Annotated in this window: 42 protein-coding genes (1 of these 42 running past the window's edge); 18 read left to right on the forward strand and 24 right to left on the reverse strand. The window is 42.9% G+C overall.

Annotated elements, in window-relative coordinates; all coding sequences use genetic code 11:
* Positions 1–417: 417 nt before the first annotated feature.
* The gene (locus tag BN3769_RS04725) at positions 418–1,359 is read left to right on the forward strand and encodes a hypothetical protein (protein ID WP_068468095.1); all 942 of its coding nucleotides are present in this window, start codon (positions 418–420) and stop codon (positions 1,357–1,359) included.
* Positions 1,360–1,567: 208 nt separating this feature from the next.
* Here BN3769_RS04725 and BN3769_RS04730 read toward each other — a convergent pair whose 3' ends face one another.
* Positions 1,568–2,521 carry an aldo/keto reductase gene (locus BN3769_RS04730; RefSeq protein ID WP_068468097.1) on the reverse strand — a complete coding sequence of 318 codons (954 nt, stop codon included), beginning with the start codon at positions 2,519–2,521 and terminating at the stop codon, positions 1,568–1,570.
* Positions 2,522–3,023: 502 nt separating this feature from the next.
* Between BN3769_RS04730 and BN3769_RS04735 the strand changes: the two genes are divergently transcribed.
* Positions 3,024–6,764: a BTB/POZ domain-containing protein gene (locus tag BN3769_RS04735; RefSeq protein WP_068468099.1), complete on the forward strand. Its 3,741-nt coding sequence runs from the start codon at positions 3,024–3,026 to the stop codon at positions 6,762–6,764.
* Positions 6,765–6,799: 35 nt separating this feature from the next.
* Here the strand turns inward: BN3769_RS04735 and BN3769_RS04740 are convergent, their stop codons facing one another.
* Genes BN3769_RS04740 through BN3769_RS04750 form a run of 3 tightly spaced genes read right to left on the reverse strand, consistent with a single transcriptional unit; the run spans position 6,800 to position 11,121 of the window.
* The gene (locus BN3769_RS04740) at positions 6,800–8,173 is read right to left on the reverse strand and encodes a TIGR01777 family oxidoreductase (protein WP_228840616.1); all 1,374 of its coding nucleotides are present in this window, start codon (positions 8,171–8,173) and stop codon (positions 6,800–6,802) included.
* Positions 8,170–9,666 (reverse strand): SDR family oxidoreductase, encoded by a 1,497-nt coding sequence (locus BN3769_RS04745; protein WP_068468101.1) that lies wholly within the window; start codon positions 9,664–9,666, stop codon positions 8,170–8,172. The genes BN3769_RS04740 and BN3769_RS04745 overlap by 4 nt, the downstream gene beginning before the upstream one ends.
* Positions 9,667–9,696: 30 nt before the next feature.
* Entirely contained in the window at positions 9,697–11,121 is a 1,425-nt protein-coding gene (locus tag BN3769_RS04750; protein WP_068468103.1) for a cryptochrome/photolyase family protein, read from the reverse strand.
* Positions 11,122–11,443: 322 nt separating this feature from the next.
* Between BN3769_RS04750 and BN3769_RS04755 the strand changes: the two genes are divergently transcribed.
* Positions 11,444–13,213: an F-box protein gene (locus BN3769_RS04755; RefSeq protein ID WP_068468105.1), complete on the forward strand. Its 1,770-nt coding sequence runs from the start codon at positions 11,444–11,446 to the stop codon at positions 13,211–13,213.
* A gap of 98 nt (positions 13,214–13,311) precedes the next feature.
* Here the strand turns inward: BN3769_RS04755 and BN3769_RS04760 are convergent, their stop codons facing one another.
* Positions 13,312–15,333, reverse strand: coding sequence for a hypothetical protein (locus BN3769_RS04760; RefSeq protein WP_068468107.1), 2,022 nt, complete (start codon positions 15,331–15,333; stop codon positions 13,312–13,314).
* A gap of 184 nt (positions 15,334–15,517) precedes the next feature.
* On the opposite strand from BN3769_RS04760, the gene BN3769_RS04765 reads away from it, so the two are divergent.
* Positions 15,518–16,024 carry a hypothetical protein gene (locus tag BN3769_RS04765; protein ID WP_068468109.1) on the forward strand — a complete coding sequence of 169 codons (507 nt, stop codon included), beginning with the start codon at positions 15,518–15,520 and terminating at the stop codon, positions 16,022–16,024.
* Between the two features lie 128 nt (positions 16,025–16,152).
* On the opposite strand, the gene BN3769_RS14680 is transcribed toward BN3769_RS04765, so the two are convergent.
* Positions 16,153–16,293, reverse strand: a complete 141-nt coding sequence (locus BN3769_RS14680) for a hypothetical protein (protein WP_154017821.1) — start codon at positions 16,291–16,293, stop codon at positions 16,153–16,155.
* Between the two features lie 439 nt (positions 16,294–16,732).
* On the opposite strand from BN3769_RS14680, the gene gatC reads away from it, so the two are divergent.
* From gatC to gatB, 3 genes are read left to right on the forward strand one after another with little or no spacing between them, the layout of a single operon-like run.
* Positions 16,733–17,032, forward strand: a complete 300-nt coding sequence (gatC, locus tag BN3769_RS04775) for an Asp-tRNA(Asn)/Glu-tRNA(Gln) amidotransferase subunit GatC (RefSeq protein WP_068468113.1) — start codon at positions 16,733–16,735, stop codon at positions 17,030–17,032.
* A 14-nt stretch (positions 17,033–17,046) separates the two neighbouring features.
* A complete protein-coding gene (gene gatA / locus BN3769_RS04780) occupies positions 17,047–18,516 on the forward strand; it encodes an Asp-tRNA(Asn)/Glu-tRNA(Gln) amidotransferase subunit GatA (RefSeq protein WP_068468115.1) in 1,470 nt (489 codons plus the stop codon).
* Complete coding sequence (gene gatB, locus BN3769_RS04785; protein ID WP_068468117.1) at positions 18,513–19,997, forward strand: Asp-tRNA(Asn)/Glu-tRNA(Gln) amidotransferase subunit GatB; 1,485 nt, start codon at positions 18,513–18,515, stop codon at positions 19,995–19,997. Before gatA ends, gatB begins: the two co-directional genes overlap by 4 nt.
* Before the next feature lie 455 nt (positions 19,998–20,452).
* Here gatB and BN3769_RS04790 read toward each other — a convergent pair whose 3' ends face one another.
* Positions 20,453–20,974, reverse strand: a complete 522-nt coding sequence (locus BN3769_RS04790; protein ID WP_068468119.1) for a SycD/LcrH family type III secretion system chaperone — start codon at positions 20,972–20,974, stop codon at positions 20,453–20,455.
* A gap of 188 nt (positions 20,975–21,162) precedes the next feature.
* Here BN3769_RS04790 and BN3769_RS04795 point away from each other — a divergent pair, with 188 nt between their 5' ends.
* Positions 21,163–21,657 carry a hypothetical protein gene (locus BN3769_RS04795; protein ID WP_068468122.1) on the forward strand — a complete coding sequence of 165 codons (495 nt, stop codon included), beginning with the start codon at positions 21,163–21,165 and terminating at the stop codon, positions 21,655–21,657.
* 18 nt (positions 21,658–21,675) lie between these two features.
* On the opposite strand, the gene xerD is transcribed toward BN3769_RS04795, so the two are convergent.
* The 5 genes from xerD to trmB all read right to left on the reverse strand — a co-directional run bounded on the left by xerD (position 21,676) and on the right by trmB (position 26,920).
* Entirely contained in the window at positions 21,676–22,563 is an 888-nt protein-coding gene (gene xerD / locus BN3769_RS04800) for a site-specific tyrosine recombinase XerD (RefSeq protein ID WP_068468124.1), read from the reverse strand.
* Positions 22,564–22,588: 25 nt separating this feature from the next.
* On the reverse strand, positions 22,589–23,095 hold the full coding sequence (locus tag BN3769_RS04805) for a hypothetical protein (RefSeq protein WP_068468126.1): 507 nt from the start codon (positions 23,093–23,095) through the stop codon (positions 22,589–22,591).
* A 231-nt stretch (positions 23,096–23,326) separates the two neighbouring features.
* Positions 23,327–24,958, reverse strand: a complete 1,632-nt coding sequence (locus BN3769_RS04810) for a glucose-6-phosphate isomerase (protein WP_195155553.1) — start codon at positions 24,956–24,958, stop codon at positions 23,327–23,329.
* Positions 24,959–25,054: 96 nt separating this feature from the next.
* A complete protein-coding gene (locus BN3769_RS04815) occupies positions 25,055–26,218 on the reverse strand; it encodes a hypothetical protein (protein WP_068468128.1) in 1,164 nt (387 codons plus the stop codon).
* 6 nt (positions 26,219–26,224) lie between these two features.
* Positions 26,225–26,920 carry a tRNA (guanosine(46)-N7)-methyltransferase TrmB gene (gene trmB / locus BN3769_RS04820; RefSeq protein ID WP_068468130.1) on the reverse strand — a complete coding sequence of 232 codons (696 nt, stop codon included), beginning with the start codon at positions 26,918–26,920 and terminating at the stop codon, positions 26,225–26,227.
* Positions 26,921–27,314: 394 nt separating this feature from the next.
* On the opposite strand from trmB, the gene BN3769_RS04825 reads away from it, so the two are divergent.
* From BN3769_RS04825 to BN3769_RS04835, 3 genes are all read left to right on the forward strand, one after another.
* Entirely contained in the window at positions 27,315–29,015 is a 1,701-nt protein-coding gene (locus tag BN3769_RS04825; protein ID WP_068468132.1) for a hypothetical protein, read from the forward strand.
* 320 nt (positions 29,016–29,335) lie between these two features.
* Positions 29,336–29,545, forward strand: a complete 210-nt coding sequence (locus BN3769_RS04830) for a hypothetical protein (RefSeq protein ID WP_068468134.1) — start codon at positions 29,336–29,338, stop codon at positions 29,543–29,545.
* A gap of 241 nt (positions 29,546–29,786) precedes the next feature.
* Positions 29,787–30,677, forward strand: a complete 891-nt coding sequence (locus BN3769_RS04835; RefSeq protein ID WP_068468361.1) for a methionyl aminopeptidase — start codon at positions 29,787–29,789, stop codon at positions 30,675–30,677.
* Positions 30,678–30,964: 287 nt separating this feature from the next.
* Here the strand turns inward: BN3769_RS04835 and BN3769_RS04840 are convergent, their stop codons facing one another.
* The 7 genes from BN3769_RS04840 to BN3769_RS04870 all read right to left on the reverse strand — a co-directional run bounded on the left by BN3769_RS04840 (position 30,965) and on the right by BN3769_RS04870 (position 41,300).
* Entirely contained in the window at positions 30,965–33,181 is a 2,217-nt protein-coding gene (locus BN3769_RS04840) for a coiled-coil domain-containing protein (protein WP_154017822.1), read from the reverse strand.
* A 323-nt stretch (positions 33,182–33,504) separates the two neighbouring features.
* Entirely contained in the window at positions 33,505–34,122 is a 618-nt protein-coding gene (locus BN3769_RS04845; RefSeq protein WP_195155554.1) for an exopolysaccharide biosynthesis protein, read from the reverse strand.
* Between the two features lie 33 nt (positions 34,123–34,155).
* A complete protein-coding gene (locus BN3769_RS15180; RefSeq protein WP_079989410.1) occupies positions 34,156–35,382 on the reverse strand; it encodes a SpoIIE family protein phosphatase in 1,227 nt (408 codons plus the stop codon).
* Between the two features lie 132 nt (positions 35,383–35,514).
* On the reverse strand, positions 35,515–38,850 hold the full coding sequence (locus tag BN3769_RS04855; RefSeq protein WP_228840617.1) for a hybrid sensor histidine kinase/response regulator: 3,336 nt from the start codon (positions 38,848–38,850) through the stop codon (positions 35,515–35,517).
* Positions 38,850–39,461, reverse strand: a complete 612-nt coding sequence (locus BN3769_RS04860) for a chemotaxis protein CheW (RefSeq protein WP_068468140.1) — start codon at positions 39,459–39,461, stop codon at positions 38,850–38,852. The genes BN3769_RS04855 and BN3769_RS04860 overlap by 1 nt, the downstream gene beginning before the upstream one ends.
* A gap of 114 nt (positions 39,462–39,575) precedes the next feature.
* Positions 39,576–40,853, reverse strand: a complete 1,278-nt coding sequence (locus BN3769_RS04865) for a CheR family methyltransferase (protein WP_068468143.1) — start codon at positions 40,851–40,853, stop codon at positions 39,576–39,578.
* Complete coding sequence (locus BN3769_RS04870) at positions 40,854–41,300, reverse strand: chemotaxis protein CheW (RefSeq protein ID WP_068468146.1); 447 nt, start codon at positions 41,298–41,300, stop codon at positions 40,854–40,856. It abuts the gene before it with no gap.
* A gap of 429 nt (positions 41,301–41,729) precedes the next feature.
* Between BN3769_RS04870 and BN3769_RS04875 the strand changes: the two genes are divergently transcribed.
* Positions 41,730–42,857, forward strand: a complete 1,128-nt coding sequence (locus tag BN3769_RS04875; protein WP_068468148.1) for a hypothetical protein — start codon at positions 41,730–41,732, stop codon at positions 42,855–42,857.
* Between the two features lie 220 nt (positions 42,858–43,077).
* On the opposite strand, the gene BN3769_RS04880 is transcribed toward BN3769_RS04875, so the two are convergent.
* Complete coding sequence (locus tag BN3769_RS04880) at positions 43,078–43,308, reverse strand: hypothetical protein (RefSeq protein ID WP_068468150.1); 231 nt, start codon at positions 43,306–43,308, stop codon at positions 43,078–43,080.
* Positions 43,309–43,775: 467 nt separating this feature from the next.
* Between BN3769_RS04880 and BN3769_RS04885 the strand changes: the two genes are divergently transcribed.
* From BN3769_RS04885 to BN3769_RS04910, 6 genes are all read left to right on the forward strand, one after another.
* The gene (locus BN3769_RS04885) at positions 43,776–45,008 is read left to right on the forward strand and encodes a hydrolase (RefSeq protein ID WP_068468152.1); all 1,233 of its coding nucleotides are present in this window, start codon (positions 43,776–43,778) and stop codon (positions 45,006–45,008) included.
* The gene (locus tag BN3769_RS04890) at positions 45,001–46,374 is read left to right on the forward strand and encodes an aminotransferase class III-fold pyridoxal phosphate-dependent enzyme (protein ID WP_068468153.1); all 1,374 of its coding nucleotides are present in this window, start codon (positions 45,001–45,003) and stop codon (positions 46,372–46,374) included. Before BN3769_RS04885 ends, BN3769_RS04890 begins: the two co-directional genes overlap by 8 nt.
* A 217-nt stretch (positions 46,375–46,591) precedes the next feature.
* The gene (locus BN3769_RS04895) at positions 46,592–47,605 is read left to right on the forward strand and encodes an arginine N-succinyltransferase (protein ID WP_068468155.1); all 1,014 of its coding nucleotides are present in this window, start codon (positions 46,592–46,594) and stop codon (positions 47,603–47,605) included.
* Between the two features lie 25 nt (positions 47,606–47,630).
* On the forward strand, positions 47,631–49,115 hold the full coding sequence (astD, locus tag BN3769_RS04900; protein ID WP_068468157.1) for a succinylglutamate-semialdehyde dehydrogenase: 1,485 nt from the start codon (positions 47,631–47,633) through the stop codon (positions 49,113–49,115).
* Between the two features lie 15 nt (positions 49,116–49,130).
* On the forward strand, positions 49,131–50,513 hold the full coding sequence (astB, locus tag BN3769_RS04905) for an N-succinylarginine dihydrolase (protein ID WP_068468159.1): 1,383 nt from the start codon (positions 49,131–49,133) through the stop codon (positions 50,511–50,513).
* Between the two features lie 33 nt (positions 50,514–50,546).
* Positions 50,547–53,423 carry an FAD-binding and (Fe-S)-binding domain-containing protein gene (locus BN3769_RS04910; protein WP_068468161.1) on the forward strand — a complete coding sequence of 959 codons (2,877 nt, stop codon included), beginning with the start codon at positions 50,547–50,549 and terminating at the stop codon, positions 53,421–53,423.
* Between the two features lie 50 nt (positions 53,424–53,473).
* Here BN3769_RS04910 and BN3769_RS04915 read toward each other — a convergent pair whose 3' ends face one another.
* The 4 genes from BN3769_RS04915 to rfaD form a co-directional block, all read right to left on the reverse strand.
* Positions 53,474–54,217, reverse strand: coding sequence for an F-box protein (locus tag BN3769_RS04915; protein WP_068468163.1), 744 nt, complete (start codon positions 54,215–54,217; stop codon positions 53,474–53,476).
* 207 nt (positions 54,218–54,424) lie between these two features.
* Positions 54,425–55,795 carry a hypothetical protein gene (locus BN3769_RS04920; protein ID WP_228840618.1) on the reverse strand — a complete coding sequence of 457 codons (1,371 nt, stop codon included), beginning with the start codon at positions 55,793–55,795 and terminating at the stop codon, positions 54,425–54,427.
* A 31-nt stretch (positions 55,796–55,826) separates the two neighbouring features.
* Positions 55,827–57,164, reverse strand: coding sequence for a D-glycero-beta-D-manno-heptose-7-phosphate kinase (rfaE1, locus tag BN3769_RS04925; protein ID WP_068468165.1), 1,338 nt, complete (start codon positions 57,162–57,164; stop codon positions 55,827–55,829).
* Positions 57,158–57,671, reverse strand: partial view of an ADP-glyceromanno-heptose 6-epimerase gene (rfaD, locus tag BN3769_RS04930; RefSeq protein ID WP_228840619.1) — the 3' portion only. Its footprint extends 476 nt past the window's final position; 514 of the gene's 990 nt are visible here — the last part of the coding sequence; the start codon falls outside the window, past its right edge; the stop codon is at positions 57,158–57,160. The genes rfaE1 and rfaD overlap by 7 nt, the downstream gene beginning before the upstream one ends.

Here is a 57,671-nt window from a genome sequence, read left to right on the forward strand (position 1 = left end):
TTTTTTCAACTTAAAGGATCCATTTATTACGAAATCTAAAACTATTTAATTTTACTTTTAGAAGAAACATTAAAAGATAATGAAATGGCAGAAAGAGCATAGCTAAGATGCCTATTGAGTGGATAAGGGCCTCTATTCGGGATTATTTGAGGTCTTATTTATGAATCCGTTGACAATCTCTAATTTTAAATTGACGGGATTACATCTTTTCGCTAAAAGTAAACTTAAAATTTTTATTAAATCTATTTATTTTTTTGCCGGACTTTGGTAGAAACTCTTTTTTCTAAAATTTAACATTTATTTGACGATTCGAGCTACCTCATAAGAAAATGGACAAGACCTTGCCCTGAATATGATTAGAAAAAGAAGAAAACAAGCCTTGAAGTTGAAAGTTACAGTAAGGAGGAATTAACATCCGTGAAACTTCATCCTATTTTGACAGCGTTGTTTATCACCATCAATGTATTTACTCTTCCCTTATGGGCTGATGGAGACGTCACGATCAATCCTACAGATTTTAGTTCGGAAAACATCAATCAGGCAAAACCGCCGCAAAAGACTCCTTTTAGCTTGACAACCCTCGTTGATTCGATAGGCAACTCAAAAATCGAGCGCGGACATTTTAAAGGCGACAATATAAGATTTGCCGAAGCTTCGGCAGAAGTGGGAAGCGTGGTTTATTATTGTCCAGCTTACTCCGAAGGCGCCAATATTGCTCTTAGGTATACTGCAACTTATATTAAATGGTTGGAAAATCCTTGGTTTGATCAGCAGCATTTCCATACCATCACATTAAGCTTTGGAGGAGTCACCAAGCGAATTGATAAATGGTTTTGGCGCACTCAATTATCGATCAATTATGACGCGGGCAGCAAATTCGATACCGAGTACATCAATTATGATTTGATTTTGTGGGGACGATATGAATATTGCCGAGATATAGGCTTGCATGTCGGTTTTCTAGCTCAAACAGGAATGCGTTTAGACCGCGTCTATCCGATCATCGGAGCGGACTGGCAAATTTCAAGGGATTGGAAGTTAAATCTTGTCTTCCCTGTCAACGTCTCTTTAGAGTACGCCATTACTCCCCATTGGTTTTTTGTACTGGCAGGGCGCAATTTTGATTCCAGACATAGGGTCAAAGCTCATGAATCGCATCATAAAGCTCTTATCAGATACGAGAATATAGGCGCCGAAGTCGCTATTAAATATGCCGCTTTAGGCATGACTGCCAACATTCACGCAGGAACGACGCTAGGAGGATGCTACCGCTTGGCAGATCGCCATAACCATCATCCCAACCATTATTACTTACAGCCAGCCGGTTATGTAGGTGGCGAGATCGATGTTAAATTCTAAATGAATGCCTGCTTAAAAGAAAGGGGATAGCAAAATTTACTTACCTTAGAGAACATAAAAAGATAAGTGATTCCTTATGTTCTCTAGGGTGTTTGAGAGTATTTCTAACAAAATTAAACAGCAAAGCAAGCTGATTCGAAAGCGTGGACAGTCTGTTAGAGGGTGTATCAAACTCGAAGCTAGGCCATTAGCTATTTTAAGGAAAACGCTAAGAAGGAAGAGGTTCTTTTAAAATATTTTCTATCTTTTCCATAACTTCGTCAACTAAGCGATGCTTGATCGATGTTGCCTTTAAATTATCTTGAAGCTGTTGAATATTGGTCGCCCCTATAATAACGGAACCAACGTCCGGGTTCTTTAAACACCAGGCAATCGCTAATTGAGCAAGCGTACAATTTAACTCTTTACTTACCTCTTCAAGCGCTTTTACTTTTTCTATTTTTTTGAGGGTAAGTTTGTCTTGCAATTCTTTATGCCGGGCCAAACGGCTGCCCGCAGGGATTTCTTCGTTATATTTACCCGTTAATATGCCGGAATCAAGTGGACTCCACGTGGTAAGCCCTATGCCATATTGAGTATATAAAGGCTTATATTCCTGCTCCACTCTATTCCGATGAAAAAGGTTATATTCCGGCTGCTCTATTATGGGAGGAGTAGCTCCTATTTCCTTAGCTAGCTGACAGGCTTCTTCAATCTGGCTTCTTTTCCACTCAGACGTTCCCCAATAAAAGACAAGCCCCGATTTTATCAGGACGTCCATTGCTCGCACAGTCTCTTCAATGGGAGTCAACGGATCTGCCCGGTGACAGAGAAGCAAATCGACATAATCTAACTGAAGCCTACGTAAGGAATTCTTTGTTCCTTCTATCATTCTTTTCCAGGACAAGCCTGTTTGGTTTGTCCCATGGCCACCCCAATAAATTTTAGTTGAAATGACTACATCCTCGCGCACGTAATCCCTTAACACTTCCCCTAAAAGCAATTCAGCAGCTCCGCCCCCATACGCCTCCGCTGTATCAAAATAGTTTACACCTTGGTCAAAAGCAGCCCGCATACACTGGCGAATGCCATTCAAATCTAAATTAGCTCCAAAAGTGATCCAGGATCCAAATGAAATCTCACTTAGACGAATCCCTGATTTACCTAGCTGACGATAATCCATTTCAAATACTCTATAAAAAAATTTACCCTAACAAATTTTCTTCTTCTCTTCTATTCTTTTTTAACAAAATAGTGGATGCACTAGAAAGCCCCTGTCAATTTTGGGTTGCGCCATCTTCATTAAATAAACAAAGCCTGGCAGCCAGGAAGATGAAAGAGAAAAGGTTATCCTAGAAGAGAAAGAAGAAATCAGACTGCGCGTATTCCACTGAGAATGGGGAAAAACTTAATAACCTGAATTAATACGGGCTATCTTGATTTAATATTGCCCGTTCTTCCGGATTGCAATCTGACTGGAAAGAACGCGGATCTAGACCATTAGCAATTTGAAGACAAGCTCTAAACAGGATTTTACCCTATCATTTTTATATTGATTTATTATATAATTTTAATTATTCTTTATATACCCTTAACAAATTTTTGCATAATCAAATTGAAAAACATTAAAAAACTCAGCTTGTTTATTAATAAAAACGTTAAATAATTTAAATCCAGAGACCGATATGATTTCTTCTCTTCATAGTTTGCATTTACAATTTAGCCAAGCGCTACAAGAAGGGCTTTATATGGGCCCTAGTAGGACAGAACCTTCTCATTTGACCAAGATGGCTCAAAAGCAAATTCACCTGCCTGAAGTCTATGAACGTGCGCAAGAAGAAATCAGACAAGGATTAGAAAATGCCACGACATTGGAAGAACTTGAAAGCCATATTGAGCAGCTGGGTCTATTAGAAGCGGATGGGACTGTTTATTATCAACGCTACTGCGAAAAGACGAACACGTGGCTAAGGCGCTTTTTAAAAGGGCTTGCCCGCTATACGCCAACTAAGTTGAAGGCTTTTTTGCCGCATATTTTCTCTAATGGGATGGAAGAAGCTGAAAGAAGGACTAAGGCAGCTTATGACAATTATCGCTCTTATTTAAGAGGAAGAGTGCAGGATTTGACAACTGTTTTTCAGGCATTAAGGATAACTAGCGATACGCTCTTTCCTTCCATTACCCCTCTTAACCTTAGCTCTATCCCTATTTCTCATCCTAGTTCCTTTGATTCTCAACCAGATTCTTCTTCTAATCCTTCTTCAGATTCGACCACCCCTGCGCTTAATCCGGAGATCATTTCTGAGCCTTTGCCACCCCTTCCATCTGTTCAGATTTCAGCAGAATTTGTGCAGGAATGCCGTCAAAAGTTTATTACCCAGTATTTGAAGAGCTTAAAAGCTCAGGTCGCTTATCTTAACCAGGTGAATGAAAATAAAATTTCCGCTCTTCAATTTAAAAGCAACCTGATAGGATTGATTTCATCTTTTAGTAAACTTTTTAGGTTTGCTCCTGACCTCGACAAGCAAACCATATGTGAAGAAGTTGGAATCGACCCTCAGTTGAGAAAATTCTTTTCTTTGGAAGACAACGCTCTTTTACAAGCCCTTCTTACTGGGCAGGAACCGGAAAAGATTGCAGAGCTTTTAAAGCCTTCGGCCTGGAGCGAGACACTGGAAAAGCTAGCAGCTCCAAGCTATACTAAATTTTTAGGTATCTCTGAACGCTATGGAATTATTACTCCTCAACTTGCTGATGAGAGTAATGTACAAGCACAAGCGCGCAGCCGTACTTTCTTTAAATATAAAGGAGCGGTTCGCATTCAACCCGTCCAGTTAAAAGCATTAATGGATCTAAAAAAATACATGGAAGAGAATAAAGAATGTCTTCCAAGCTCGCTTGAGCTAATCTTTGATCAATCTGAAGATAGTGCAGCAGATTCTTTCGACCTACCGACATTGGAAATTATTCTTCAACTAAGCGATTTTATTCCCCATCTTTCCTTATCCCGTTTGACAAGCATTGATTTGAAGCAGCTTAATGCCACTCCAGAACAAGAGAAAAAATTTATTGAAATCTTTCCCCGCTTAAACTGCCCTGACCTGAAATCGTTGACAATGACGGACCATTCTAAAGAGGCGGTTTCTCCAGAGCAATTTTCAGCCCTTCTGCAGGTTGTTCCTTCCTCCGATCTTATGAAAGCTTGCTTACTCGCTTGCAACCGCCCGCAAGACATTGTTTTGCCTCTCTCTCTTTTAGAAAGACGAGAGGTGGATTTAACGGGATATCCTCTCGAATTGGCTCTTTCGCTTATTCGCACCTTTCCTTCTCTGAATTCTTTAACCCTTGATCAAGCTGCCTTAACAGACCAGCAAGTATTAGATTTATTGCAAAGCGGATGTTTTAAAGATTTAAATAAATTGAACTTGAAAGGCTGCACGGAATTAACGACAGATGTCTTATTTACCCTAACGGAGATTCCGACTTTAAATCACTTAATTTTACCTGATCTAAAGGCTGGAACATTTGCCTTGACTCGCCTGCCTAAGTTTGACAATCCTTTTAAGGTCAATCTTTTTTACACGCAAGCAGCTTTGACACGCCCCTATGCGCTCAGCCTTTATAACAGTCTTTCCAATTTTGCTGTCTTATTCCAAATTCCTCTGGCCAAGGCGGGTGAAACACAAGTTTTCTCCGCTAACCATACGGCTTTGGATCCGAAAAGCGTGACTTTGTGGATGTTTAAAAACGATTATCTTCATTTGCAGCCTCAATCCGCTGTTCAAACAATCATTGCGGATAACTGCGAATATATAAACGATGACAATGTTGTTGAATTTGTGAAAAGATTTCCAAATGCCACGGTTTTAAGCTTCTTCAATTGCCGCCATTTGACTGATAAAGGAGTGGAGGCTCTTCTGCAAGCCCATCCTCAGGTACAAAAAATCGATCTAACCAACTGTTCTGGCGTTACCTCTAATTTATTGATCGAGAACCAACTGTTATGGCAGGAAAGAAAGAATTTGTCTCTAGTTTTGAGCGGAACGCAAGTAAGCAAAGAGATAGCTCAACTTTTTATAGAAAACGGGCTAGAAGACCGCTTACACTTTGAAGAAAAAATGCTCAAAATCACAAATGAAGAGCTAACAGATGAAGAAGCATTAGAACGCATTCTAGCCTCTAGGGCACTCAATCAATTGAGCTACATTGACCTTGAGGGCTGCGAAAATTTAACAGATGCAGCACTCAGTAAATTGCTCGACCGATTGAATGTCGCTCAAAGAATTCAAGATCCGATAGATTCGAGTTGGAGCAGTAATCCTCAACGCCTCAATATTGCGGGATTAAACTTAAGAGGCTGCCGTCAAATTACAGAAAAAGCCTTCGATGGCCTGTTAAACGATGGCAAAATTAATCCTAAATTGCTAGAAACTTTAACCCAAGTTGCAATTGAAGGCACACAGATCAATCCTCAATTGTTGATAACGCTCTATCCGCAAATGATCGTTCAGAATCAATATCAGCCTATTACCCTTGCTATTGAACCAAACGGTCAACTAGAGCGATGCCAGTTCTATTTTTCCATTCAAGTGGGCGAAGAAGATCCGCTCAAAAGGACGTGGCGCAAAGAGCTTTCTAAATCAATTGTTTTCGATCGTATGGCGGTCGAGCTCTTCAAAGAAGATATTCTAGCTAAAGGAACATTGGATATGGTAGAGCGCATCGCCATTGATCCGAATGAAGATCAATTTAGAGAAATGTCCCTTTCCTTTGAGACATTGGAAGCTTTAGATGCACCGCGAGAAGATCAGCAAAGTGCGCAATCCGCAACTTTTAATGTCCATAGGGATGCCCTTTACAGCCAATCCGAGTATTTTAGAACACATCTAAGACCTGGAAGCGAAGAATACAGCGCTGCCGGAATGACGTTTATCAATCAAAATGCAACTCCGAAAGCTGCCCAAACCATCATTGATCTCATTTATGGCCGGGACATTTGTGCCACATTAGATTGGAAGACAGCAGCTGAAGCCGCCGAGCTAGCCAGCAGCCATAATCTTAATCTTGCTTCTGTTCATTATCAGAAACTCATCCAGCGTATCGAGGATCAATTCAACCTGCAAAATGCCGATGATATTCTCCTTAGAGCAAAGGCATTAAAGGATAAAAAGCTGACGCATTATTGCGAAGATAGACTTTTCGCCTTACTGCATGAAGCTTCTCCGGCAATGCTTGATGAAATCGATGGACTTGCTCAAAGCCATGGCTTATTTTCCCTCCAAGAGGGAATCGCAGAAATTAGGTTGAGGGCTTTAGAAACGGAAGAAGCGTTTGATTTGACGCTTCAAAACCAGGAACAAATCTCAAGCGATGAAGAACTAGCCCGCCAGCTGCAAATGGCTGAAGAAGCAGGCCTTACTAACTAATCAGATTAAAAGAGAAGGCTTCTCTAAGCCTTCTCTTATTCTTCTTTTCCCAATAGACGCCTCAGCGCCTGCTCTAAATTGGGATAATAAAATTGAAATCCCTTATCGGACAATTCCTCTGGCAGCGCTCTTTGGCTAGCCAGCAGCACCTCATCCGCCATTTCCCCGCATATCCATTTTAATACAAAAGAGGGAATCTTAAAGACAGTCGGACGATGCAATACTTTTCCTAAAATTGAAGTAAACTCCCGATTAGTCACGGGATGGGGACTAACGGCATTGACAGGACCGGAGAGGGAGGATTGGCGCAGAGCATAGTAGATAGCTCCAATTAGATCGTCAATTGCAATCCAACTAATATATTGCTCCCCGCTCCCCATTTCGCCCCCCAATCCGAGATTGAAAGGCGTCAGCATTTGTTTTAATCCTCCTCCTCTGGGACTTAGCACCATTCCTATCCGGAGATTGACCGTTCGAATTCCCTTTTCTTTAGCGGCTTGCGTGGCCTCTTCCCACTGCTCACAGATATCGGCTAAAAACCCTTGTCCTTTAGGACTCTTCTCAGTCAGGATATGATCTCCTTGATTGCCATAATAGCCAACCGCTGAGGCGCAGACGAGCACGGAAGGGGGATAGTGGAGCTGGCTGAGGGCCCGGCAAAGCAAACGGGTGCCTTGCACTCGGCTTTCAAAAATGCGCTTTTTTTTTCGCGACGTCCATATTCCCGCAATATTTTCCCCGGCAAGATGTATCACAGCATCTAACCCTTCTAATAATTCAGGATTAATAATTCCACGCTCAGGATCCCAGGCGACTTCGTGAGAGCGCAGATCTGCCCGCGCCCTAACAAGCCTGATTACCTCATGATGGCCTGTTGTTAAGAAGGGAATCAAAGCCGATCCAACCAAACCGGAAGATCCTGTAACTAATATTTTCATTGGCTTCGCTCCTTGATGTCTATTTAGATCTTGGTTAAGAGTTGCATAACGATATCTGAAGACGCGCTTGAGCTGTCCCTGAAGCCAGGGATGGATGATCCCTTCAAAAGGGCGTAATCCAACGGGAAGAATGTATTGGATCACATCTTCCATTTGCGACTGCTGGGCATTTAAGGCCTTAACAAGATGGCTGTGTTCCCAGTAAGAAAAAGGTCCTTTGAGCTGCCTATCTTTAAACTGCCTTCCCTCCATATAATCGAAATGCACAATTTCTTGCGTCCCACTAATGGCGCCTAGCTTAGCTTTGATCGTTACCCGCACGCCATCTTGAATGCCTTGCCCCTGTTGATCGACCACTTCAATATCCATCCAAGGCGGCCTCAGCCTTTCAAAGGCGCCAGGCTGTTTATGCCAATCAAACACTTCCTGTGCCGGGAAGTTAAAAAGACAGCTCTGCTCAAACTGATTCATCTCCACCTGCTCTTTTTTGGTTTATCAGCACCACGAAGGCTAATTTTTTCGGCCTCTTTGGCTATTCCTTTCAACATTCCTATAAAAATGAAATGATGAATCGGATAAAGCACATACCAATATAGAAGTCCGCCAAGTCCGACGGGATCAAAAATGGCGCTTTGCCGAATCAGCGATCCATGAGAAGTTGGCTCAACGATGAATTCAAGCCAAGCCCTTCCCGGCAGCTTCATTTCGGCTTTGAGAAGCAGACGATGATTGGGCTCAATGGCTTCCACACGCCAAAAATCTAAAAAATCTCCAACCCGCAACTGATTCGGATCGCGTCTTCCTCGCCTCAATCCAACACCTCCCACGAGCAAATCTAAAAACCCCCTTATCCGCCATAGGATGTTGCCATAATACCATCCGGCCTTGCCCCCTAAACGGCGTATAGGAGTGAAAGCATCTTCCGGACTAGCAGATGTGTGAATAGAGCGCATATCTATAATGCGGTTGCCAAAACGCACCCCAGACCAAACAGGCTGCACGCCTGATGAAGAAAGCGCATCTGCCCAATGTGTCTCTCTCAATTGCCGATCTTCTTCCTCTAGGGCAAGAGCAATCGCCTCTTTAATTCCCATCGGATGGACTTGAAATAAACGCTCGGCCCGATCATCAGTCACAACGGTGGGATATTTAGCGCTTTCAATCAACTTACGCCCCACTCGTGCATATAAAGGAGTAACCAACCCCAACCAAAGGCTAGACAAGCGAGGAGTCAGCACGGGAACAGGCACTAACCAGCGATGCAGTCCGCGCTGGTGAATGTACCCCATCATAATTCCACCATAAGAGACTTGATCCTTTCCTCCAATCTCAAAGATTTGATGCCCAACCATTTCTATATCTATTGCCTTGCGCAGATAAACCAAGACATCCTGTATGGAAATCGGCTGGGCCAATGTCCATACCCATTTAGGAGTGATCAAAATGGGAAGGCGCTCGCATAAAGCGCGAATCATTTCAAAAGACAAACTTCCCGCCCCAATGACAATGGAAGCTCTAAATTCCAACACTTGTACACCTTGGGCGCTAGCGCGTAAACACTCTCCAACTTCCTGCCGGCTTTCTAAATGGGAAGACAGCGGCTGCCGGCTGCTGTCTCCTAACCCGCCTAAATAAATAATCTTTTTTACCCCGCAGGCGGAAGCAGCCTCTGCGAAGTAAATCGCCCCTTGCTTGTCCTGTTCTTGAAAATTTTTATCAGCGCCCATCGAATGAACAAGATAGTAGGCAATCTCAATCCCCTGCATCGCTCCAAGCAAGGAATCCTTGTCTAGAACATTGCCTTTGACAAGCCGTGTCCGAGGATCAAGACGGCCTGCCAGGTTGTGCGGCTCGCGCACCAGACAGCGCAAATCATTATTTTCTTTTTCCAATAGCTTAAGAAGCCTTCCTCCAATATATCCTGTCGCTCCGGTCAATAAAATGGCTTTCTTATTCGTATCCATCTATTCCAGCTAATATAAGGTTAAAATCTTTTAGAGTTTGGCATAAGCCTCAAGCGCTTTTTCGCGAGCTTGCGCGTGATCAACAATGGGGTTTGGATAATCGATGCCAAGCTGCACGCCTGCTCGCCTGATGATTTCATCAGGAGCGGCCCAAGGCTGATGGATCCATTTGTCGGGAAGCCATTGAAGCTCCGGCACCCACTTTCTTACGTAATGTCCAAGAGGATCGAACTTTTCGCCTTGAGACACGGGATTGAAAATGCGGAAATAAGGCGCAGCGTCCGCTCCGCAGCCAGCGACCCACTGCCAGCCCAGCGTATTATTGGCCAAATCGGCATCGACCAATGTGTTCCAAAACCACGCTGCCCCTTCCTGCCAGGGAATTAATAGATCTTTAACCAGAAAAGAGGCTGCAATCATACGCACACGGTTATGCATCCACCCTGTCTTCCATAGCTGCCTCATCCCGGCATCAATGATGGGATAGCCGGTCTGTCCCTTTTGCCATGCCTTTAGCGCTGGCCCCGGACGGTTCCAGGCAAAAGACATAAAGGCTTCTTTCAAAGGAAAGCTAGGAGTGCGGGGAAAATGATAAAGCAAATGATAGGCGAACTCCCTCCACCCCAGCTGCCTTAAATACGCTTGTGCCCCTGGATGTTCATAGCCGAACTTCTGGCGTACTCCCTGCCAAATCACGCGAGGAGAGATTTCCCCAAAATGCAGATAAGGTGATAGCTCGGTCGTCCCCTTCAAGTCCGGACGGTCGCGCATATCCATATAATGGCCAATGATATGCTCTAACCCATTTACAAGATGAGCACGCGCTCCTTTCGAACCTGGGCACCACATCTCTTCAAGGCCCGCATCCCAGCGAATCTTGGGAAGCAAAGATAAATCCTCTAAAGAGTCCGAATCGATTTTTTCCGCATAGGCCAGCGCTGCACACGGCCTTTCCAGCGGAGGCTCAGGCTCTCCCAAACTTAAGCATTTTTTCCAGAAAGGAGTAAAGACTTGAAAGGGATGACTCTGCTTATTGGCAACAGTCCAAGGCTCAAATAACAAAGAGCCATTAAAACTCATCGCTTTTATTCCTTGTTTTTGCAGCTCCGCCTTAATAGAGGCATCGCGCTGCACAATAAGCGGCTCATAGCGACGCGTCCAAAAGACACTGTCAGCCCCCGTTTGTTTGATCAGGTCTAAAATAACCTGGAGAGATAAATGCTGACGAATAACAAGGGAAAGCCCTAAGGACGATAACTCTTTTTGCAAGCTGGCAAGCGAATAATGCAACCACCACCGGCTGGCAGCCCCAGGTGCCCATTCTCCTTCTTCTTCGGGAGCCCAAATAAATAAAGGAATGACCGGTCCTCCTTTCCGCATAGCAGCCATCAAAGCAGGCTGATCTTCAAGCCGCAAATCCCGTCTAAACCATACAATCGAAGGCTTGATCGACATAACTCTCCATTCCACTCCTTTTATTTTTCACATGAATAGCGACTTACCAGTGCCTGGCTCCTTTAAGCCCCTGCTAACTAATCGGCCCTCTCAATCGCCAAACGTCCAACAATATCAAGATGGGGATTTATCGCATTATTTTCAACAAAGGAAATGAGATTAATTAATTTAATTAACTAATTAATTAAATTAATTATTAACAAATAAAATAAATAAAAAAAACAATAACTTGAACAATTAAACCAACAAAACATATAATCAACAAAAAAAATTAAAAATTTAATGAAATAAAATTTAAAAACAAATAAAAAAAATATTAATTATGAATAATATAAATACTTGTTCAATTTATTTACCAAATGAAATAATTTCCCATATTCTTTCTTATGCCGACGAGCAAACCCTTGGATCCGCCAGCCGTGTGTGCAAAAACTGGTATGGGATTTGCCATGACGCTTATTTTGAAGGATGGAAATTATGCCACGCGCGCATTTGGAGAGAGCCTGTCCGTACAACTAAAGAGTATCCGGATGCTTTTGCTGTGATGCGGGCGCGTTTTAGCCTTTTAAATTTCCCTTTTATTAGATGGAATTTGAAGGAATTAGGCTATCGCATTTCTTCTGTGGCGGATGGCATTTTAGCGATCAGACACTATAAAGCGAATAAACTTGCTCCCATGGCATATCTTGTGCCGGTCCCAGGAGAGCTGCGCCCCCAGATGCATGTTCTTTTTCAGGAATGGTATGCCAAAATAGCCGAGCTTTACTTCGAAGAAAAGAAAGAAGAAGCGCGCTACCTGATTCAAGAGATTGCCTATACTTTTCATGACGCCAATAAACATACCGAACTGACACACCTTCGCCATCACGTCTTTTTGATGCTCCTTAGCACCGAAATGCAAAATGAAGAGAGAAAATTGGCGTATTATACCTTTAAAAACCTTTTTATTTCCGATGCCTCTCTGATCGCTTATTTAAGCCCGATGCAAGAAAAATGGGAATTTTTGTACACAAGTGCGCTATATGACTTCCCTGAATTAATGCAAGCTTGCTTGGCACTCAATCCTCTCGAACTTCAAGAGGATGGCATTATCTTGCTAGAAGCAGCGGCAAGCAATAAGCATTTCGGTATTTTGCATCAGCTCTTATCGCACCAGCCTCCCCTTCCCTGCACAAATCCGCACAATCCTTGCGATACTCCTTTGCACGCTTTATGCAGGCTCGATGAGAATAAGATGGACGAAGAAGAGATGCAAGCCTGGCTACATTTTACAACACTTTTAATGGAGCGAGGCTGCTCTTTATTTCAAGTAGATGAGCAAAATGAAGAGACTCCTTTACAAATCGCATGCAAGCATGCCAATCCAGCCATGCTCAGGCACCTTTTAAAGTCCTTGCCTAAAGACACTCCTAAAGACACACTAAAAGCGCTTGTGAATTATTTTTTTACAAATCTAGACGAAGAGACTGCGGATGAAATCTATGACGAATTTCCTAAATGGCTCCTGACACTTCAAGTCATTCTTGATTATCAGCCAGAATTAAAAAATGAAATTAACTTAAATAATCTTTTGCATTTTTATCCAAAAATGCTCCCTGCCTTGCTCATCTATACCGATCCGCAAGACAAAACGTACCTTAACCATCTTTTTAAAGCCTTTTTAATCGCGCATTTTACCTATGTACACAATCTTGTTAGAGATCATGGAGAACATCCCGAATTTCTTTTTGAACAATTAAATAACCGCTTCGATTTAATGCGCGAACAGTTTGAACTTTTTTCTGAGAGCATTGATAAAAATGAGCAAAATGAGAAGCAAGAGACGGTCCTGCATATGGTCATTCTTTCGCTGAAAAGGATCGAAAACGTTTTAGAAGTCTATGAGATCGACTCCCATTCAGATGTATTTCAGTTATGCGAAACCCATTATCTTACCCTGTGCCGCCCATTAGCCAGTTTAGATAATTTTCAAATTCAAGACGCTAACGGCAAACAACCGCTTGACCTTGCAAACCAATTTGGCTATCAAAAATTCTGCGGTTTTCTTTCAAGCTTATCTGACTATAAAATGGACATAGACTCAAAGCTTTAGACCTTTTGGCTCCCCTTTTCGGCTCTTTTGCTTGCTTCTGCCGCAAAAGAGCCATAGCCAGCCCAGCTTGCCATGCGTCGGCTGGCTTATTTAAGCAACTATGAAGTCACCAAATTGGGAATAGGAATATCTCCTACCTGAAGCGGCCCAGGCAAGGATCCGGAAGTTGAACTTGCAGAAAGCCCTTGTGCTGCGCAAGCCATCCTTCTGTCGGTATGCCCCCATGAAAGTTCGCCTTTGACGAACGGACTGTTTTCCCCTGCCTTCGCTTGAGCAATTTGATGCGCTAAATAGGCAGGATTGTGAATTTCATGCCTTTCATTTAAATAATCGTTAACTGAATACCGCACCTCTTCCTGCACTTGCTGGCCATTCCGCTCTCGCAGTCTTGTAATGTATAGGCCGCGATTGGATTGGAAAAGATTATGGATCAGCGTCACCACTACCCACTTCAGCCATTGAGCCTGGCGATCAGCCCAAGCTAAAATAATATCTAAAGGAGCAAAGCCCGACTTCACTCGCGTAATGGGCATACGGAAAAGATTGGGAAGATTTTGCACACATTTTTCGCCGATTCTTTGTACGCGATAGGCGCAATTTCTGCCGGCAAATTGAAAAACTCCGCTTGTAGTCATAATAGCAAAAATGCGCTGCAAGACTTGCTTGCTCTCTTCTTCCGTAGGAAAAACAGGATAAGTCGCTAATTGCCGATGCGTATAAGCCCCATTTTGATCAAGCAAGCATAATACACGTACCACTGTATCGCAAAACATCATTAGTCCGTCTAATAATCCACGCTGAAAGCGATAAGCGTAAACTCCCACATTGAGCTCTTTCCATTGTCCATTGCCCATAGCAATATATAACTGCCAAAACCCGTGGCAATCAAGAGCCGTGAGATCGGGCTTCTGACGCGTTGCTGCAGCTTTGTAAAAAAAAGTACGCCCTTTTACTTCCTCGCCATATTGCCGCTCTAATTCTTCTTGAGAGACAAGGCCGGTCGGCGGCACATGATTCATCCAATTATCGGCTGTCCATGTTTTATAGGGAGGCGCATCATAACTTTGCGTATTCGCATTCCACCTGCCATGTATAGGATGAAAATTAACAAATCCCCACGCAGATAAATTTACATTGACTTCTTCTAAATTTCTTCTTGCCGATAATTCAAATAGCTCGTCTACTGTCAGATGATAGCTGCCATTTTCAAAATGGATCTCCTTATCGGGCTTTAAAATATTGATGCGTTTTTGCTTGGCAGGATCGAATACGGTAAAGTCTCCATCGCAATCGTAAACGGGCAAAGTCAATACTTTTTTAGTCACCCCAGTCACTTCCGTTGCGATCTTTTCAATCGCCAGCATTTCCTGATTAAGACTGCGCACCTTCCCCAAAGGACTCGATAAAAGAGCTGCCCTGATTTTTTTTCGCGCATGATTGTACTCAATAAAAGCATCGACAGGATTGTAATCGCGAATGGCCCAACCAAAAAAATTCTTCCGATACGACGGATTATTGAGCAGCAAAGCCACCCACTCTGGATAGCAAGCAGCTTTTTTTAATTGGTCTATTTCTAAAGCATTAAGTTCTTTGTTGATGGCCAATTTTTCTTGATTTTTCCATTGCTGGGCAGAAGCGATCAGCTGGGCCAAACAAGCAGGATCTGGTTCTGCAAGCGGATCTATCCCCCCATTGCACTCCCTCAATCTGTAGCGGAATCCCACTTCTTGCAGCTTCAGCTTATCATACTCTCTCTTTAACTCCGGATCCACCATCTGCAATCTTTCAATTTCTTGCTCGACTAATTTTGCTAACTGTAAATAGGGTTGAAAACGGCTGCGATAAGCCTCTGCTTGCTGGCGAAAAGCAGGGTCTGAATTGGCCCCATCAAAAAACTTCACTGCCTTTTTTTCTAATCCTTCAATCGACGCATTTAGGATTCGAGTCAACTGCAATAACCTAGGTTCTACATCATGAGTTACCAAAGGGCAAACATAGCGGTTCCACCAACCTTCCCCAGTAATCCGGCCAATTTTATTATAATTCACCATCGGCTGCTCGCAGTCATACAGAATCTGCTGAACTTGATCCGCAGTCAAAGGTCGAATTCCATTGCTCATACTATTATCCTATGTTTTTGTTACCAAAGGGAGGTTATCCTACAATTTTTATAAATCTAATGCAACACTGGAAATTATAGAAAAACATTTACAAACAATTAAGCAAACAAAATAAATTTATTTAAAAAATTTAATAAATCATTTAAAATAAGAAGAAAATTTCTTATTATATAAAAGGTTTGTTATGCGTATTGAATTTGATCCCTCCTCTTTTTCCTCTTCAGGTATTCAAAAGGAACAAGAAGTGAGAGAATCTTTAGATCAACTAGAGAATCATCAGGAAGAGTACTTTGAAAAATTTCATCTCTTTTTAAATACTTTCGATAGCGACTTGAATTTAGAAGAGTTACAGCTAAAAAACGCGGGAGAAAGCTTAAAGGTTCTAGCCAATCAGGTCAGAGAACAGATTGAAACTTTAAAGAATCCCTTGTCTATCCAAGCATTTAAAGAAGAATACGAAGCGCAATTCACCGACCTTCATAGCCAACTGGCCGATATGACAGAGCAGGCAGTAAAAAAAGCGAAAGAGGATGTTGAATTAAAATATAAAGAATTAGCTTCCCATCTTCCCATTCCTCCAGCAGCAGCCTTAGAGCTTCAACTGTTAATTGCTCGCTGCAAAACCCTAATCATTGTATCAAGAGAGCAGCTAGAATTGATAAGAAACCTGCGAACAATCGATCTAAAATAAGGATGGCTATTTGAGATCATCTCTCCCTAGCACTCGGATTTAAGCCATTAGCAGTTTTTTAAGACTCTTCTAACTTGAATTCTCTTTATAGAAAAAGCTTGTCTATCGGATAGCAAGCTTTTTCTATATCATCCATCTAATAATGACAGATTTAAAAGGGTTTGGGTGACTTGAATATGCTCATCTGTTGGAACCAGGCAAGCTTGTTTAGGCTCCCTTTCAAATAAACGCCGGGCATTCCCAAACTCAGGTAAATAAGCAGTTTTCATACACTCTCTAAGGACAAAATTCCCTGCATTTGAATGAAATTTTTTAGAGGAACCTGCTGACGATTTTTCCTTTACTTCTGCAAAGACGCTTGTCCGATACTCTGCCATTATTAAATTAGAGCCCGCCGCCAATAGCTTGGCATCTAAAGCGCGAGTGGGAAAAAGCCGATAAAGGGGAGGCCCATTTAAATCATTAGATAGATAAATAATCCCAAAAACTCAAACTCACATCCTTAAAAATTAATCAACAAACTATTTCAAGTATTAAATAAACATTTCTCATAATTGCAATATTAATTTTGCAAATGCATTAATAACGTCTAACTTTCAAAATTTCCTTTTTATTGAACTTTTCAAATCCCCTGTATCGTGTACCTTGCATATTTTCCCTCTCCCTATTAGAATATTTACATTCATATTATTTACTTCTAGAGGGCAAATGGCTGAATTAGATAAGGAAACAATAAAAAAATTGACGCGTCTTTGTCGCATTGATTGCACAGAAGAAGAACAAGAGTCTTTATTAAAAGATTTGAAAAAAATTTTAGATTATATCGAACAGCTTCAAGAGATTGACACGGAAAATGTGCAGCCTTGCAATCATGTTTTAGATGATATTGCGAATGTCATGCGGGAAGATGCCGTAGGCGAGGTCTTGGATCGGGAAGTTTTTTTAGCCAACGCTCCTTCGCATATTGGAGGAATGATCCGCGTTCCGCCCGTCATCAAACAAAATTAAGCTTTAGAGGATCCATGTACAAATTTTCAGCTATTGAAATTCGAGACAAGTTTATTCGGGGAGAGTTAACGGCGGTTTCGATTTTCCAGCATTACTTAGCCCGCATAGCAACGTATGAAAGCCAAGTCGGCGCTTTTATTAAAGTCTATGAAGATAAAATCCTCTCTCAGGCAGAAGCATTGGATAAAAAAAGAAAAAGCAATCAGCCTTTGGGTAAGCTTGCCGGCCTTCCAATTGCCATTAAAGATAATATTCTTGTTAAAGGCGAAATCGCCACTTGCGCCTCCAAATTTCTGACCAATTTCCGCGCGCCTTATCAAGCCAGCGTCATCGATCAGCTTTTGGCCGAAGATGCCTTGATCATCGGTAAAACCAATATGGATGAATTTGCCATGGGTTCATCGACCGAGAATTCTGCGCTGCAAAAAACCCGCAATCCTTGGAATCTTGCTTGTACGCCAGGAGGCTCCTCCGGCGGTTCAGCTGCGGCTGTAGCTGCACGGATGGCCCCTCTAGCTTTAGGCAGCGACACGGGCGGATCTGTCCGCCTGCCAGCAGCATTCTGCGGGGTGGTTGGTTTCAAACCGACTTATGGAAGGGTTTCTCGCTATGGCCTGGTGGCCTACGGCTCTTCGCTCGACCAAATCGGACCTTTGGCAACCAACACGGCAGACACTGCCCTTTTAATGGAAGTGATTGGAAGACACTGCGAAAAAGATTCGACCAGCATCCCTCAAGATCCTGAAGCTTATTTGAGCCAATTTACTTCTTCCATTCAAGGAATGAAGATCGGCATTCCATGGCAATTTTTAGAAGGACTGGCTGATGAGCCTAAGAAGGTTTTCCAACAGTCCGTTGATTTGATGAAGGATTTAGGCGCCGAAATTGTCGAAGTAGACTTGAGCATTCTCAAATACTCTGTTGCAGTCTATTACATTTTAGCGACAGCCGAGGCATCAACCAATTTGGCGCGCTTTGACGGCATTCGCTACGGGCAGCGCTCCGCACGGGCCAAGACGCTCGAAGAGGTCTATGATTTCTCTAAAGAGGAAGGCTTCGGCCCTGAAGTCAAAAGGCGCATCATGCTGGGGACATTCGTTCTATCCGCAGGCTATCAGGATGCTTATTACAAAAAGGCGCAAAAGGTGCGCACTTTAATTTTGCGCAGCTATAAAGCTGCCTTCAATAAATGCGATCTGATCGCTTCCCCAGTCTCTCCATTTGCAGCATTTGAAATCGGGGCAATTAAAGATCCGTTGCAGATGTATTTAGAAGACATTTATACCATCGGGATTAACTTGGCAGGCCTTCCGGCCATTAGCCTTCCCAATGGCTTTAGCCAAGATGGCAAACCCATGGGCTTGCAATTGATCGGCCCTCAAAAGCATGATAGGCACGTTTTAAACGTCGCTCATATTCTAGAAAATGCGTTACCCATTCGCAATGCCATCCCCGAACTTGTCAAAGAGGAGAATCCTGCATGAGCCATAAATACCCCCATCCTTCGCATTCTGATTGGGAAGCCGTCATTGGCTTAGAGATCCACGTTGAGCTAAATACGAAATCAAAATTATTCAGCGTTGCCCCCAATCATTTCGGAGATGATCCAAATACCAATATTACAGAAGTCTGTACGGGACAGCCAGGCGCACTTCCCGTGCTCAATAAAGAAGCTGTACGCAAGGCTGTCCAATTTGGCTGCGCCATCCAAGCCAAAGTGGCCAAATTTAGCAAATTTGACCGTAAATCTTATTTTTATCCCGATAGCCCGCGTAATTTCCAAATTACACAATATGACCAGCCTATTGTCCTAGGAGGCACTGTCATTGCAGAAGTAGATGGCGAAGAAAAATCGTTTGCCGTGAACCGCGTTCATCTGGAAGACGATGCAGGCATGCTGAAGCATTTTTCCACTTTTGCAGGCGTTGATTATAACCGAGCCGGATGCCCTTTGATCGAGATAGTTTCGGAGCCTTGCATTCACACCCCTCGCGAGGCGGTGGCATATGCCATGGCCATTAAAGCCATTTTGCAATATATCGATGCGTCCGATTGCAACATGGAAGAAGGCTCTTTGCGCGTCGACACTAACGTCTCCGTCCGTTTAAAAGGAGAGAACAAGCTCCGCAATAAAATTGAAATTAAGAATATGAATTCTTTCAGTTTTATGGAAATGGCTTTAAAATCGGAGATCAATCGGCAAATTCAAGCGTATTTAGATAATCCCCACCTGCCGCATGATCAGGTGATCGAACAAGCGACCTATCGCTGGGATCCAGAAAAACAAGAGACGGTCTTAATGCGCCGCAAAGAATCTGCTGATGACTACCGCTATTTCCCGGAGCCGGACCTAGTTCCCATTATTTTAACAGACGAATACATTGAAGAAATCAGAGAAGGGCTGCCGGAGCTGCCTCTACAGCGCGAGCGCCGCTATGTCCGCCAGCTGGGATTATCCCCCCATCATGCGTTTGCCCTGACAAGCGAAAAAGCGCTAGCGGATTATTTTGAAAAAGCGCTCAACTCTTGCTCGAACGCCCGCAGCCTGGCCAATTGGCTGCTCGTCGAGTTTCCCGGGCGATTAAAAGAGAGTGGAGAAGATGTGATCACCATCGGCATTAAGCCCGAACATGCCGCTTCTTTAATTAACCTTATTGAAAAAGGAACCATCACCGGGCGCATTGCGAAAAGCGTTGCGGATGACATGGTCGCTGCGCCAGGAAAGGACCCCGCGGAAATCGTGGCGGCCAATCCTGATTATAAGCCTCTGAACGACCAAGCTGAGATTGAGCGCTTTGTCGATCAGGTTTTAGCCGAGAACGGACAATCCGTTGTCGATTTTAAAGCCGGACGTGATAAAGCATTTGCCTTCCTAGTCGGTCAAGTGATGAAGCTATGCAAAGGCAAAGCCTCTCCGCAACTCGTCAACGACCTTCTCAAACAAAAAATTTCCCAAATGCCTTAATTGTTTTCGCATCAGCCGCTCCAAAAGCGGCTGATGAAATGCAAATAAATATTTTTGAAAATTCTATTATTGATCAAGCAGGCCTACCCTTGGGATAAGCGTAGATACGCAAAGAATAAAAAGATTCGTTCAATAGCTTCATTATTCCGATGATAGCAAGCTGGATATCTTCCCTCTTGTTACAGCAATTAATGGCTTTATTTAATGGTATCCACGTTTCACTTATGCGGAATCGCTGGGCCATTTTTATCTCTGCACCGTTCCATTATGCGTTGCCCTTGCACGCCCATTCAAAGAGCGAGGCAAAAATGACAGGGGTGAAGAGGTAAAACCAAAAATGGCACTAAAAGGATTTATAAAAACCGCTAATGACCTCGATTCGCCTTCTTTTCCCCTATGGCTTCATAGAGAGAAAATGCTCTCGAAATATCGGTTATTATGGGCTTTAACACGCTCTAAGAGGATGTATTAAACCCATCATGCTTGAGTAGAATACGCTTGGCTTCTTGCGCCTGCCGCTTTAATTCGGCATACTCCTCAAATTCATTAGATGTTTCAATCGCCAAATCTAAAGCTTGCAAAGCGCTTTCGCGATCATGAATGGCAAATAGACATTTAGCTAAGTAAAAATAGGGAACTGGACTTGAGATATCGCATAAGGCCGCTAATTCATAGGCATCAATAGCCGCCTCATAATCTTGGCACATCTGTGTTGCCATTCCTAAACCGAGCCAATAATCATGATTATGGAGATTTAAAGTGGCCAAAAAAAGAAAAGCATTAGCTGCATCAACGTAACGCTTATGCTCAAACAATTGATAAGCGGCGCCATAGAATTTTGCCATCGTTGAATCTGAAAATCCCAGAATTTCTTGGGCCGTTTTTCCTTCTGCCAATTCTTTCTGCAGCAATTTTTTATTTTTCAACTTCTCTTTAACTTTTTTCGATAATCGAAATTCGCTTAAATCATCTTTCATGGCTTCCTCGGAATGCTATTTTTATTTTATTAAAATATTTTTAAACAGTCAAATTATTAGATTATAAAAATAAAATCACCCACTCAATAATCCATGAATATTATTGTCAGAAGAGAATAAAAAGTGTATGATTCTACCTGGACAATTTATTTGATATACAGACAAAGCAAAAGGTGCGGAGGAATTTTATGATTGAAACCATCCGTTATTACGGCAATCATACTGTTTTCGGTTCAATTGTAGATGGAGTCTCGACGATTTTAGATGCGATCAATAATGCAATTAATCGAGTTGCATTGGGAATTTTATTGCAAGTCGCTCTTACGGCCCCTCTCTTTTATTTACATCACAATCTTTTTGCCTTAGGCTTTGTCATTGGATTTGTTTTCGATCGCCAAGTGCGAGAAGTCGTAGAAAAAGTCAATGTCGTCTATAATGCCCACCGCTCTCTATTAGAGAAAATTTTATTCTTTGGCGGAGGAAGCTTATTAGCTGTTCTGACAATGCCGACATCCATCGTGATTGCTACTTTATATTATTCTGCTCAATGGGGAGCTCTCCTCTATCAAAATAGCCTAGGCAGACAAAGGCAAAGAAATCCCGATCCAGCGCCTACTCCTCTTGAGGAAATTATTGTAATCCCTTCTGAAGCTGCAATTATTCAACCACCCGTCAACTTATAATTTTTTTCATAAAGAAGATTATCGGATAGGATGCTGGCGAGGGTGAAAGGCTTGAAAAGCCTCTTGCAAATGCGTGCAGCTAACGTGCGTATAGCGATCAGTGCTGCTGATATGGGCATGTCCTAATAATTCTTGAATGATGCGCAAATCTGCGCCATTATCCAATAAATGCGTGGCAAAAGAGTGACGGAAGGTATGGGGAGAAATAGATTTGCTAATACCGGCTTGCCGGGCATAAAGCTTGACAAGCCTCCAGACCTGAATGCGATCTAAAGGTTTATGGGTTCGCGAGACAAAAAGAGCGTCTTGCCGCTCGTCCGCAGAGGCGTCCCTAAAAGCCAAATAGCGATCAACGGCCGCAATGGCCTTCGTTCCAATTGGAACGACTCTTTCCTTTCCGCCCTTTCCTTGAACACGGATAAAGGTATCATCAACATCCTGGATTTTGAGCTGGCATAGCTCTGAGGCCCTCAGTCCGCTTGCATATAGCACTTCCAAAATGGCCCGGTCGCGAGCCCCTTCCTTTGTCTGGCAATTAGGCTGCTGCATCAGTTTATCCATCTCCTCCGGCGTCAGCACATCGGGAATGAGCTGCCAGAGCTTTGGCGTCTCCAGAAGCAGCGTCACATTTGAAGAGAGGAGCCTTTCTCTTTTTAGAAAGCGGAAAAGCACCTTAATCGCAATAAGGGCCCGGCAAATAGAAGACGGGGCATAGTCCCCCCGTTGCTTGTCCGCGAGGAAGCTCGTAATATGCTCCAGCCCCACGTCCGCCCAGGCTTTTACTTGCTGGCCTTCCAAAAAGGTTAAGAAAACCGACACATCTCTTCGATATGCTTCTAATGTATTGAGAGCCAATCCTTTTTCGGCAACCAAATAAGTAGCAAAATCTTCTATATCCTCTTTCATGCATCTTCCTCGGGCGCCTATCTAATTAAGTCATGTGGGATAATTTTTCAGCAATTGCCTGCTGAATGCGAACGATTTCAATTTGAGAAATGGGAAGGATTTTAGCTCTAATAAACTCTTCGTGTTGAAGAATTTCATATAATCCCCACGTTGCCCCCTCGCTCTCAAATTCCTGCCTGAGAGCTAAGCGTCTAGCATGAGATAAAAAAATAATTAAGACAAAAATTTCCTCTTCATGCTGCGCGGCCTGGCCTAATAAGCTTTTTAAAAGCGTTAAGGCTTTTTCAGAGCGGGAAGAAGGCGCCGCTTTTTTTGGCTCGATTTTTGATTTCCAATAGCCTGAGCTATTTGACAGATCTTGCTGGCTGCTGAATTGCTCCCAACAAGCAACGCAAAAGTCTTGCCTGCTTATCTGGCCATTATCATTTTCCCTTAACAAGGAATAATACTCCATGCCGGGAAGCAGGCGCTCTCCTTTTTCCGAGCAGGACTGGCTTCTTTTGGGAATGTCAATTTGAAAAAATATGCTCATGATTTAGAGAAATTGTTCTTCTTGAGGAATTGAAGTTTTATATGTTTTGCAATGGAACATAACAAGCGCATCGGTCTCGAGCACTGTGCGGTTTAAATAGTTGAGATGAGGTGGCTATGGGCTGCGGCCCATGCCGCCCCCACAGCGATTTACTTGGCAGTTTTGGACTTGAACATATCCTTTGCTGCATTTACCGATGCAAATATCAAATGCTGAAGCAAGCCTATTATTCTAATGAAAATGCTCTAAATGTTTCAAGTAAGCATCGCCTAAAGGATAAAAGGCGCGGTCTTGGGCTTGATCCCGCTGGGCCGCAAACCGCTCAATAATCTTATTGGACAGTACTTTGCCAAGCTGAACTCCCTCTTGATCGAAAGAATTAATCCCCCATATAAAGCCCTCAAAGGCCACCTTGTTCTCAAAAAAAGATAAAAAAGCCCCCAATGCAAAGGGAGTGAGTTGCTCGCCTAATAAAATATGCGTTGGACGATTGCCCGGGAAAAACTTATTTGGGTTATCAGATGTTTGCCCGGTCGCCAAAGCTAGACTCTGCGCAAATAAATTTGCCAATAGCTTTTCTTGTGAAGTCGTTCCTTCAATCTCCAAGTCTTTTCCATATTGGCTCTTTTTAAATCCAACCATGCATACCGGAATGACTGCGGTTCCTTGATGCAGCAATTGAAAGAAAGAATGTTGGGCATTGGTTCCGGGCTCCCCCCAGATGACAGGGCCTGTTTGAAAATTCACAGATTGCCCTTGCTGATCGATGCGCTTCCCATTCGATTCCATTTCGACCTGCTGGATATGGGCTGGATAGCGGAGAAGCGCTTGAGAATAGGGAATAAGCGCTAGCGTGGGATAATTTAAAAAATTGCGATTCCAGATGCTAAGCAGAGCGGCCAATAATGGCAAGTTTTTATGCAAATCGCTTTGCAAAGCCGCCAAGTCCATGGCATGGGCGCCTCTTAAAAACTCCCAAAAAACATCAAAGCCAAAGGCAAACGATAAGATGACCGCTCCGCACATTGAAGTCGTAGAATAGCGCCCGCCTATCCAATCCCATAAATGAAAGACTTCTAAATATTTCTTGCGATTATCCATGGGAGTGCCAGGCATTGTAATGGCCACAAAATGCTCTTGGGGATTTAAATGAGCCTCTTTAAACCTGGTGCATACCAGCTCTTCATTAATTGCCGTTTCTAAGGTTGTTCCCGATTTGGAAATGACGAGAACCAGCGTTCTCTTTAAATCTTTCACCTGCTTTAGAACCCCGGCCGCATCGTCTGGATCAACATTGGAAATAAAATGCACGCGCTTGCCAGCCTTTCGCAAGTGCTCAAGGGCCAAAAAGTTGGCACGCGGGCCCAAGTCTGAGCCGCCAATCCCTACAGAAATAATGTCATCAAAGCGATTTTCCACCTCTATTTTGGACAAAAAAGACTTTAATTTATCGATCTCTTGCCTAGCCAAAAGTGCAGCTTCTTTGGCCTTGGGAGCAGTACGAGGCTCTTCGAAAAAATCCCGTGTTGCCGTATGCAAGGCAGGCCGGTTTTCTGACGGATAACCCTCAATATGATTGACGATTTCCCCATTCTGCATGGCATTCATCTTTTTCAAGACCTGAGCCTCTTGAGCCAGCTGCTGCAGAGCTTGCATGACTTCGTCCGTCACTTTTTCAGTTCCATATAACAGCTTAAAACCGCAAGCTTCGCTACAATATGTTGCCAAGCGCTCAGGAGTCAACTGTCCAGGCTTTGCTAGATCAATAGGGTTTTGAGCAAGCGCTTGAAGCTTTTCAGCTGCGGGATAATTTAAAAAAGAAGGCTGTTGTTGAGCCATGCGACCCTCTTTGACAAATGACATAGTTTCTCCTCATTGGAATAAAAAGCTAATTGTAAAAATGAATACTTTATTCATTTTTATCAATCTTCCTTTTGAAGATGCTTATCAATTCAAGACCTATTCTTCCAATTGCAAGCAAAAGTCCTTAAATATCAACTCTTGAGGAAATCCCAGACACTCTCCGGTCGAAACCACCGTGCCCCCTGCAGCACAAAATCCCTGCAATTTACGTTTTCCTTGATGGCTTAATCCCGTTGGAGCATATAGTAAATAATCCAGTCCATCCCAATTCGTAATCAGGTGATCCTCAGCAATTAAACGAAACGGTACAGCACGTTCAAGCAAGCGGCGCAAAGCGTGATCCAATCCATCAAAATAAGACGGACGAAAACAAGACATGGAAGGCAGGCAGATTCCTATTTTAATTTCTTTAGGTAACGGAACATATAAAGCGGGTTGCTTGCCTACATAGCCATAAGAGAAGGAGGGAGAATCCCATCCCCAAGCCGCCAAAGGAAGCGTAGCTCCCTTTAACGCCAAATTGAGATGCTCAAACCTTTCCGGATGAAGTAATTGCGCCTGCCATAAAGGGCGATCTTTAAGGGAAGAGGCGTCTAAGAATAAATAACAGGGCAAGGCATCGGGCAAACGAGAAGCCAATAAGGCCAAATATTCAATTCGCACATCCCGGCAAAAAATCCTAAGCAGCTGTCTACCGCCTTCGCTCTGCTCTAAATCTTGCGGGGTAAGATGGGCGAAAGAAGAGAGGGAAAGGCCGGTTTCTTCTTTAAATGAGCGCTGATCTTTGAAGCCTTCTTCCAACCACTCTCGTAAATTATGCAATTGAATATCGTCCCAGGAAAAATGGCGGCTAAAATCCGCACTTCCTCGATAGAGAGATAATCCCAGAGTGACAGCTTTAAATTCTTTCCATAGCGTATCGCGGAAATGCTCCAGAGATAGGCATAGCGACAGATATTGCGTTTGATTTGTCAAAGCAAAAGGCAGCTGATCGAACAATCCAAGCTCAATCTCCCACAGTAAAACTTTTCCTTCTAAAACAGCTTGATGGGCCTCTTTTCGCGCCTTTTCCCATGTCAAGTCCGCCTGCATACGCCCATCCAAGCGGATACAGACCGCATTGAAAGGAGCTGTCATATTCTCTTGGCCCTCTTCACAGACATAGGGAATAAAAGGAGATTTTTTAAATAAATAGTGCGGACGATCCCATTGAAGCGCATCTGTGTTTTCTTCTTCAAAAATATCTTGTTCTTCTTCCATGATCACTCAGTTAGTTTGTTCGGAAAGGCTCTTGCGAAAGAGATGATAGCGAATCGTTTTTCCTTTTTCCCGCCATAAATCTTCAAAGTAAGACGTACCATAACCGGGATAGTCCGTTATAAAATAAGGAGAAGGATAAAGAGGCTCAAATCCAGAAATGGCACTGACTACTTCGATCATGATTTGCGAATAATTTTCATCGTCTGTGACCAACGTCAACAATCCCCCTTTTTTCAAGATGCGCCAAATTTCAGTGACAAAAGGCGTTTGAATAATACGGTGCTTAGCATGCCTTTTCTTGGGCCAAGGATCCGGGAAATTAATATAGACGGATTCTACGCTTTCGCTTGGAAAATATTGATGGGTAACGCGGTAGCCCTCTCCGCAGACGACAAATAAATTATCGAGCTGCTTATTTTTCAACTTGGACCAAATTTTGCGTACACGGTCAAATTTGCGCTCAATCGCCACCCAGTTTTGATGCCGATTTTCGCTTGCCTTAGCAGCAATCCACGCCCCATTCCCACTGCAATACTCAATGCAAACCGGACGCTCTTGGGAAAAGACAGGCTCTTTAGCCCAGCCGGGAAAAGAAAATTGATCATAGCTGGAGCATTGATCGGGCACATACAAAACCCGGTCTTGAATTAAAATATTTCTTTGCTCCCATATAAAAGGAGACTTTAGATCTTCTGGCTTCATACACAATATTTAATTAATTAAAATTAAACAATTATAACGAATAACCGATTTGAATCCAACAGCGAGAATAATTTTTTAAGATCCCTCTTTATTTTTTTAAGGGGCATCCGCGGAATTCAAAAATGGTTTAAGAGAGTCTATTAACGCTCATGACAACCTATCGGAGATTATTTTCCCTAGAAGGCACTCTTGCTCTCCAAGAAAAAAACGCGAATGCAAACCATTAAAGGAATTTTAATCGATTCGAAGAGGAGTTAGTAAAACAATATAATTTAATTGCCAATTCAGAAATTTTCCTCTATAATTAATCACTTTTTATCCTTTTCTTTATTAAATTTTTATACATATTTCCTAAGCTCTTGTTTAACTTTTATTAATTTACAAAAGAGTTCCTATGAATATCTTAGCTTTACTAAAAAACTTTTGCGTCGAACTATTTTATGGAAGTTCTTATGAAGCGAGACAGATTGCCTGCAGGCAAACAACAAAGCCGATTCCCTCTCACCTTCTAGCAAGCCTGAATTTCCATCGCCAACAGCATCTATATTGGGAACCGTCCTTCCCGACTAAACCCTTCAACCAAAGAACATTTACGCATTCTGTTCCCCGCTCTTATCCTCAAAGCACTGTTTCCCATTCTCTTTCTTCTACTTCTATTTCCCAATCTTTTACTGCTAGAAGAGAACCCACGTTTACTGCAAGTGGACCACAGATTAATTCGCCCTCTTTTCCTTCACCTGTTTATTCTGTTGCAACAACGCAAGCCATTTCCCATTCCGTTTCTCATCCTACCCTCGCTCCTAGATTTCAACTTCCCGCTCCTTTAATGCCTCTTTCCTCTCCTACAACGGTGGTTGCGCCTAAGATTATGCCGCTTCCTACTTTTACGCGTCCTTCTCCCCTCGTATCCATTCCAGTTCAATCAACTTCAATCTCCGAACCAAAAGAACCGACAGTGAGAATGAAGGCATTTCAAGCAGAAGAGACTTTAAGCCAAAGCTTGCAAAAGCAGATTGGCCAATTAGAAAAAGAGAAAGAGGATCTTTTGGCCGCTATTACAGTTAAACCTTCTGGGGGAGCATTACCAAAATCTATTCACCCTATTTCTAGCCTCACTTACAACAAAAGCGTGCAGAAACAGGAAGAGTTAAATAAATTAAATGCGCGCTTAGACGACATTTCAAATTTTTGCAATCAAGAAATGATCGACGTTCTCAATTTGGTGATGAAAGGCCACGAGACTTTGAATGAAAAGCTTACGACTCTCCGAGAAGAGACTGCTAAAATTGAAGATGAAGACTTAATGTGCGAAAATGTCGAACATATTGCCATTTTAGAAGAGGCCATCGACATTCTCAATCAGTTAGAGGCTAAATTCCAAACACTGCAAAAAGCAGCCCTTTCACCAAATAAAACCTCTCAAACTGAACAAGAAGCGCACATTGATTCTCTATTGGAGAAAATTGAAAAGCTTTATCAGCAAAAGGAATTTTTAAAAGCCTGCAAGCACAATCTACCTAATCACCAGTCCGCTTATGATCAGGAAGACCTGCTGCAGATTATGCAATCTTTTGAAAATGAAGAAAAAGAGCTTTCCCAAAAAACAAAGGAATCGCGCAATCAGCTGCATCAAGCCGAACAATTTGCCAATGATTTGACAAATCACCTGCTCAATTATGCGGAGACTTTTAGCGCTCACTTCGCGAAGCTCCAACGCAAAGTCCGCTTCGTCGATCTTCCCACCCCAACTCCTCAAGAAATAATCAAAACCCACATTGAGCTTCCTCGGCCAAAGCCAACACACTTTAAGCCGAAAAAAGTCATGGTAACGCTGCCTCCTATGCAGATGAACCCCATCGATCTTCCTCGCCAAGAACCTATACATTTTAAGGCGCAGAAAGTGATGGTCATACCGCCTCCTATGCCGCTCCAAGCGCACCTCGTCGAAGCGGAAGAGTCGGAATTCAATTCTGCAGACTTAAGAGCTGCAGCCAAAAATGTGGCTGATGCGATTAAAAATCTTTTGCAAACAGTTTCTGTCGCTGCTACTGATCCGACAGAACCTAAAGACTCTGCTAATGAGCAGCAGGATTAATTAATCATTAAAGAGCCTTGTCCTTCGGATAAGGCTCTCTTTTTAAAAGACTTAAATTCTAAACAGTCTTCTTCAGCCTCCTTTTTTTCTCTTTAAACTTATCTATGTTATAATAAAAGTAAGCAGCCCTTTATTCAGCAATCTCTATCCGTTTGGATTTATGGCTCCCTTAGGTAGAGCTTCTCCTTGGGAAAAATTCGAACGATGCATGGGCTAATTGACGAGACAAGGAAAGGAGAACTCAAATATTGGCTAGTATGAATTTAGGGACGCGCGCCCTAGAGGACTAAAATATTATCCATCATTTAAAAGAGGCGATTATGATTGATCCAGTAGATGATATTATGCGATCTAGTCGCATGCAAGCCTTTCAACAATGGGATGATTACTTAGATCAAATGGAAGAATCAAGGCACACAAGGGATTTATCTACAAGCGGCCACTTAAAGGGACATACAATTAGGTCTTTATCTAAGAAAACAACGGAAAAAGATTTATTTTTGCATACTATCAATCCTTTCCAATTCTAAGAGGATAGACTAAAACCGCTAGCTATTCGACGACAGTCTCTAAAAACGGCATCTGTATTTCGCTTAAAAAGAAGAATGGAAAAGCAAATTGACTTAAAAAGATTTTCGGCAAATGCAGCGTCAGCTAGAATATCTGTTTAATCTGATATTGGAGTTTTTTGCTCTTTCGGCTGCTGTCACGTCAGTCCAAAGGCTAAAAAACTCCAACTCTGGTGTTTATGCCTAAAGAGGAACGACTATGATCGGACGTAATGACCCCTGTTGGTGCGGAAGCGGGCAAAAATGGAAAAAATGCCATTTTCCTCAACCGGATCCCAAAGCAAAATTATCTTCCCTATCGAGTGATATTCGCAGCGAATATTTCAAAAAATATCGCATTTTAATCAAAGACAAAAAGCAAATCGATGGAATCCGGGCGTCCTGTCAGCTAGCCTCACGCATCCTGGATGCGACCTGTGCGCTGGCAAAAGAAGGAGTGACAACCCTCGAACTAAATGACTACGCTCATCGTTTGCATCAAGAAGCAGGCGCTATTCCAGCTCCTTTGCACTATGGGCATCCTCCTTTTCCCAAAAGCATTTGTACGTCTTTAAATGACGTGATCTGTCATGGTATTCCCGATTCTACGCCTCTCAAGGAAGGCGATATTCTAAATATCGATATTACTTGCATTTTGAACGGCTACTATGGAGACTGCAGCCGGATGGTCACCATTGGCCGCATCAGTGAAGAAAAGCAATTAGTTGTAGATGTCTCTTATGAATGTTTAATGCGCGCCATTTCCCTCTTAAAGCCCGGCATTCCCCTGTTTCAAATTGGAGAAGTCATTGAAACTTATGCCCATTCCAAAGGGTGTTCCGTTGTCAATCAATTCGTCGGTCATGGTGTAGGAGTGGAATTTCATGAAGGCCCGCAAGTCCCCCATCACCGCAATTCAAACTCTCTTCTTCTGGTACCCGGCATGACTTTTACGATTGAGCCCATGATTAATGCAGGCGTACGCGACGCGGTCATTGATCCCTATGATCATTGGACTGCACGCACAAAAGATGGAAAGCCCAGTGCGCAATGGGAACATACGCTTTTAATCACAGAAGAGGGATATGAAATCCTGACTGCCTGGAAGCGCTAGCGCTCTAATCCCGTCCTTTCCTTCAAAAGGGGATTTTCTCGTCAATTGGCCCTGAACCCTATTCGAATTTCCCCTTAGAAGGTCTATTAACCCGAGTTTGGAGTTTTCCTTTGGATGGGAAAGCTCTTGCCATTTTCCATCTCCGAGGCTTTGACGCAATTGAAAGGGCAAAAAAAACTTCAAACTCAGGTTATTAAGGCTGCTAATGGCCCAGACTCGCATGCTTTTCCTTATGAGCCGACGTGAGATAGCGGTTCATTGGCTAATGGATGAGGCGGACGCAAAAACTAAGCCGATGTTTTTTTTTGCAATAATGCTTCTACCAAGCTTTGCAGCCCTTCTAATTCCTCTTCATATTCTTTGCGTATTGTCTCGTGTTCGCAGCTTAAGCGATTCAGTTCTTTCTGCCATAATAATTCAGAATCGGAAGTAGCAAAAAACTCCAATTCTTCCCATTCCTTTTGAAGGGCAAGCAATTGCTCTTGCGCTTTAAAGAGCTCTTTGCGCGTTTCATCCAACGTTTGAGACTTTTCTCCAAACTGCTCTTTTAGTTGATTGTACATTCCTTCGAGGCGGCGCGTATTGACTGCCTGCGCTTGGACATCCTCGGGCTGAACAGAAGGTGCCGGCTGTTTTCGGCTCTCTTCAAGCTGCATTTTTATATGCGTCAGCTCTTTTTCCATCTGCAGCTTGTCTTGCTCGTTGGCCGCTAGTTGATTTTCGATCTCTTGATAGCGCGCGATTTTTGCTTCTAAATTGGCTTTTAATTCTTCCGCATGTTGCGCCATGTGCTGGATCTCTTGGCGGCTTCTATACAAGGCCTTTTCTTGCTGGCCAATTTCATTTCTTGCTTGTATGAGCTCTTCACTCGCCTGATCTAGCTGTTTTTTCCATAGCTGGGCTTGCTCCAATTGCTTTTGCTGCCCTTCAAGATCTGCTTTTGCTTTCTCTATCTGCTGCTGGGCCTCTCTTAATCGATCATCTCTTCTTGCCAATTCCTCTTCTTTTTGCTGAAGCATGGCTTTCGCCTGATCAAGCTCTTTGCAAACCTCTGTGCAGTTTTCCTTCCAAATTCCAGCCTGCTCAATCTGTTGCTGCTGCTTTTCAAGCTCTGTTCGTAGGTCTTTGATTTGCTGTTGAGAGTGTAGAAGCGCCAGGTCTTTATTAGAAATCTCTTCTCCGCGTTCAAGAAGAAGCGTTTGAGCTTGAGTCAATTTATCGGTTACGGCATCCAATTGCTTTTGCCATTTCAGCTGCTCATCATTTTGCCGTGCTGCTTGCGCTTGATAGTTTTGTATTTGATCAGAGGCACGCTTAAGCTGGCTATTGAGATCATCAAAAAGTTGTTTAAATGTTTTTTCGTCGTGAATCTGCTGCTTTTCCAATTCCTGCTTCTGTTGCAAAACAAGCCGAATTTCTTGATTTTTAGCTTCCAGATCTGCTTGAAGCTCTTCTATTTTAAGCATATGGCCTTGGATGGTAAGCTTATGCTGATTTTCTGTTTGCCGGGCATATTCATACTGCTGCTGAAGCCTTCCAAGCGAACTCTGCAAAAGGGTTTTCTCTTGCTCTAGAACCGCTAGCTTTTCTTGATGAGAATGTAAGAGAGAATGAAGATCGCCACTCTCTCGCTTATGCCTGCTTTGCTCGGCTAGAAATAATTTCTCTTTTTCTTGCATCTGCAAGCGATCCTGAAGCCACTTATCCTTTTCTTCCCTTGCATCCTTAAGCTCTTGCTTGATGCCTTCGATTTGATTGCGGGCGACTTCTGCCTGTGCTTTTAAGATTTCTTTATCTTGCTCCATTTTTGTCAATTCGTCCGAAAGGCGTTGAACCGCTTGTTCTGGATCTGAATTGACAAAAGCTTGAATGGTCATCTCGGTTTCTTCCAGCTTTTCATTAAGCTGAGCTAATTGCTGCTTCTTATAGAATAATTCTTGAAGCAGCAAATCATGCTGTGCCCGCAATTGCAGTAATTCATCTTTAGACAACTGGACAAGCTTATAAAATGTTTGTTTATCATCTTGTGTTTGAGCAAGATCTTGAGTGAGAGCAACCATGTGAGTCTGCAAACGGTCTTTTTCTAGATTCCATTCCTGCTCGGCAAGCTTCATTTTTTCATCTAAAAGCAAAAAATTATCCAACCGACTTTGAGATTCCAACTGAAGCTTCCCAACCAATCCTTCGACTTCCTCAAGGGATAACGTTAAAATAATAAAAGAGAAAGCCATAGCCAAAGCCATGCCTACATGCCAAAAGCGCTCATCTAACTCAATCGATTGATAGCCAATAAGGGCCAAAACAAACAGGCTCGTCAAAGCAGCAGCCATTCCCTTCATCTTCCATTTGACGCATAAGGGAATGCCGATAAGCGCACTTAAAGGAAAATACCAATGAGTAGACACTTTAAATAATAAAATGGCTATTGATAAAAGAATGAGAAACGGCCCTAGCAAAGACCAAAATTGTACTTGGTTTTCTGCTCTTTTTTCTAAAATATCCACAACATTATCCCCTTGAATCCATCCCTTTAATAAGAACAATACCGATAGGATAGATCCTTAATCCTTATCATTTCAATACGACAGTTTGCAAACTATTAGAACCACTATATAAAAAGAAAGGAAAAAACAGAATGAGGAACTGAACGTTGAGACCATTATTGTCTCAAAATTATAAAGAAACCTGCATGGATTAATAAAGTTATTTGATAAAGTTAAAGTCTATACAAAGGCGGACTACAATTGAGATGTTTGCAAATCGTCAAACTTAATTTTTATCAAAATCGAAATGATTAACTATCTATTCCCATTTTTTTAGGGACGCCTTAGGAAGAGGCAGTAAGGCTAGGCCATAAGGCCACTATCCCTTCTTCTCCAATCCAAATGGCTAAAGCTAATAATAGAAAGGATAAAACAGTGAGGGCATAAGCAAGCATAATAGCTAATCCATCTTCTTCTAAAATAGCTAATCCGAAAACTAGAATTGGCGAAGCAGTAAACATATTGCCTAGAGGAATAGGAATCGGCAAAGCCAGTAAGACGCTAAGTATGCTGATAACTAATCCATGCAAAATAGATAAGACGGGAGAGTTGACTAGCCACACCATCCTTGTAGAAACTAAGAACCGCAGTTTATTAATTAATGTTGTTGACAAAACAATAACTTTTTTTAAAAAAGAATAAGATAATTCTTTTTCTAATAACCAATTCGGAAGCCACATTTTCCGCCCTAAGCTCATGTGAAAACCAATCAGAGATAAGATCAACCCAAAAGCTGTTGAAACACCGGGGATGGGAATAGGTTGGCAGAAAGGAAGACTGAATATAATCAATAGAGCAGGCTGCCCCTTTCCTGAAAGAGCTCCTAAAAGGCTCTTTACTCGTATGTCACGCCCATTTGCTTGAGCCAATAAAGCATTTAAAGAACCAATCAAAGGATTCAAGGACTGCTCCATCTATCTAAGATCCACCACTTTTTATAGTTTGAAATTGATTTTTAAAATAGAGACATCATCGGCAAAAATATCTTTACCTTGAATCTGCTGGCTAGAATGGACCAGCCATTCCAATTCTTTTCCTTTAAAGGAGAGCGATTTAACAGCCAAATCAATAAACTCTTGCATTTCCAGCATTGCCCCGTTCAATTTACTGATCTCATAAATGCCATCGCTATAGATATAAAGGCAATTATAAGGTAAAACCTGACAGACGCCATTTTGAAAATCTGTATCCGGAAGCGCTCCTATTACTACGCCCGGGGTCCTAAGAGAATAGACTTGCGCTTGTGCGGCCGTTGTCCCTGTAACCAGCAAAGCAGGCGGATGCCCTCCACTGGCATAAAGAATTTGATGCGCTTCCCGGTCATATATTCCGTACCAAATGCTAAAAAACATATTATTATGTTTTTCCATTGGAAAAGCTAAATTAAGGGCTTTTAAAACGGAACCGGGATTCTTAAAATCGGCTCTAGGCAGATTTTGAGAACGGAGAAGATTGGCTACTGAAATGGAGAGTAAGGCCGCTCCTACTCCATGGCCGCAGACATCTAGCAAATACATGGCGAAATATCTATTATCAAGCCAATGATAACCAAAAGAGTCGCCCCCTAGCTGCGTAGAGGGAATAAAGCACCATTCCGCTTCAATCCCGTTCTTCAAAGGCGAGGGCAATAAAGACTTCACATAGGCGGCAGCTTCAGCCAATTCCCCCGTTAGAACCTTTTGGCTCTCTTCCATTCGCCTAAAAGCTTCATTACGCTCCAACAATCTAATATACGCCAGAGAATGATAGCGAATACGGGCAATCAACTCTAATTTATCGGGCAATTTGACAATATAATCATTGCTGCCCAAAGCAAAAGCCTCTGCTTTGATCTGAGGCTCCTCTTTTGTTGACAAAACAATAATAGGCACATCTTTTGTCGCAGGATTGGCCCGAAAATATTTTACTAGAGTCAGTCCGTTGCATTCCGGCATGACCAAATCCTGTAAAATAACTGTAGGATTGACTTTTGCAGCCATTTCCAAAGCTTTGCTAGGATCCGAGCAGTAATGAAAGATAATGTCTGGCTGCCCGTTTAACATGCGCCTAACGGCTTCAGCGATAATTAATTGATCATCAATTAAGAGCACAGTAATGGGAAAGGCCTGTAAAGGCGCAAGAAGGCTGCTGGACAATAATAGAGGAGAGTCATTGTTTATCATAGATCGTAAACATTTTTTTTGCGCCTAAATCAGGTTAATATCACAAGAAATAATTTTAAAGGATAGTAAAATTCCAAAGCTTAATTTTATAGGGGCTTTTAATACAGTCTCTAAAAGAGTGTATTAAAACCGCTAAGCGACCGGTTGCCCAATCAAATCATAGACAGCCTCTAGCAAGGTCGCATCATGAAAGCTACTTTTTGTTAAATAATAATCCGCACCGGCTTCAAGGCCTTTTACGCGATCCTCTTCGCCTTCCTTATAAGAGACGATCAGGACCGGCAAATTTTTCAAATGGGGATCTTTTTTAATGGCTTTCACAAGCTCAATGCCATCCATCCTCGGCATATCCACATCCGTAATTACCAAGTCATAGTGACCAATGCGAACTGCGTTCCATCCATCTATTCCATTGACAGCCGTTTCAACCTCATAGCCTTGATTTTGCAGAAGGCGGCATTCCACTTCGCGGACTGTCAAAGAATCGTCGACAATTAAAATGCGTTTAAGCTTTGGACGAGAGACGGGTTCGTTTGCATAGCTAACATTCGCCAGCCTTCCTCCGGATAATAGCAGGTCTATGGAGCGTACAATATCTTCTACATCGATAATCAATACAGGCATGCCGTTTTCCATCAATGCCCCTGCAATGATATCCGGCGTTTTCCCTAAGCGAGAATCTAATTCTTGAACAACAAGTTCCCTCTCTTCAATTAAGCGATCAACAATCAATCCATAGCAATTTTGCAAATCGTTTAAAATGATAATGGGCAGCCTCTTTAATGCAAGCCGCGGTTGATCGAGCTCTAGGACTTGCCAGGCAGAAATAAGGCCGATATTTTGGCCTTCATAACGAAAATAGGGGCGATTTTCAACGCTTTCGATTTCACCTGGATCAATAAAAATAGCCTTATCAATGCGCGCTAAAGGAAAAGCATAAATTTCTCCCGATATTTCCACTAAGAGGGCCCGGATAACAGACAGCGTCAAAGGGAGCTGAAGCTGAAAGCTTGTTCCTTTGCCAATAGTAGTGAAAGTTTTGACAATCCCGCCTACTTCTTGAACTGTGCTCCTTACCACATCTAATCCAATCCCCCGTCCGGAAATCTCTGTAACCTCTTTAGCTGTTGAGAATCCGGGCAGAAATAGAAAATCAATGACTTCTGAATCTTCTAAGCGACCAGCCATCTCATCGCTGATAAAATTCTTCTCTACGATCTTTTTTCTCAATTGTCTAATATCAATTCCTCGTCCATCATCTGTGACAATAATGACCAGTATTCCTCCTCGATGATGCGCCTCTAGTTTGATCACCCCTTCAGGCGGTTTGCCTGCAGCCAGCCGTTCTTGGGGAGGCTCGATGCCATGATCACACGCATTGCGCAAAAGATGGCTCAAAGGAGATTCCAACCTCTCTAAAATATCGCGATCAACCGGCGTGGATTGGCCGATAATCTCTAGCTTTATCTTTTTGCCAAGCTGCCTAGCAAGATCCCGAACCATGCGAGGAAATCCTTCCACGCCATCCCCAAAAGGCCTCATACGGCTATTTATCACTTCTTGATAAAGACGATCTGACAAGCTGGCATGCCGCCGTATAAAATTATCCAACTCGTCTAACCGATCAGTCAATTGATAGCGAATCTCATTAATTTCGTGTTGAATAGTTGTCAAGCTATCTTGAGCTTGATTGCTCAGTTCATTTTCCTTTAGATTCTGCCTGAGTTCATCTAAATGAGAGGAAAGTTTATTGTATTGCCTTTTCAATTTTTGCAATGAATTTTCAAAAGGGGACAACCAACGAGATTCAACTAAGGACTCTCCGGCCAATCCCATCAAGCGATTTAAACTTTGCGCATTGACACGCAAAATTCTATTTTGAGAAACCGTTGTAGGAAAAACCTTAATAACTTCTTGCTTTTTGGGCATCTCTTTAAGCGAAATTTGGGCTGTGGCAGCTATTTTAGCAGGCGCTTCTTTCTCTTTGGCTTGAATAATCTTTTTTTGCGGCTGCATGAGAGGCATTGCAAGGCTAGACACCTGCTTAATAAGGTTGGCTATGAGAGAATCTTGTTCTTTTAACCATTTATATAATTCGGATAAATTAATCTTAGACAGTCGGGTCAATAAATCAACCATTTGAAGCAAATAATCAATTCTTTCTACATCTAGCTCGATTTGCTGTTTTTGAATGCCCACAAAACAATCTTCCATTGCATGAGCCATTTGAATAATCGCACTCAAAGAAATGACTCGGGCCGCGCCTTTGATCGAATGGGCGGCGCGCATTAGCATCTCCAATAAGGAAGGATCCCTATGGCTTTCCAGTTCGAGTAATCCCTGATTAAGGGCTTTGCATTGAGTTTCTAGCTCCGTTCGAAATAAGTCAAACATGATCGGATCGATGGACAGCTCCTGTCCCTCTTCCTTTTCCTTTGCAGGCTTGCTCCCTTCTTGTCCTTCAATAGCCGTTTCGGCTGGAACCTCAACTTTATGTATAGCCTCTTCTTTAATAGGTCTGGGTTCTTCCTTAATTTCTACAGTAACTGGTGCAGGTTCAGCAGGAACCGGCCCTGTTTTTTCTTTTTGGCTATCGTCAGCTTGAAGCCTTGCCAATTTTTGGATAATTTCCTTAAAAATTTCCTTATGCTTCTGAATAAAGCCTTCCAATTTTTCAGGAGAGAGGTGAACCAAACCGGACAAAAGGTCCAGGGTATCGGACAAAACCTCTTGGCTTTGTTGGTTCCACTGGCCTTTGCCTTCTGTTAAGAAGGATAAATGGCGTTCCCACGCCTCCCCTATTTCAAGGAGAGAAGGGAATTGGATCACTTGGGCGATATGCTTAATTATACGCACAGTCTTTAGAAGTTCCAGAAGGGCCAAAGAGGAGCGCGGCTCTTCTCCGAGTACAATGATGAGACGGGAAAGCGTCTCAGTAATTGTTCGAAATTCTTGAAGAGAAATTTCGATTAACGGCTGATCTACCTCCTGCGATTGTCTTTCTTCTCTTAAAAGGGGTTCATTTGAAAACTTTTCCTTTAGTGCAGCTGCTCGCGAAGAGACTCTTTCATGGGTTTGGGCTGCCGTTCTAAGAGGAGAAGTCCAAGATTCAAAAGAGAAAAGATAATTATAGAAAAGGCGCTCCAATTTATCGCTATCGACTTCGGCCATCTGAATTAACTTAGCACTGACGATAGAGAGCATTTCCAAGTGCTCGGCCTTCATGCTCATTCCTTTTTGCATGGCCTTCAAATATTGGTCTAAGGCTCTCATGAAAGGAATCAAGCTATCAAGAAAAGTCGCTTCTATTAATGAAAGTAAGGCCTGTAAGCCCTGTATAGCCATTTCTATTGCCTCTGCCACTTGAGCATGATTATGGAAAGGCACTAAAATGTCTCTTAAATGATTTGCCAGGGCTTTCATTTCCCGTTGAATTTCTTTAAGCTTAGAATAATCTTCTAGCTTCACTATAAGCTCCTCTTTAAACTATAAAACAGTAACTCCTCATCGAGTAATCCAATGCTTTTATTCGCGATTGTCATAATGCCTTTCAAATAATTATTACTGGATTTTACAATATTGACCGGAACATTCCCAATAGATGATAAATACCAGTTATGAATACCTTCCACTTCATCTACAGGGACAATCCACACTTCATTATCTTTGGCAAGAGCGATCATTCTATCGCTCTGATAAGAATTGCGCTTTGGCTTAGTAATCGAAATATCTATCTCCAGTAGTCTATGCAAAGCCATACAAGGCTGCAGCTCTCCGCCCAGATTAGCCACCCCTAGCAAAATTTTTCCTGTCCGATGCGGAATACGGTGTATGGGACGGCTTGGCAATACTTCCTTAAAATAAATGGTATTCAATGCCAACCACTCTTGCCCTAAGCGGAAGACAACAACGGAAATCCTATCCTCTTGCTTTTTTACGTCCTCTTTTTTCCTTAATAAATCTGTCCATTCATGAATATAGCTTTCTATAGGCTGCCTTTCTAATAATGTGGAAGCAAGGCGGGCTTTATCCGATTTGTTAAGGGACAAATTAAGATCGGATCTACTCTCTTGGTTCATTTTACCCCTTGTTAAGCTACGCTGTTTCGTCGATTAGCCAATGAACGTCTATTCATTTTTTTCTATAGGAGAAAATAACTTCGCATCAGGGCCTTGTCTAATTGATGACGCGCCCTAGGTCTTATAAGCTTTCTGAGCTCTTTTACGAAAGCGTTCGGCTTTAGTCAGGTCGCCTTTTTTCTCATATAATAGAGCCAAGTATATTAATGCTTCATAATGAAGGGGCTTTAAATAGACAGTTTTATGAAAAAATTTCTCCGCCTCTCCCTCATTCCCCATTGCATGCTGGATTAATCCCAGCAAATAATAGACCTCTGTTTGAGCTCCATAAAGAGCGATATACTTCATGCAAAGATCGATAGACGTTTCAAAGCTTCCCTCATCAGCTAATTTTATCGCTTGCGCTAGGAGAGCCGCTTTATCTAATTCTTTTTTTTCTGTGTTTTTTAAATCTATTTTATCCTCAGCTTGAAAAGATAGAGGGGATACAAGATTAAATGGTCGCTCCCCTGTCTCCTTGCCTTTAAGCTTTGGTTGATCCTTTAATAAAACGGTATAATTTCTTTGCTCCTCTAAAGGAAACAGACCTTTTTCCTTCCAATGAAAGGCATTTGCCCTAGTAAAAGAAAGGGGGATAAAACCGGCACGCCGAGCGATTTGGGTTTCTACCGGTCCAACAAGCAAGATGCCATTTGGAATCAATAGATTTTGAAGAAAATCTAGCGTCCTTTTTTGCGCCTGTTCATCCAAATAAATTAATAAATTTCGACAAAAAATAAAGTGATAAGACTGAGGATTAAAAGGCATCCTGCTGCTTAGTATATTGCCCGAGTAGAAATGCACCTGCTCTTTAATAAAATTTCGAATGGCATATTGATTATTGATCTTATCGAAGTAGCGATCGCGAAAGCTCAAATCTTTTCCGCGAAAAGAATTTTTTCTATATAGCCCCATTTCGGCTTTGGCAAGCGCCTTCTTGCTAATATCCAGAGCATCGACCGAAAAAGCCCTCTTATTGATTCCGTGATCAAAAAGAGCCATCACAATTGAATAAGGCTCCTCTCCTGTTGAACAAGGAAGACTCATAATTTTGAAAAAAGACCATTCTTTTTCTTTCTCTTTAACAAAATGGACGAGAAAGTCGAAGCCGCTTTTATCGCGAAAGAACCACGTTTCCGGTACGATAATTAATTCAATTAATTCCTGCAGCTCGTGAGAAGATATTTTCAAGCGTTTATAATACTCTTCATAAGTAAGCAAGTTGCATAAAGTCATGCGTTCTTTCAACACCCATTCCCATGTGAGTAAATTCAGGGATTGAGGTTTCAAACCCAATTTATTTTCAACAAATTGCATAATCTGATTGAGGAAGTCGGCAGAGGCCATGCTCATTTATTTTCCTTTCAGGGACAATTCAAGTGTCAGAAATTTAAAAAATTCCATCACATCAACCCTTTGAATGATTCCCTCTTCATCACTATGGATTCCATCCAAAAAAGAAAGGTTGGGCTGATACATTTTCCCTTCCACGAAATCGGAAGGCTGTAAATCCACTATTTCGGTAATTTTTTCGCCTAAAATACCTGCATATTGATCTTGAGATTGCTCTTTCTGAATTAAAATAATACGGGAATGAAAAGCTTTAGACGCAGCGCGCCGTTCGATGATTTGACAAAAATCCACTATAGGAACCGGATGCTCTTTCCAGTTTAATAGACCAACCAGATAAGGAGCCCCATAAAGAGGCGCTTCCAAATGAATAGAAGGAATAATTTTCACAATGAATTGATTTTCAATTACGAAACGATTGTTTCCCACATAGAAAAGCAACATGGCCATACAACTTTCCTACTCATGATAGAAATTCAACCTCCCACTTGACAGGCAGGCTCTTTATGGACTTTTATATCGAAGTGAATTCAAAAATCCATTTTTAGACAAGGCGAAAGTTCTCAACAACGAATGTATTAAAACCGCTAATGATTTAGAGTCGAGTTTTCTCCCAGGAAGAACTAATCTCAAATCTATTTTTACATTCCCTCCGCTATACCATAAAATGGTCTACACTACCATCATTATCGCTTATCCATATCTGAGCCTAAAACCTGTATTTGAAAGTATTTTCTCCCTAGACGCCGACGCGATATAGCAGGCCATACTCTCCCACTCGCACATGCGATTAATGAGGCAAGTCCACGGCTGCGCTCCCGATTTTTAATGAATTCAAAAAGACGAATCAGCTAAGTTAAAAAAAAATAAGGAGTCCTTATGAAGAATATCTTGCAAAGAAGCCTCTATTTTTTCACTTTTGCCCTTTTTGCAACTTTTTCAATCTTCAATCTATTTGCCGAAGAAAAACTCTTTTGTCCGTTTGATGAAAGAACATGGAAGATTGGATTTGAAGAACTCACATCCGATCAATGGCTCGTTGAAATGATTTTAACCAATGAAGAAATTTTAAATTGGAATGAGCTCTTTACTGTACAAAAATTTGAAGGCTTGCCCATTTCAGCCGAAGAATTCGCTAAAATCCTTCACAAGACTTTTAAAGAGCATGTGTCTAAGGGCCAAGAACTGCATTTTAAAGAATTTGATTCTTCCCTAAATATTTTTGAAAGCTCCTTTGTCTCTAAGAATAAAAATGCGCTAAAGCAACAAGATATCGCCTATGATGAATACAATATTGGACGGCTTCTTAAAGGAGAATCCGGCCTCTATTTCATTCGCTATTCCACGAAAGATGGGCAAACTTTTGAAAAGAATAAGCAAGCTTGGATAGATCGATTGAAGCAGGCCTATTTAGCAGCTGAGCCTAAAGCAGATCAAGAAGGTCATTGGATAACCTTTTCACAAAATGGAATCTATGATGGACAAAAAAAACTTACCTTCCAAGCCATTAATCAAGTCATTGCCAATCAAAAAGCAGGTTTTGCCCTTTCCCTTCCCAGCGAATGGCTAGTGGACGAGCAAGAAACTGTGGAAACAGGCTTTGATAAAGACTATCCCTATACGATTTCCCTCTTATTCTCTTCCCCCGGCCATCAGATTTATGGAGGGGTAGCCTACTACATACCTCCGGAAGAAAAAAACCATTTGCCGCCCAAGCCTATAAAAAGATACCTTTCTCTTTATCATCTCCAAGATCCTCAAGTCGAACTAGTCGATAAAGGGAACATTCAAACGGTATTAGGAGAGAAAGGCTATTATATTCACTTAAAAAATGAAAACGAAACAGGCTGGATTGCCTTCTTTAAGAAAAATCAACACCTTTATCGCATTGAATTATGGGGAGAGAAACAGCAAGCGGATGCTTTAGTAAAGGACTTTAAGCGCCTTATTGTCAATTTTCAAATTCTCAATTCACAAGCGGATGAAGATTTAGATTTAGAAGATTAAGGCATGCATATGATGAGTTTTCCTCTCCCTGTCTTTTTCGCCTTAAGAGGATCCTTCTTAAAACCACCATCCTTGCTGCCAAACTAAAATTTGATGCCAAAGCTAGTCCAAAAGGCATGGATTAAGTTATTACAAAATCCATGTCCCTGATACCGAACCGATGACCCTCCTTAGCTTTTCTTAGCACAGGAAAGCCACTTGCATGCGTACAGATTGCAAACTATTTAACTAAGCGAATAGGAGTTTGTGAGCCCGAGAAATCGTCTTCCTCTTGATCAATGAATAATTGCGCTCCTTGGATAAGATAGGAGGCGAGCGTAGCATCTCCTTGATAAGTCATTTCAACCTGCATCTGACCATCTTCTGAAGGTTCGCCGCAGGTAATTAGCACATAACAAGATGGATTTTTATCTAAAGCCTCTTGAAGATGCTTTCGACGTCTATCGTTCATATAGCTCCTGACTTAATTTAATCTACTACTCATAACCTACTTATATTTTCTCGAGCAAGAATGGCACTGAAAATATGGGAAAAAAGCAGTTCATTTTAGAGCATCTCTGACCGGCTAAACGCCTGCTTTAAGATAGAATTTAGACGTTCTTTTCTTGCAAAAGTGTCAAAAACTCGCTTGAATCAAATGCTTATGAATTCATAGATACTCACCTAATTGTCACATTAGCGGATAAGATAATTTATTACCAAGGCAAACTTTATTCCCCCGCATTTCTTCTTTATTTGCTTCTAGCTCGCCGCAGGTTGAATAAGAGGGCATCACCGAATTGCGATATTCATCCTTATTTTCCCTTCCTTTTCGCCATAAAGTAAGATATGCAAAAGGAGCGTTTTTAAATTAAAATTTAAAAATAATTTGTCAAATCGCCTTTTAATAGATATGATGAATTAAAACCCTTTATTACTATGCATGCTTATCGTCCTTATCTAGAATGGATTAAAAGTCAGCAAACGTATTTACAATACCTTGTCAGGACTTGGACAGCTATTAATTCTTTTTCCACTCATTTAATTGGACTGCAAGCCATGCTAGCAGCGTTGCAGAAAGGTTTTGCCTGCTTAGAAGGGCAAGAGCGCATTATTTCCCTTCCCCAGCGCCGGTTCCTGAGGCCTGACGGGGTCTTAGCTAGCCAGCAGCTCGGTCAAGCCCTATCTATACGCAAGCGTCCAACAGCGCCAATACAAGTGCTTTTAGCCGGGCATATGGACACTGTCTATCCGCCCTCTAGCCCTTTTCAATCCATCGAGGAAAAAGATGGCCAAATATGGAACGGACCCGGATTGACAGACATGAAAGGAGGGCTTGCCATTCTCCTAATTGCCTTAGCCGCTTTAGAAAGATCTCCTTATGCAGATCAGGTCGGATGGGAAATATTAATCAATCCCGATGAGGAAATTGGATCTCCAAGTTCTGCAGGCCTATTCCAAGAAGCAGCCAAACACTATCAGCTAGGCCTGATCTTCGAGCCTTCTTTTCCTGATGGCGCCTTTGTCAGCGAACGGAAAGGATCCGTTAATTACAGCATTGTCGTCAGAGGGCGGGCAGCGCATGCCGGCCGTGATTTTTTTTCTGGCGCAAGCGCCATTTATGCTTTATCTCAATTCATTCAAGAAGTAGAAAAATTCAACCAGCCTGGCCAAGAAACAACCGTCAATGTTGGCCATATCGAGGGTGGCGGACCTGTCAATATTATTCCCGATTTAGCCATTTGCCGCCTAAATATGAGAAGCGCTAAGGCTGAAGATATTTTATCTAGTCAAAAAAAACTAGAGGCTATCGCTCATCAGTGCATGCGCAGAGAAGGCATTCAAATTGAAGTTTTTCAAGAAAACTTGCGCTTACCCAAGCCTTTTGATTCGCAGACGCAAAAGCTTTTCAATCTTTACGGTAGCTGCGCTGAAGAGCTTGGCATTCCATTTCAACTGCGCTCGACAGGAGGAGTATGCGACGGCAATACACTGGCAGGCGCCGGCTTGCCTACCTTAGATTCTATTGGGGCCAAAGGAGGCCTTATTCATACTCATGAAGAATATTTATTTCTACCAAGCTTGGTTGAACGCGCTCAATTGACGGCTCTATTCTTATTTAAGCTGGCAACGCGCGAAATGACATTTGAAAAGGAACTTTCCCATGACTGATTTTCTCTTGGCTGCCGCACAATTTCGTCAAGATCCGCGCATCAAAGAAGCTAAAAAATTGTTGCTAGATGCCTTAAAGGATTATCAAGCGCCCCTAACCCATATTCGTCCCCCACAGGACACATTAAATCAATCTTACGAAGAAATGATAGCAGCCTTTAATGAAATGCGAGGAGGCAAGCTGTATTTTCCTTACATAGGCAGCGGCTTTGGTAACGGCCCTTTGGTCGAGCTGTTGGACGGCAGCGTCAAATATGACATGATCAGCGGCATTGGCTCTCATTATTGGGGGCATAGCCATCCTGATGTCCTTTCTCACGCTATTGACGCAGCTCTAAATGATACGGTCATGCAAGGCCACCTTCAACAGAATATCGAAGCCTTCCATTTTTCGCAGCTTCTCGTCCACGCTTCCGGACTGGATCATTGCTTTTTATCCTCTTCAGGTGCAATGGCTAATGAAAACGCCCTTAAAATCGCTTTTCAAAAGAAATTTCCCGCCAGCCGTGTTCTTGCCTTTGAAAAGTGCTTTATGGGCCGTTCGCTTGCTCTATCGCAAATTACGGATAAACCGCATTTTAGAGAAGGTTTGCCGACGACAATTGCCGTTGATTATATTCCTTTTTTTCGGGAGGAAGAACCGGAAAAAAGCACGAAGCAAGCAGTCCACACTCTCAAGCATTATCTGGCCCGCTATCCCAAGCAGCATGCGGTCATGTGCTTTGAGCTGGTTCAAGGTGAAGGCGGCTTTTATACAGGGACCACGGATTTCTTCCGCGCTTTAATGACTGTTTTAAAAGAGCATGAGATAGCCATTTTTATCGATGAGGTGCAAACCTTTGGGCGCACGCCTCAACTTTTTGCCTATCAACACTTTCAATTAGAAGAATTTGTTGATATTGTTTCAATCGGTAAATTATCTCAAGTTTGCGCGACTCTTTTCCGCTCAACTTTTAAGCCGAAGCCGGGCCTTCTTAGCCAAACATTTACGAGTAGCACAGCCGCCTTGCAGGTGGGACGTTTCATCGTCAATGAACTTTTGCATAAAGATTTCCTAGGCCCTAACGGCAAGATTGCCCATATGCATAGGTTATTTGTCGAACATTTTGAAAGGATTAAAAACCGCTATCCTGATCGCATCCAAGGTCCCTATGGAATAGGAGCGATGATTGCTTTTACCCCTTTTGATGGCGACAATCAACGCGTGGTTAAATTTATCCAAGACTTATTTCAGGCCGGAGTGATTAGCTTTGTAGCAGGCGGCCATCCTACGCGGGCTCGTTTTCTAATACCTATAGGTGCGATTCAGCCTTCTGATATCGAAAAAGTCATGGAATTGGTTGAAGACGTATTAAAAAAGGGATAATTCATTTATGCCAAGGTGAATTCAAACATTAGTTTTCGGCTGCGCCAAAGCGTAGAAACGGAAAGCTCTTTTTGAGCGATGCTGCTTCTAAGAAGTTATCCCAAAACCCATTAGCGTTTTAGGACAGCTTCTAAAGCCATGTGTTCAACCGGGAGAGTTCTCGTGCTGCAAAAAATCAATTTTGACTCACTTTAGTATAGTTTAGCAGGATGTACTTATGATTGTTGTTCGCCCCATTACACGAAAAGACCAACAAATTTTTGCTGAATTTTCGTTTGAGTCTTTGCTGGGTATGACAAATCTTCCCCGAGACCGAGAAAAGCTTCAAGACAAAATTATTCTCTCTGAATCTTCTTTCCGGCAGCAAATAGAAAAGCCCGGCTTGGAAGAGTATTATTTTGTCTTAGAAGATTTAACAACGGGGCGTATCGGGGGAACGTGCGGGATTCTGGCAGAAAATAGCATTAGCCGCTCTTATTTCTATCGAATTGAATCCTTGCTTACGAACGCCAAGCATATTTCTGCTCCAAAAGAATTGAGCGTTTTAAAAGTTATCTCAAGCAATTCCAATGCATCAGAAGTCTGCTCGCTTTATCTCCAACCCACATTCAGACATAGCGGCCAAGGACGCCTGCTCTCTTTAAGCCGATTTCTTTTTATTGCCGCCCATCGACAGCGATTTGAAAAGAAAATTTTTGCAGAGTTAAGAGGATATATTGATCAAAGGCAAATTTCTCCTTTTTGGGAAGCCGTGGGCAAGCATTTTTGCAATCTTTCTTTTGTGGAGCTTATGGCCCAATTGGATCAAGACCGGACATTTATTTCAGAGATTTTGCCGAAATTTCCTATTTATATTTCCTTGCTTCCCAAAGAAGCTCAAGAGGTCATCGGGAAGACCCATGATAGTACAAAGCCGGCTTTGCATATGCTTTTGCAGGAAGGATTTGCCTTTAATCAAGAGATTGATATTTTTGACGCAGGCCCTTTGCTGGCGGCTTCAACGTCTAATATCAGAACGATTAAAAATAGCGCGGTCATAAAAGTTCAGATCACTCCGGATATGTTGCCAGAGGAAACGGAATATATCTTATCTAATGATCGATTAGATTTCAGGGCCTGTTTTGGAAGACTCCAGTTTATTTCTAAAACAACGGCTTTAATAAATGATAATGTTGCTGATGCCTTACTTGTCAAACATGGCGATAACATACGCTATGTGACAATTCATTAACCCAAGAGCTTCTCCAGGGCGTGCCATGCAAGAACACGATAGCATTTTCACCAATAATCAATGGAAAAAAGGATTAGGCCCTCTATTTACTTCTTATAATCCAGCCACAGGAGAAATCCTCTGGCAAGGAAGAGAAGCCGATAAAGAGCAAGTAGACGAAGCCGTTCGCAATGCTCAGGCAGCCTTTCCTGATTGGTCCGGCCTGACTATTGATGAGCGTTCCCAATACCTCGGCCACTTCGGCGAAATTCTAAAGCATCACACAATGACGATGGCCGAGATCATTTCAAAGGAAACGGGTAAGCCCTTATGGGATTCAAAAGGCGAAGTCGCTTCCATGATTAATAAGATCGACATCTCATTAGAGGCATATGGGCGGCGCTGCGCCGGCATGATTCGCGATCAAGGTATCGCACGCTCAATTACACGGCACCGTCCTCATGGTCCAGTAGCTGTTTTCGGCCCCTTTAATTTCCCTGGACATCTGCCAGGCGGACACATTATCCCCGCACTCTTGGCAGGAAATACAATTATTTTTAAGCCCAGCGAGCTGACCCCGGCAGTTGCAGAAACCTTGATCTCTTTTTGGAATGACGTCGGCCTTCCCCCCGGGGTAATCAATCTCATTCAAGGCGGAAAAGAAACAGGCCAAGCGCTCATTCACAATCCCCATATTCAAGGCCTTTTCTTTACCGGCAGCTACCAGACAGGCTTGTATCTATCCCAGCTCTTCGGCTCTTATCCCCAGAAAATCCTCGCTTTGGAAATGGGCGGCAATAATCCCCTTGTTGTCAGTCAAATCGCCAACCCTACCGCTGCTGCCTACTTGACCGTTCAATCGGCTTATTTATCTTCCGGGCAGCGCTGCACATGTGCAAGGCGTTTGATTGTCCCTGAAAGCCCAATAGGAAATGAGTTTATTTCCTCTCTGCTAGACTTGATTAATACCATTAAAGTAGGCCCTTATACCGATGTCCCGGAACCTTATATGGGACCCTTGATTTCCGAGTCTCACGCAAAGCGCATATTAGAAGCGCAAGACTTTCTTCGAGCTAAAGGCGGCAAATCTTTAATTGAAATGAAAAACTTTATTCCCGACACCGGCTTTCTGTCTCCAGGCCTGATGGATGTCACGGCCATTAAAGACCGCCCTGATGAAGAAATTTTCGGCCCTTTTTTGCAATTAATAAGGACAAAGGATTTACAAGAGGCTATTGAAGAAGCGAATCGGACAAAATTTGGATTAGCCGCCGGCATCTTCACCCAATCGCTAGAGGAATATAATCAATTTTATCGGCAAGCCCGGGCCGGGATTATTAATTGGAACATGCAGCTTACAGGAGCAAGCAGCGCCTCTCCTTTTGGCGGAATAGGCTGTAGCGGAAACCATCGCCCAAGCGCCTATTATGCGGCAGATTATTGTTCTTACCCTGTCGCCTCATTAGAGACGCCCTCTCTTAAGCTGCCAACAAATTTACTTCCAGGCATAGAACTGAAAAATGATTTTTAGCAAAAGGCGCGTTTCATGTTAGATCAAGCTGAAGAAATCAATTTTGATGGCCTTGTCGGCCCCACGCATAATTATAGTGGACTTTCATACGGAAATATCGCTTCCATGGAGCATGGCAAGCTAATTTCCAACCCAAAAAAAGCAGCCTTGCAGGGGCTTGCTAAAATGTATAAACTTTTTTCGTTGGGAATCAAACAAGCCGTTCTTCCCCCACAAGAGCGTCCCTTTATTCCCGTCTTGCGTTCCTTGGGCTACGATGGAGCTGAGGATCAAATAATCAGGCAAGTGGGGAAGGATTCCCCCTCACTGCTGATGTCTTGCAGCTCAGCTGCTTCAATGTGGGCGGCGAATGCAGCGACAATCAGTCCTTCGCTTGATTCGCAAGACCATAAAGTGCATTTTACCCCGGCCAATTTGATGAGCAAATTCCATCGCTCGTTTGAAGCCCCTGCAACCTCTCTGGTCTTGCGCCGTATTTTTGACAATCCCACTTATTTTGCGCACCATTATCCCCTCCCTACTCATCCAGATTTTGCCGATGAAGGCGCAGCCAATCATACACGCTTATGCCAGCGCTATGACCAGCCAGGCATTCAACTGTTTGTTTTCGGACGTAGAATCAATCAAAATCCCGATCAACTTCCCAAGCGGTTTCCAGCTCGGCAGACAGACGAGGCATCAAAAGCCGTTGCCCGCCTCCACCGCCTCTCTCCCAAGCAAGTCATTTTTGCTCAACAGAGCCCCGAAGCCATCGATGCCGGAGTATTTCATAACGATGTCGTTGCTGTGGGCAATCAAAATGTGTTTTTCTATCACGAACAAGCCTATATAGACACTCCGCAAGTCATTGAAAAGATGAGAATAGCCTTTATTGAGCAGTGCCAAACCAATCCTCATCTGATTATGGTGCCTGCCAAGCAAGTCCCGCTTCAAGAAGCTGTTAAAACCTATTTATTTAATTCGCAACTCGTCACCCTTCCGGACCAAACAATGGCTTTAATTGCCCCTCAAGAATGTCAGGAATCTCAGATCGTCAGCCGGTTCCTGCAAGAGCTGCTCGCACGCGGCGATCACCCCATAAAGCAGGTGATTCATCAAGATGTCCGAGAGAGCATGCAAAATGGAGGGGGCCCTGCCTGCCTACGCTTGCGCGTAGTTTTAATGCCCAAAGAAAAAGCTGCCATGAATCCATCCGTTTTGCTGACCGAAGAGCTTTACCAGCAGCTAACAAAATGGGTTGAAAAACACTATAGGGATCATTTGACCCCTCAAGATTTAGCGGATCCTAAATTATTAATCGAAGGACGGCATGCATTGGATGAACTGACCCAAATCTTACAGCTGGGCCCGCTTTATCCCTTTCAGATGCAGCGCATTATGCCGATCCCTCATAGGTAAGCCCTCTCTTTTATTCTTAGCAAAGAGATCGTTATGAGAAGCATTCAAGAAGAACTTAAGGATAACATTGAAGGACAAGTTTACTTTGATCCTACTACCCGTCACATTTACAGCGTGGATGCTTCTATTTTTGAGGTTCAACCCCTGGGCGTCGTCATCCCTAAATCCAAGCTAGATCTCTTAAGAGCCGTTGAGATAGCAAATCACTACAAGGTTCCCCTAACAGCTAGAGGAGCTGCAACGGGGATTACAGGCGGCTGCTTAGGGCGAGGATTGATCATTGATACGTCTAAATATCTCAACCGCATTCTAACCATCGATATTCAAAATGGATATACCGTATGCGAGCCCGGCGTTGTTCAAGATGACCTCAATAAGCAGCTGTCTCCCTATGGCTATCGACTAGGGCCTGATACATCGACAGGCAATCGGGCCACTTTAGGAGGCATGCTTGCTAACAATGCAGCGGGATCCCGTTCTTTGCGGTATGGCAGAATGGTCGATCATGTCAAAGAAGCCGAAGTGATTTTAGCCAATGGAGAAATCTTGCTATTCGGAGCGCTTTCCGAAGAAAAATTAAAGCAAAAAATGTCTCTTAAAACAACAGAAGGCCATATCTATAGAGAGATTATACGCATCCGAGATACGTATCGAGATGAAATTGAAAAACGCTTTCCCCGTATCCCTAGACGAGTATCCGGGTATAATTTAGATGAGCTTATCAAAGATGAACCGATTAATATAGCCAAGCTGATCACAGGATCGGAAGGCACGCTAGGCATTGCGACGGAAATCACAATGAATATCGCGCCCAAGCCCAAATCAACAGGCATGTGCCTTCTTTTTTTTCAGGACATGATTGAAGCCTTGCGCCATATCCCCGCCTTACTCGCCTATTCGCCTATTGCATTGGAAATGATCGACGATCAAATCATCGAGCTAGGCAGAGCCTCCCCTTCGCTTCGTGGCCAATTGGACTGGCTATCGGGAAATCCCAAAGCCCTTCTCATTGTAGAAATTGACGGAGAGGATCGCCAAGAGTTAGAAGAAAAAATGCGCGCCCTTTTGACTGACTTGCGGCAAAACCAAATTGGCTACGATCCGATTGCTTTGTTTGATCGCCAAAAAATGGCCAAGGTATGGAACTTGCGCAAATCTGGTTTAGGCATTCTACTCTCTAAGCGCTCTTTTAGCCGTGCCATTGCCTTTATAGAAGATATTTCTGTCGATCCCCATCAGCTAGCCCCATTCATGGAGCGTTTCTGCGCTTATCTGTCTAGCAAAGGCAAATCTGCCGGCATTTATGGGCATGTCGGCTCCGGATGTATGCATGTGCGGCCTTATATTAATTTACGTTCTCCTGAAGAATTGGCGCTTATGCGCGAAATGATGATTGATGTGTCTTCTTTATTGCTGGAATATGGGGGATCGTTAAGCGGAGAGCATGGAGATGGATTGATTCGCTCTTGGCTGAATCCAAAGATGTTCGGCGAAAAGCTCATTCAAGCTTTTATTGAGCTAAAGCGCGCTTTCGATCCTGACGATCTAATGAATCCTGGAAAAATCATTGCCTTTTCTAGCGATTTTGAAGAGCTTCGCTCTCATCCGAGCGAGATTTTAAAAGACCCTCAGACCTTTCTAAACTTTAACAAAGAAGGCGGATTTATCTTAGCAGCCGACCTTTGCAATGGAAATGGACTCTGCCGTAAAAAAGAAAAGATCATGTGCCCGTCTTTTCAGGCCACTAACGAGGAATTTCATTCAACGCGAGCGCGAGCACAATCCCTACGCTCTATCATTCATGGACGCATGCCCCTGGAAGCCTTCACTAGCCAAGGCCTTTACGACGTAATGGATTTATGCCTCTTATGCAAGGGATGCAAAACCGAATGTCCTTCCCAAGTGGACATGGCAAAGATGAAATCAGAATTCCTCTACCATTACCAAGAAACCCATGGCTATTCGCTGCGAAGCCGCCTTTTCGCGTCCATTGGACAATTGAATCGATGGATGTCCCCTTTAGCTGACTTTTTTAATCTTCTCCATCGGCAGCCATGGACCAAGAAAGCTCTAGAGCGCTTAGGAATGACTTCCCACCGCAATCTGCCGCTACTGGCTAGCCAGCGCTTTTCTACTTGGTATTCTAATTTTTTGCAGCCCAGCCATTTAAATAAAAGCGTGCTTCTTCTCAATGATACCTTCAATGAATTCAACCATCCGCATATCGGACAAGCTGCCGTTCATTTGCTAAATGCCCTGGGCTATAAAGTCATTGTTCCTTCTTGGAGCTGCTGCGGCCGGCCCGCTCTTTCAAAAGGATTGCTTAAGCAAGCCCGCAAGCAGGCGCGAAAGCTGCTTTCTACCCTTGCAGCCTCCTTGGCAAAAGGAGCCCTCATCATCGGACTTGAGCCCAGCTGCATTTTGACCATCAAAGACGACTACCTAGGGCTAATCGATCCGAATGATCCTCTTTACCCTGCCATCGAATTGATAACTTCCCGTTGTTTGACATTGGATGAATTCTTATTGAAACATGTGCAGGATGGAACTTATCCTCTTCCCTTTCCCAACAAAGAGCGGTTAATCAAAGTCCATGGCCATTGCTATCAAAAAGCCTTAGTAGGAATGGCCCCAACTTTGGACCTGCTTAGATCCATCCCGGGGTTTTATGTATCTGAAATCCCTTCCGGTTGCTGTGGAATGGCCGGTTCATTCGGCTATGAAAGCGAACACTATGACATTTCCATGAAAATCGGCGAACTGCAGCTATTTCCCCATATACGAAAGAGCATGCCGGACACCTGGATCATCGCCAACGGCACTTCTTGCCGGCACCAAATTCAAGATGGCACCGGCCGACAAGCCCTGCACTTGGCAGAAGCCCTCTATCTGCATTTAAAGGACCAATAAATCTCTTACGCCAATTATCTAGCCAGGCTTAAGAGATTGCCTCAACAAGTTCATTTTTTTTGCTTAGAAGAGCCTTTGGGATTAGAAAGAATATCTAAAATATACGTCGGCTTTAACACTTCATCTGTATGAAAATGAGCAACGGAAACACGCCAATCGTTCTGATCAATAGAGTCCTGGGCAATTTTCTGCTTTATCTTAAAAAAATCCCCCTCCCCTCTTCCCTTAATAGTAAATTGATGATCTGAAGAAGAGAAAAGTTTTTTAGGCTCAATATTTTTATTTTTTAAAGAATTATAAGATATCAACCCGCGCTCTTGCAGCGTATTTATTGTCGAAATATTGATATAGACATGGATGCACTTGTTCGCAGCGGAAAGATAATGAATCCCTGTCAATTTAGAGCCATCTGTTTTTTGATAAATCTCATGCAATTTGTCATAAAATTGCGCTTGCGTCCGAACCACAATCATTCCTTTTTCGGCTTTTTGAATCGCCTCTACTTGTAATTTTATAGACGCGGAGCTATCAGCCTTTAGCTCGGGCAATAGATCTAACCTCTGGGCAATTGCTTTCCATAAATAATCGCTTTCGGAAAGCGCCTTCCATTTTTTGCATACCAAAGAAGCCCGATAAAGCGAATGCTGATCTAAATAGGAGAAAATCATCAAGGCTAGCTCCGGAATATCAACGAAGCCACTACGCTCGACAGCAAAGTCTTCCTCTCCAGGAATAGAACTTATACCGGCTACAGACGGAAAAAAATCAGAAGGAGAAGAGGTTATTAAAAACATAAACAAAGACCTATATTCAATTCATTAATATAATAACAATAACAATCAACCATTATCAATAATGTTTATTTTAAAAACAACAAAAATCAATTAACTAAAAAGTTAAAATAAAACAAATAAAATAAAACAAATCGTAAAAAATTATATATTGACATTAAGAATAGCTATACCGAAGTGAATGCATCGTCTAGGCTCGAAGATAAGCTCTTATCCGCCTGCCGTCTCTTGGACGCGTGGATCGGTCTTCTTAATAATGATACTGACGTTCTTTTGATTGAAACCCTTGTAGCCTTCCCGCCTCTGCAGGTTTTCCAAATGACTTCCAAGAGCGCCTTGGGATAAGAATTTATGTGCATGCTCTTCAGAGATTTTTTTATCGGCAAGCAATCTTTGCACGCGCTTAGGATCCACCTGCCAAACTTCTCCTGCCGTAAAGGCTTGCCTTAAGTAAGGAAAAGAACTAAAAGGACTCATCATTTTAACGCCCCGCTTAGCCAGATCTTCTGTTAGCTCTTCAAACATGAATTGGGCCTCTAAGTGGTGCATGCCGGCTTTTAAGATAGAATCTCCATGCAAGGCGCACCAAAGGCCAATCGTACCTAATTGAGGAAGCTCCGGCAGAGGTTGATGAGCAATGTCGCCTTGGATTTCATCAGGGGCCAGATCGACATCTAAGAATAGAACTAGTCGACAGACGGCATTCTCCATCACTTGAGCTCCCCAGCCAGCCTCTTCTCCGGCATAGAAGCGTTCACGGCAAGTAAATCCCAAAAGTTCAAATAGCTCGACTAACTGATGAAAATGCTTTCTGGAAGAGCGGAAGGTATGATGATCATGATTAGCCCATCCCATTCCTAAGCTATCTTGGCGGTTTTTTTGTATTTGTCCCGCTGTATTCCTTGCTTGCCAATAACGCCTTTCCGCCTCTAACACTGTCCAAGCAGCCCGATGCTGCCCCATACGGTGGACAAATTCTTTAGCCAAAGCAAAAGCCCATTGCATGGCCTGCTCTTCGTCTTCGATACTTCTCGGCCGCCTTTGCCACAATTCTAATGCTTCTTGATAGATATGGATGACTTCCGGGTTTTCTTCTGTCGGCATAAGAGTCTGCGTTCCACGCCTCTCAACAACCCATAAGGCCGTTTCCTGCTCCGTATGCACACAGCAGCGACGATAGTTTCCAAATAAAGCGCCCTCAATGGGAATATCAGTGCCTCCGCGGGCCATTAAAAAGTCAGCAAGCGAATCGACAGCGACAGCAATCCCCACAGGCTCGGACGCGCTTTGCTTAATGACAAGGCGTGGAAGCTGGGCACCCGGATGGTGATAAACAAGGGCATTTTCTTCCAGCAACTGCTGGATAAAACCTGAAGATTGCAGTTGCTGTTCTAATTCTGGAGAATGGGCGACTACAATATGGTCAAGCCAATCGAATAAACGCGTACTAGTCCGCTCAAGCAGGTTTGTCTGCAGCTGGGCAATCGCTTTATTTGCAGCGGCAGCGCTTTCAAGAGCATCTAAAATAAGTCGTTCTGCTTTTGGCTGGCATTCCCATTGAAAGGCAGCATTGATATTCATCGCACTCTCCATCCATGGTTGAAATTCTTTGTTATTTATTCAAAGCCAAGCTTTCCAAAAGCGAAGATGTTAATTGGCAAGGTCTCAGCTGATGCTCGTTAAATTCATATGTCGCTAAGGGATGAGCTTGGCGGCTTAAAAAATTCATATTCTCTTGATGAATTAAAATAAAGCTCACTTCTCTTAAAGATGCAAGCATATCAATAAAATTTTGCGAAGGCTGAGGATCTTTAATATAAACTAATAAGGATTCTCCATCGTTAGTCAATTGCTTAATAGTTTGAAATAATTTAGGGGTAAGCATTTCTCCGCTAGAAACAACAAGAATATGAAAAGGCTTTTTTTTCAATACTTCCCGCAAAACAAACAAGCGCTCTCGATCAAATACTTTATGGCACATATCACTTTCAAATAACCGATGGGCGAGGTCGGACAAACTGACTCTCGCACAGCCGACATGTTCGATCGCGATTCCGGCAGCGACATTGCATAATTGGGCAGCTTCTGCATAAGACAGCTGATTGGCAAGGGCATAGGCTAGCATCGCAAGCACGGTGTCGCCGGCTCCCGTCACATCTTTTACCTCTTTTGCATGGACAGGAAAATCTTGCCGCGCGCCTGACGCTTCGAATACAGAAATGCCGGCCTCCGAACGCGTAACCATGAGCATTTGCGCTTGGGTGATCTGCAAAACTTTGCGAGACACGTCCTCTAGGGGAGCATGGGCCGGCATTCCTGCCGCCGCGTACACTTCTGACAGATTAGGCTTAATGATTGTTGTTCCCTGATATTTGCTGAAATCTTGTCCTTTGGGATCCGTAATAACAATGATTTGCCGTTCTTTAGCCTGTTGAATAATTGCCTGGGTTAACTTCGGCGTTAAAAACCCTTTACCATAATCGGATAACGCAATGATCTTGACATCCTGCATCAGCGCCGGCAGGGCATTTATTAATTCCTCTTCCAAATGGCCGGATAAAGGAATGGCTTGTTCAAAATCTACGCGAACAATTTGCTGATTGTCGGCAATGATTCGATTTTTAACCGGGGTTCGATAGGACTCTTGTACAAAAATGGAGTCCGCCCCTACTCCCTCTTGCTGCAAAGCCTTGCACAGCATATCGCCAGCCCAATCTTTACCTATGCGGCCTAGCGGAATAACTGTCGCCCCCAAAGAGATCAAGTTAAGAATGACATTTCCAGCTCCGCCCGGACGATGCTCTTCATGATGCACATGGATAACGGCAACAGGCGCTTCAGGGGAAATGCGGCGTGCCTTTCCTACGGTATAGGAATCGAGAAGCATATCTCCAACCACCATTACCTTGGCCGGATTCAAAGACCCAAGAATATTCGCAAGCTTTACCATACCCTTCCTGGCAATAAATATTTTCTTACATAATCAAAGATTGCATCTTTTAATGACAGGCAATGCGCCTGCTCTTTTAAAACGTGAAGCGTTTTCGTCATATCAGCACGGCTGTAATTTTGATATTTAGCAACTAATTCCGTCGGCATATCGATATAGTCAATTTTAGGCTCTCTATCCATTGCATGGAAAACCGATCGGGCCAACTCATTCCACGTCGAGGCAACGCCGCTCCCAATATTATACAACCCTCCCGCGTCATTCTCCAAGAAGGCGCAGGTCATTCTCACGGCGTCTTTGACGTAGATAAAGTCCCTCTTTTGCTCGCCATCGGCAAAATGGGCCGGATCCGAAGATTTAAATAGCCTTACCCTCTCTCCTTTTAATATTTGCGGAACCATGCGGGTAATGGCAGAGGCCATTCGCCCTTTATGCCATTCGTTAGGTCCAAAAACATTAAAATATTTTAATCCGACCAACTGATTTAATACCCCTTCATTAAATGCC

The organism is Candidatus Protochlamydia phocaeensis (genome assembly GCF_001545115.1).
Lineage (GTDB): Bacteria > Chlamydiota > Chlamydiia > Chlamydiales > Parachlamydiaceae > Protochlamydia_A > Protochlamydia_A phocaeensis.

Bases quoted from the DNA above. Each gene is read 5' to 3' on its own strand.
- BN3769_RS04730 (WP_068468097.1), bottom strand. From the start codon at position 2,521: ATGGATTATCGTCAGCTAGGTAAATCAGGGATTCGTCTAAGTGAGATT.
- BN3769_RS04735 (WP_068468099.1), top strand. From the start codon at position 3,024: ATGATTTCTTCTCTTCATAGTTTGCATTTACAATTTAGCCAAGCGCTA.
- BN3769_RS04740 (WP_228840616.1), bottom strand. From the start codon at position 8,173: ATGAATCAGTTTGAGCAGAGCTGTCTTTTTAACTTCCCGGCACAGGAA.
- BN3769_RS04745 (WP_068468101.1), bottom strand. From the start codon at position 9,666: ATGGATACGAATAAGAAAGCCATTTTATTGACCGGAGCGACAGGATAT.
- BN3769_RS04750 (WP_068468103.1), bottom strand. From the start codon at position 11,121: ATGTCGATCAAGCCTTCGATTGTATGGTTTAGACGGGATTTGCGGCTT.
- BN3769_RS04755 (WP_068468105.1), top strand. From the start codon at position 11,444: ATGAATAATATAAATACTTGTTCAATTTATTTACCAAATGAAATAATT.
- BN3769_RS04760 (WP_068468107.1), bottom strand. From the start codon at position 15,333: ATGAGCAATGGAATTCGACCTTTGACTGCGGATCAAGTTCAGCAGATT.
- BN3769_RS04765 (WP_068468109.1), top strand. From the start codon at position 15,518: ATGCGTATTGAATTTGATCCCTCCTCTTTTTCCTCTTCAGGTATTCAA.
- BN3769_RS14680 (WP_154017821.1), bottom strand. From the start codon at position 16,293: ATGAAAACTGCTTATTTACCTGAGTTTGGGAATGCCCGGCGTTTATTT.
- gatC (WP_068468113.1), top strand. From the start codon at position 16,733: ATGGCTGAATTAGATAAGGAAACAATAAAAAAATTGACGCGTCTTTGT.
- gatA (WP_068468115.1), top strand. From the start codon at position 17,047: ATGTACAAATTTTCAGCTATTGAAATTCGAGACAAGTTTATTCGGGGA.
- gatB (WP_068468117.1), top strand. From the start codon at position 18,513: ATGAGCCATAAATACCCCCATCCTTCGCATTCTGATTGGGAAGCCGTC.
- BN3769_RS04790 (WP_068468119.1), bottom strand. From the start codon at position 20,974: ATGAAAGATGATTTAAGCGAATTTCGATTATCGAAAAAAGTTAAAGAG.
- BN3769_RS04795 (WP_068468122.1), top strand. From the start codon at position 21,163: ATGATTGAAACCATCCGTTATTACGGCAATCATACTGTTTTCGGTTCA.
- xerD (WP_068468124.1), bottom strand. From the start codon at position 22,563: ATGAAAGAGGATATAGAAGATTTTGCTACTTATTTGGTTGCCGAAAAA.
- BN3769_RS04805 (WP_068468126.1), bottom strand. From the start codon at position 23,095: ATGAGCATATTTTTTCAAATTGACATTCCCAAAAGAAGCCAGTCCTGC.
- BN3769_RS04810 (WP_195155553.1), bottom strand. From the start codon at position 24,958: ATGTCATTTGTCAAAGAGGGTCGCATGGCTCAACAACAGCCTTCTTTT.
- BN3769_RS04815 (WP_068468128.1), bottom strand. From the start codon at position 26,218: ATGGAAGAAGAACAAGATATTTTTGAAGAAGAAAACACAGATGCGCTT.
- trmB (WP_068468130.1), bottom strand. From the start codon at position 26,920: ATGAAGCCAGAAGATCTAAAGTCTCCTTTTATATGGGAGCAAAGAAAT.
- BN3769_RS04825 (WP_068468132.1), top strand. From the start codon at position 27,315: ATGAATATCTTAGCTTTACTAAAAAACTTTTGCGTCGAACTATTTTAT.
- BN3769_RS04830 (WP_068468134.1), top strand. From the start codon at position 29,336: ATGATTGATCCAGTAGATGATATTATGCGATCTAGTCGCATGCAAGCC.
- BN3769_RS15180 (WP_079989410.1), bottom strand. From the start codon at position 35,382: ATGATAAACAATGACTCTCCTCTATTATTGTCCAGCAGCCTTCTTGCG.
- BN3769_RS04860 (WP_068468140.1), bottom strand. From the start codon at position 39,461: ATGAACCAAGAGAGTAGATCCGATCTTAATTTGTCCCTTAACAAATCG.
- BN3769_RS04865 (WP_068468143.1), bottom strand. From the start codon at position 40,853: ATGAGCATGGCCTCTGCCGACTTCCTCAATCAGATTATGCAATTTGTT.
- BN3769_RS04870 (WP_068468146.1), bottom strand. From the start codon at position 41,300: ATGGCCATGTTGCTTTTCTATGTGGGAAACAATCGTTTCGTAATTGAA.
- BN3769_RS04875 (WP_068468148.1), top strand. From the start codon at position 41,730: ATGAAGAATATCTTGCAAAGAAGCCTCTATTTTTTCACTTTTGCCCTT.
- BN3769_RS04880 (WP_068468150.1), bottom strand. From the start codon at position 43,308: ATGAACGATAGACGTCGAAAGCATCTTCAAGAGGCTTTAGATAAAAAT.
- BN3769_RS04885 (WP_068468152.1), top strand. From the start codon at position 43,776: ATGCATGCTTATCGTCCTTATCTAGAATGGATTAAAAGTCAGCAAACG.
- BN3769_RS04890 (WP_068468153.1), top strand. From the start codon at position 45,001: ATGACTGATTTTCTCTTGGCTGCCGCACAATTTCGTCAAGATCCGCGC.
- BN3769_RS04895 (WP_068468155.1), top strand. From the start codon at position 46,592: ATGATTGTTGTTCGCCCCATTACACGAAAAGACCAACAAATTTTTGCT.
- astD (WP_068468157.1), top strand. From the start codon at position 47,631: ATGCAAGAACACGATAGCATTTTCACCAATAATCAATGGAAAAAAGGA.
- astB (WP_068468159.1), top strand. From the start codon at position 49,131: ATGTTAGATCAAGCTGAAGAAATCAATTTTGATGGCCTTGTCGGCCCC.
- BN3769_RS04910 (WP_068468161.1), top strand. From the start codon at position 50,547: ATGAGAAGCATTCAAGAAGAACTTAAGGATAACATTGAAGGACAAGTT.
- BN3769_RS04915 (WP_068468163.1), bottom strand. From the start codon at position 54,217: ATGTTTTTAATAACCTCTTCTCCTTCTGATTTTTTTCCGTCTGTAGCC.
- BN3769_RS04920 (WP_228840618.1), bottom strand. From the start codon at position 55,795: ATGAATATCAATGCTGCCTTTCAATGGGAATGCCAGCCAAAAGCAGAA.
- rfaE1 (WP_068468165.1), bottom strand. From the start codon at position 57,164: ATGGTAAAGCTTGCGAATATTCTTGGGTCTTTGAATCCGGCCAAGGTA.